62 protein-coding genes and 1 tRNA gene (1 of these 63 running past the window's edge) are annotated in these 55,469 nt (G+C 60.0%); 29 read left to right on the top strand and 34 right to left on the bottom strand.

Features of this window, described 5'->3' with window-relative positions; all coding sequences use genetic code 11:
* The 8 genes from U862_RS0127735 to minC form a co-directional block, all read right to left on the bottom strand.
* Positions 1–751, bottom strand: partial view of a mechanosensitive ion channel family protein gene (locus U862_RS0127735; protein WP_025113376.1) — the 5' portion only. It extends 1,403 nt beyond the left edge of the window; 751 of the gene's 2,154 nt are visible here — the first part of the coding sequence; the start codon lies at positions 749–751; its stop codon lies beyond the left edge, outside the window.
* Positions 752–828: 77 nt separating this feature from the next.
* Complete coding sequence (locus tag U862_RS30965; protein WP_177327380.1) at positions 829–1,005, bottom strand: hypothetical protein; 177 nt, start codon at positions 1,003–1,005, stop codon at positions 829–831.
* 397 nt (positions 1,006–1,402) lie between these two features.
* On the bottom strand, positions 1,403–2,692 hold the full coding sequence (locus U862_RS0127725) for a M18 family aminopeptidase (RefSeq protein ID WP_025113375.1): 1,290 nt from the start codon (positions 2,690–2,692) through the stop codon (positions 1,403–1,405).
* Between the two features lie 195 nt (positions 2,693–2,887).
* Positions 2,888–3,988 carry a hypothetical protein gene (locus tag U862_RS0127720; RefSeq protein WP_025113374.1) on the bottom strand — a complete coding sequence of 367 codons (1,101 nt, stop codon included), beginning with the start codon at positions 3,986–3,988 and terminating at the stop codon, positions 2,888–2,890.
* 49 nt (positions 3,989–4,037) lie between these two features.
* On the bottom strand, positions 4,038–4,673 hold the full coding sequence (locus tag U862_RS0127715) for an RluA family pseudouridine synthase (RefSeq protein ID WP_007960625.1): 636 nt from the start codon (positions 4,671–4,673) through the stop codon (positions 4,038–4,040).
* Between the two features lie 91 nt (positions 4,674–4,764).
* Entirely contained in the window at positions 4,765–5,019 is a 255-nt protein-coding gene (gene minE, locus U862_RS0127710) for a cell division topological specificity factor MinE (RefSeq protein WP_003223146.1), read from the bottom strand.
* Positions 5,019–5,831 carry a septum site-determining protein MinD gene (minD, locus tag U862_RS0127705; protein ID WP_007960626.1) on the bottom strand — a complete coding sequence of 271 codons (813 nt, stop codon included), beginning with the start codon at positions 5,829–5,831 and terminating at the stop codon, positions 5,019–5,021. Before minD ends, minE begins: the two co-directional genes overlap by 1 nt.
* A gap of 199 nt (positions 5,832–6,030) precedes the next feature.
* On the bottom strand, positions 6,031–6,768 hold the full coding sequence (minC, locus tag U862_RS0127700; RefSeq protein WP_025113373.1) for a septum site-determining protein MinC: 738 nt from the start codon (positions 6,766–6,768) through the stop codon (positions 6,031–6,033).
* Between the two features lie 117 nt (positions 6,769–6,885).
* Between minC and U862_RS0127695 the strand changes: the two genes are divergently transcribed.
* Together U862_RS0127695 and U862_RS0127690 are read left to right on the top strand one after the other, a co-directional pair.
* Positions 6,886–7,821, top strand: coding sequence for a lipid A biosynthesis lauroyl acyltransferase (locus tag U862_RS0127695; RefSeq protein ID WP_025113372.1), 936 nt, complete (start codon positions 6,886–6,888; stop codon positions 7,819–7,821).
* Positions 7,822–7,856: 35 nt separating this feature from the next.
* A complete protein-coding gene (locus U862_RS0127690; RefSeq protein WP_025113371.1) occupies positions 7,857–9,029 on the top strand; it encodes a patatin-like phospholipase family protein in 1,173 nt (390 codons plus the stop codon).
* 119 nt (positions 9,030–9,148) lie between these two features.
* On the opposite strand, the gene U862_RS0127685 is transcribed toward U862_RS0127690, so the two are convergent.
* The 8 genes from U862_RS0127685 to puuE all read right to left on the bottom strand — a co-directional run bounded on the left by U862_RS0127685 (position 9,149) and on the right by puuE (position 17,289).
* Positions 9,149–9,934 carry an outer membrane protein OmpK gene (locus tag U862_RS0127685; RefSeq protein WP_025113370.1) on the bottom strand — a complete coding sequence of 262 codons (786 nt, stop codon included), beginning with the start codon at positions 9,932–9,934 and terminating at the stop codon, positions 9,149–9,151.
* Positions 9,935–10,307: 373 nt separating this feature from the next.
* Entirely contained in the window at positions 10,308–11,093 is a 786-nt protein-coding gene (locus tag U862_RS0127680) for an outer membrane protein OmpK (RefSeq protein ID WP_025113369.1), read from the bottom strand.
* Between the two features lie 156 nt (positions 11,094–11,249).
* Positions 11,250–12,608: a nucleobase:cation symporter-2 family protein gene (locus tag U862_RS0127675; RefSeq protein WP_025113368.1), complete on the bottom strand. Its 1,359-nt coding sequence runs from the start codon at positions 12,606–12,608 to the stop codon at positions 11,250–11,252.
* A 166-nt stretch (positions 12,609–12,774) separates the two neighbouring features.
* Positions 12,775–14,091: a urate hydroxylase PuuD gene (locus U862_RS0127670; RefSeq protein WP_025113367.1), complete on the bottom strand. Its 1,317-nt coding sequence runs from the start codon at positions 14,089–14,091 to the stop codon at positions 12,775–12,777.
* A 51-nt stretch (positions 14,092–14,142) separates the two neighbouring features.
* Complete coding sequence (locus U862_RS0127665; RefSeq protein WP_007960046.1) at positions 14,143–14,646, bottom strand: ureidoglycolate lyase; 504 nt, start codon at positions 14,644–14,646, stop codon at positions 14,143–14,145.
* A 120-nt stretch (positions 14,647–14,766) separates the two neighbouring features.
* Entirely contained in the window at positions 14,767–15,762 is a 996-nt protein-coding gene (gene alc / locus U862_RS0127660; protein WP_025113366.1) for an allantoicase, read from the bottom strand.
* An 88-nt stretch (positions 15,763–15,850) separates the two neighbouring features.
* On the bottom strand, positions 15,851–16,366 hold the full coding sequence (gene uraD, locus U862_RS0127655; RefSeq protein ID WP_003223167.1) for a 2-oxo-4-hydroxy-4-carboxy-5-ureidoimidazoline decarboxylase: 516 nt from the start codon (positions 16,364–16,366) through the stop codon (positions 15,851–15,853).
* Positions 16,363–17,289, bottom strand: a complete 927-nt coding sequence (gene puuE, locus U862_RS0127650; RefSeq protein ID WP_025113365.1) for an allantoinase PuuE — start codon at positions 17,287–17,289, stop codon at positions 16,363–16,365. Before puuE ends, uraD begins: the two co-directional genes overlap by 4 nt.
* A 420-nt stretch (positions 17,290–17,709) precedes the next feature.
* Between puuE and uraH the strand changes: the two genes are divergently transcribed.
* Positions 17,710–18,063, top strand: a complete 354-nt coding sequence (uraH, locus tag U862_RS0127645; protein WP_003223171.1) for a hydroxyisourate hydrolase — start codon at positions 17,710–17,712, stop codon at positions 18,061–18,063.
* Between the two features lie 190 nt (positions 18,064–18,253).
* Here the strand turns inward: uraH and U862_RS0127640 are convergent, their stop codons facing one another.
* From U862_RS0127640 to U862_RS0127630, 3 genes are all read right to left on the bottom strand, one after another.
* Positions 18,254–18,880 (bottom strand): LysE family translocator, encoded by a 627-nt coding sequence (locus U862_RS0127640; RefSeq protein ID WP_003223174.1) that lies wholly within the window; start codon positions 18,878–18,880, stop codon positions 18,254–18,256.
* A gap of 90 nt (positions 18,881–18,970) precedes the next feature.
* Positions 18,971–20,320 (bottom strand): NCS2 family permease, encoded by a 1,350-nt coding sequence (locus U862_RS0127635; protein ID WP_025113364.1) that lies wholly within the window; start codon positions 20,318–20,320, stop codon positions 18,971–18,973.
* 318 nt (positions 20,321–20,638) lie between these two features.
* Entirely contained in the window at positions 20,639–21,085 is a 447-nt protein-coding gene (locus U862_RS0127630) for a MarR family winged helix-turn-helix transcriptional regulator (RefSeq protein ID WP_025113363.1), read from the bottom strand.
* 82 nt (positions 21,086–21,167) lie between these two features.
* On the opposite strand from U862_RS0127630, the gene U862_RS0127625 reads away from it, so the two are divergent.
* Positions 21,168–22,334, top strand: a complete 1,167-nt coding sequence (locus U862_RS0127625) for a PLP-dependent aminotransferase family protein (protein ID WP_025113362.1) — start codon at positions 21,168–21,170, stop codon at positions 22,332–22,334.
* Positions 22,335–22,493: 159 nt separating this feature from the next.
* Here the strand turns inward: U862_RS0127625 and U862_RS0127620 are convergent, their stop codons facing one another.
* From U862_RS0127620 to U862_RS0127600, 5 genes are all read right to left on the bottom strand, one after another.
* The gene (locus U862_RS0127620) at positions 22,494–22,865 is read right to left on the bottom strand and encodes a glutathione S-transferase N-terminal domain-containing protein (protein ID WP_025113361.1); all 372 of its coding nucleotides are present in this window, start codon (positions 22,863–22,865) and stop codon (positions 22,494–22,496) included.
* Between the two features lie 101 nt (positions 22,866–22,966).
* A complete protein-coding gene (gene folE, locus U862_RS0127615) occupies positions 22,967–23,512 on the bottom strand; it encodes a GTP cyclohydrolase I FolE (protein ID WP_003204506.1) in 546 nt (181 codons plus the stop codon).
* A 77-nt stretch (positions 23,513–23,589) separates the two neighbouring features.
* Positions 23,590–24,147, bottom strand: a complete 558-nt coding sequence (locus tag U862_RS0127610; protein ID WP_025113360.1) for a Smr/MutS family protein — start codon at positions 24,145–24,147, stop codon at positions 23,590–23,592.
* Positions 24,148–24,221: 74 nt separating this feature from the next.
* On the bottom strand, positions 24,222–24,542 hold the full coding sequence (locus tag U862_RS0127605) for a hypothetical protein (protein WP_025113359.1): 321 nt from the start codon (positions 24,540–24,542) through the stop codon (positions 24,222–24,224).
* Between the two features lie 131 nt (positions 24,543–24,673).
* Entirely contained in the window at positions 24,674–25,264 is a 591-nt protein-coding gene (locus tag U862_RS0127600) for a cysteine hydrolase family protein (RefSeq protein WP_025113358.1), read from the bottom strand.
* 238 nt (positions 25,265–25,502) lie between these two features.
* On the opposite strand from U862_RS0127600, the gene prmB reads away from it, so the two are divergent.
* On the top strand, positions 25,503–26,411 hold the full coding sequence (prmB, locus tag U862_RS0127595) for a 50S ribosomal protein L3 N(5)-glutamine methyltransferase (protein ID WP_025113357.1): 909 nt from the start codon (positions 25,503–25,505) through the stop codon (positions 26,409–26,411).
* Positions 26,412–26,501: 90 nt separating this feature from the next.
* On the opposite strand, the gene U862_RS0127590 is transcribed toward prmB, so the two are convergent.
* Positions 26,502–27,293: a hypothetical protein gene (locus tag U862_RS0127590; RefSeq protein WP_025113356.1), complete on the bottom strand. Its 792-nt coding sequence runs from the start codon at positions 27,291–27,293 to the stop codon at positions 26,502–26,504.
* A 99-nt stretch (positions 27,294–27,392) separates the two neighbouring features.
* Entirely contained in the window at positions 27,393–28,346 is a 954-nt protein-coding gene (locus U862_RS0127585) for an alpha/beta hydrolase (protein WP_025113355.1), read from the bottom strand.
* Positions 28,347–28,476: 130 nt separating this feature from the next.
* Between U862_RS0127585 and aroC the strand changes: the two genes are divergently transcribed.
* The 5 genes from aroC (at position 28,477) to mtnC (ending at position 32,696) form a co-directional block, all read left to right on the top strand.
* Positions 28,477–29,568: a chorismate synthase gene (gene aroC, locus U862_RS0127580; protein WP_025113354.1), complete on the top strand. Its 1,092-nt coding sequence runs from the start codon at positions 28,477–28,479 to the stop codon at positions 29,566–29,568.
* Positions 29,569–29,601: 33 nt separating this feature from the next.
* Complete coding sequence (locus U862_RS0127575; RefSeq protein ID WP_025113353.1) at positions 29,602–30,747, top strand: MFS transporter; 1,146 nt, start codon at positions 29,602–29,604, stop codon at positions 30,745–30,747.
* Positions 30,744–31,370 (top strand): methylthioribulose 1-phosphate dehydratase, encoded by a 627-nt coding sequence (locus U862_RS0127570; RefSeq protein ID WP_025113352.1) that lies wholly within the window; start codon positions 30,744–30,746, stop codon positions 31,368–31,370. Before U862_RS0127575 ends, U862_RS0127570 begins: the two co-directional genes overlap by 4 nt.
* Positions 31,371–31,462: 92 nt before the next feature.
* On the top strand, positions 31,463–32,008 hold the full coding sequence (locus U862_RS0127565; protein ID WP_025113351.1) for an acireductone dioxygenase: 546 nt from the start codon (positions 31,463–31,465) through the stop codon (positions 32,006–32,008).
* A 4-nt stretch (positions 32,009–32,012) separates the two neighbouring features.
* On the top strand, positions 32,013–32,696 hold the full coding sequence (mtnC, locus tag U862_RS0127560) for an acireductone synthase (RefSeq protein ID WP_025113350.1): 684 nt from the start codon (positions 32,013–32,015) through the stop codon (positions 32,694–32,696).
* A 185-nt stretch (positions 32,697–32,881) separates the two neighbouring features.
* On the opposite strand, the gene U862_RS0127555 is transcribed toward mtnC, so the two are convergent.
* On the bottom strand, positions 32,882–33,160 hold the full coding sequence (locus U862_RS0127555; protein WP_025113349.1) for a DUF3509 domain-containing protein: 279 nt from the start codon (positions 33,158–33,160) through the stop codon (positions 32,882–32,884).
* 377 nt (positions 33,161–33,537) lie between these two features.
* Between U862_RS0127555 and U862_RS0127550 the strand changes: the two genes are divergently transcribed.
* From U862_RS0127550 to U862_RS0127505, 10 genes are all read left to right on the top strand, one after another.
* On the top strand, positions 33,538–35,376 hold the full coding sequence (locus tag U862_RS0127550) for a long-chain-acyl-CoA synthetase (RefSeq protein ID WP_025113348.1): 1,839 nt from the start codon (positions 33,538–33,540) through the stop codon (positions 35,374–35,376).
* A gap of 97 nt (positions 35,377–35,473) precedes the next feature.
* Positions 35,474–35,992, top strand: a complete 519-nt coding sequence (locus U862_RS0127545; protein WP_025113347.1) for an ankyrin repeat domain-containing protein — start codon at positions 35,474–35,476, stop codon at positions 35,990–35,992.
* A gap of 233 nt (positions 35,993–36,225) precedes the next feature.
* A complete protein-coding gene (locus U862_RS0127540; RefSeq protein ID WP_025113346.1) occupies positions 36,226–36,756 on the top strand; it encodes a hypothetical protein in 531 nt (176 codons plus the stop codon).
* Positions 36,757–36,827: 71 nt separating this feature from the next.
* On the top strand, positions 36,828–37,019 hold the full coding sequence (locus tag U862_RS0127535; protein ID WP_003223221.1) for a PLDc N-terminal domain-containing protein: 192 nt from the start codon (positions 36,828–36,830) through the stop codon (positions 37,017–37,019).
* 252 nt (positions 37,020–37,271) lie between these two features.
* Positions 37,272–38,147, top strand: a complete 876-nt coding sequence (speE, locus tag U862_RS0127530) for a polyamine aminopropyltransferase (RefSeq protein WP_025113345.1) — start codon at positions 37,272–37,274, stop codon at positions 38,145–38,147.
* A 234-nt stretch (positions 38,148–38,381) separates the two neighbouring features.
* A complete protein-coding gene (locus U862_RS0127525) occupies positions 38,382–38,615 on the top strand; it encodes a hypothetical protein (RefSeq protein WP_025113344.1) in 234 nt (77 codons plus the stop codon).
* Between the two features lie 210 nt (positions 38,616–38,825).
* Complete coding sequence (locus tag U862_RS0127520) at positions 38,826–39,173, top strand: ribonuclease E inhibitor RraB (protein WP_007960698.1); 348 nt, start codon at positions 38,826–38,828, stop codon at positions 39,171–39,173.
* 475 nt (positions 39,174–39,648) lie between these two features.
* Positions 39,649–41,058, top strand: coding sequence for a circularly permuted type 2 ATP-grasp protein (locus U862_RS0127515; protein ID WP_025113343.1), 1,410 nt, complete (start codon positions 39,649–39,651; stop codon positions 41,056–41,058).
* A gap of 12 nt (positions 41,059–41,070) precedes the next feature.
* Complete coding sequence (locus tag U862_RS0127510) at positions 41,071–42,021, top strand: alpha-E domain-containing protein (protein WP_025113342.1); 951 nt, start codon at positions 41,071–41,073, stop codon at positions 42,019–42,021.
* Complete coding sequence (locus tag U862_RS0127505; protein WP_025113341.1) at positions 42,018–42,821, top strand: transglutaminase family protein; 804 nt, start codon at positions 42,018–42,020, stop codon at positions 42,819–42,821. Before U862_RS0127510 ends, U862_RS0127505 begins: the two co-directional genes overlap by 4 nt.
* Positions 42,822–42,872: 51 nt before the next feature.
* Here U862_RS0127505 and U862_RS0127500 read toward each other — a convergent pair whose 3' ends face one another.
* Together U862_RS0127500 and U862_RS0127490 are read right to left on the bottom strand one after the other, a co-directional pair.
* Positions 42,873–43,694: a cytochrome c gene (locus U862_RS0127500; RefSeq protein WP_025113340.1), complete on the bottom strand. Its 822-nt coding sequence runs from the start codon at positions 43,692–43,694 to the stop codon at positions 42,873–42,875.
* A 329-nt stretch (positions 43,695–44,023) separates the two neighbouring features.
* Positions 44,024–44,254 (bottom strand): hypothetical protein, encoded by a 231-nt coding sequence (locus U862_RS0127490; protein ID WP_157836086.1) that lies wholly within the window; start codon positions 44,252–44,254, stop codon positions 44,024–44,026.
* 24 nt (positions 44,255–44,278) lie between these two features.
* On the opposite strand from U862_RS0127490, the gene U862_RS0127485 reads away from it, so the two are divergent.
* From U862_RS0127485 to U862_RS0127475, 3 genes are all read left to right on the top strand, one after another.
* Entirely contained in the window at positions 44,279–45,484 is a 1,206-nt protein-coding gene (locus tag U862_RS0127485) for an acetyl-CoA C-acetyltransferase (RefSeq protein ID WP_025113338.1), read from the top strand.
* Positions 45,485–45,508: 24 nt separating this feature from the next.
* Positions 45,509–47,653: a 3-hydroxyacyl-CoA dehydrogenase NAD-binding domain-containing protein gene (locus U862_RS0127480; RefSeq protein ID WP_025113337.1), complete on the top strand. Its 2,145-nt coding sequence runs from the start codon at positions 45,509–45,511 to the stop codon at positions 47,651–47,653.
* A gap of 95 nt (positions 47,654–47,748) precedes the next feature.
* Entirely contained in the window at positions 47,749–48,471 is a 723-nt protein-coding gene (locus U862_RS0127475) for an amidotransferase (protein WP_025113336.1), read from the top strand.
* 90 nt (positions 48,472–48,561) lie between these two features.
* Here the strand turns inward: U862_RS0127475 and U862_RS0127470 are convergent, their stop codons facing one another.
* The 3 genes from U862_RS0127470 to U862_RS0127460 form a co-directional block, all read right to left on the bottom strand.
* Positions 48,562–49,533, bottom strand: coding sequence for a magnesium and cobalt transport protein CorA (locus U862_RS0127470; RefSeq protein WP_025113335.1), 972 nt, complete (start codon positions 49,531–49,533; stop codon positions 48,562–48,564).
* Positions 49,534–49,668: 135 nt separating this feature from the next.
* Positions 49,669–50,391, bottom strand: a complete 723-nt coding sequence (locus U862_RS0127465; RefSeq protein WP_025113334.1) for a 1-acyl-sn-glycerol-3-phosphate acyltransferase — start codon at positions 50,389–50,391, stop codon at positions 49,669–49,671.
* 217 nt (positions 50,392–50,608) lie between these two features.
* Positions 50,609–51,298: a crotonase/enoyl-CoA hydratase family protein gene (locus U862_RS0127460; protein ID WP_025113333.1), complete on the bottom strand. Its 690-nt coding sequence runs from the start codon at positions 51,296–51,298 to the stop codon at positions 50,609–50,611.
* Between the two features lie 295 nt (positions 51,299–51,593).
* On the opposite strand from U862_RS0127460, the gene U862_RS0127455 reads away from it, so the two are divergent.
* From U862_RS0127455 to U862_RS30960, 6 genes are all read left to right on the top strand, one after another.
* Positions 51,594–51,683 (top strand) — tRNA-Ser (locus U862_RS0127455).
* A 159-nt stretch (positions 51,684–51,842) separates the two neighbouring features.
* A complete protein-coding gene (locus tag U862_RS0127450) occupies positions 51,843–52,163 on the top strand; it encodes a YbjQ family protein (protein ID WP_025113332.1) in 321 nt (106 codons plus the stop codon).
* A 236-nt stretch (positions 52,164–52,399) separates the two neighbouring features.
* Entirely contained in the window at positions 52,400–52,588 is a 189-nt protein-coding gene (locus U862_RS0127445; RefSeq protein WP_025113331.1) for a hypothetical protein, read from the top strand.
* Positions 52,589–52,914: 326 nt separating this feature from the next.
* Entirely contained in the window at positions 52,915–53,283 is a 369-nt protein-coding gene (locus U862_RS0127440; RefSeq protein WP_007960728.1) for a glycine zipper domain-containing protein, read from the top strand.
* A 133-nt stretch (positions 53,284–53,416) separates the two neighbouring features.
* Entirely contained in the window at positions 53,417–53,842 is a 426-nt protein-coding gene (locus U862_RS0127435; RefSeq protein ID WP_025113330.1) for a YMGG-like glycine zipper-containing protein, read from the top strand.
* A 122-nt stretch (positions 53,843–53,964) separates the two neighbouring features.
* Positions 53,965–54,135, top strand: coding sequence for a hypothetical protein (locus tag U862_RS30960; RefSeq protein WP_177327379.1), 171 nt, complete (start codon positions 53,965–53,967; stop codon positions 54,133–54,135).
* Between the two features lie 151 nt (positions 54,136–54,286).
* Here the strand turns inward: U862_RS30960 and U862_RS0127425 are convergent, their stop codons facing one another.
* The gene (locus tag U862_RS0127425) at positions 54,287–54,661 is read right to left on the bottom strand and encodes a hypothetical protein (protein ID WP_025113329.1); all 375 of its coding nucleotides are present in this window, start codon (positions 54,659–54,661) and stop codon (positions 54,287–54,289) included.
* A gap of 9 nt (positions 54,662–54,670) precedes the next feature.
* Positions 54,671–55,469, bottom strand: a 799-nt coding sequence (locus tag U862_RS29235) for an RHS repeat domain-containing protein (RefSeq protein WP_305727894.1), incomplete at its 5' end; no start/stop codon positions are given.

The following is a 55,469-nucleotide window of genomic DNA, read 5'->3' as shown; positions in this document are numbered from 1 at the left end:
TGTACAGCGCCCGGTGCCGGTGCGGGCCGTCGAGTAGCGAGAACGCGATCACGCAGATCGCCGAGAAACAGGTGCCGACCACCAGCGCGTAAGCCAGCACCATCGCCAGGCTTTTGCCCAATGACGACGGCAGCGCGTAGCTCATGTAAACGGTGATGACCAGCGCGATCAGCCACGGCCCGAGCTTGCGCAGGGCGAAGCGGAGCATGTCGAGGGCCTTGGGGTGCTGCGGCAGTTCTTCGGTCAGGCCGAAACGCATACGCACCCGGTGCCCGAGCCAGATCAGTGCGGCGGCCAGCAGGCTCCAGACCATCAGGATCACGGCAAAGGCGAAGATGATCGGCAGCCATTCACTGGCCGGCAGCATCAGGTTGTCGAGCTCATCCCGGGCCTGATCGAATTCGTTGGACCAGCGGGTGAGCGGGCTGTCGGCGCCGGAGAACTGTTTTTCGAAATTGGCCAGGGTGCCGCCGATCAGGCCCAGCACGCCTTCTTCGGGGGAGGCCTGGGCTTTTTTCGTGGCGTCGCGCAGCTTTTTCAGATCGGTCAGCAACTGCGCCCGCTGCTTGTCGTTTTCCAGCGACTTGATGACTTCATCCAGCGACTGGCCCAGCGGTTCCTGCGCCTCCGGTTGCGCCTTGGTGGTATTGAGCAACCCCGGCAAGCCGACCGCGTGGGCAGGGGCCAGCGGCAGCAGCGTCATCAGGCAGACGAGGAACAGGCAGGGCAGAGCAAACAGACGAGCGAACACTAGGCGGTCAACCTCGCAAAGGGGCGAATTGAGCGAGTGTACGAGCCAGCCAGAATCAATGCGAGCCGAGCGCTGATTTATTCGTTGAGTTTGGCGAGGATCTTGTAGACCACGGTCGCCAGGATCATCAGCATGCCGATCCACATGGCGAAGACACCGGCGTTCTTGTCGCGGAAGTTGAAGCCGATGGCCAGCAAGATCATCCCGGACAGGATCGGGACGAGCATGGCGTGGAACGAAGACATCGAGATCATGGAGACTGCCTTGTCGAAGGGAATGATTTAAGTCTAGGTCGGTTTCTGCAGCAGGGGGTGATGTGTATCAGGAATGATTCGGTTCTACGATGAATCATTGTTGTCTGAACGACCGCTTTCGCGAGCAAGCCCGCTCCCACAGTTTGAGATGCATTCCAATGTCTGAACAAGCCCGCTCCCACAGTTTGAGATGCATTCCAATGTCTGAACAAGCCTGCTCCCACAGTTTGAAATGCATTCCAATGTCTGAACAAGCCAGCTCCCACAGTTTGAAATGCATTCCAATGTGTGAACAAGCCAGCTCCCACAGTTTGAAATGCATTCCAATGTGTGAACAAGCCAGCTCCCACAGGTTGAAATGCATTCCCATGTGGGAGCGAGCCTGCTCGCGAAGCTTTTAAGGCAGCTCGCGCGAGGCGTAGAACGCGCTCAGCACTTTGACCAGGTGTGCCAGGTCGTGGCTGCCACACAGTTCGCGGATCGAGTGCATGGCGAAGGTCGGCAGGCCGATATCAACGGTGCGCACGCCCAGATGGCTGGCGGTGATCGGGCCGATGGTCGAGCCGCAACCCATGTCGCTGCGGACCACGAAGCTCTGCACCGGTACCTCTTCAGCCATGCACAGGTGGCGGAAGAACCCGGCGGTCTCGCTGTTGGTGGCATAGCGCTGGTTGCTGTTGACCTTGATCACCGGGCCGGCGTTGAGTTTCGGGCCGTGGTTGGCGTCGTGCTTCTCGGCGTAGTTGGGGTGTACGCCGTGGGCGTTGTCGGCCGAAACCAGCAGCGATTTCTGAATGGTACGTACGAATTCGTCACCTTCAGGCAGCAGGCGCCGCAGGGTCTGCTCGAGCATCGGGCCGTCTGCACCGCAAGCCGAGCAGGAGCCGACTTCTTCGTGGTCGTTGCACACCAGCACGCAGGTTTCTTCGGTATCGGCGGTGAGCAGGGCTTGCAGGCCGGCGTAGCAGGACAACAGGTTGTCCAGGCGAGCACCGGCGATGAAGTCGCCGTGCAGGCCGATGATCGCTGCGCTTTGGGTGTCGTAGAAGCTCAGCTCGTAATCCAGCACCACGTCGGCGTTCAGGCCGTGTTCGCGGGCCAGTTGATCAGTCAGTACGGCGCGAAAGTCGACGCGCTCGTCACCGGCGAACTGCGCAAGGATCGGCGGCAGCTCGGTCTGCGCATTGATCGCCCAGCCTTGGTTGGCTTCACGGTTGAGGTGAATCGCCAGGTTGGGAATGATCGCGATCGGTGCCTTGAAGTCGATCAACTGGCTTTCGACCTTGCCGTCGCGGCGGAAGGTCACACGGCCGGCCAGCGACAGGTCGCGGTCGAACCACGGCGCCAGCAACGCGCCGCCGTAGACTTCAACGCCCAGTTGCCAGAAGCCCTGGCGTTGCAGCTCCGGCTGCGGCTTGACGCGCAGGCACGGGCTGTCAGTGTGGGCGCCGACCAGACGGATGCCGTCGTGTAGCGGCGAATTGCGGCCCATTTTGATCGCGACAATGGAGGAGTCGTTGCGGGTGACGTAATAACGGCCATTGGCCTCGGTGTTCCACGGCTCGCGCTCGTCGAGGCGCACGTAGCCGGCGGCCTCCAGACGCTGAACAAGGCTGGCGGTGGCGTGGAACGGGGTAGGGGAGGCCTTGAGGAAGTCGATCAGGCCTTGGTTCAACTCTTCGCGCATAAGAAGCTCCAGACAGCAATGGGCGGGAGTTTAACGCATCGGCTCGGGGCTTGGGGCATGACAATTCGGATGTTGGTTGCGAACGCAAATCCTCTGGGGGCGGGCTTGCCCGCGAAGACGGTGTATCAGCCAAAAACGCTGTGACTGACAGGACGCCTTCACGCGCAGGCTCGCTCCCACAGGAAAGGATGTGGATCAGCGGGCGGCGGTCACGCGTTTTTTCAGGTAGTTCATGATGACTTTTTCGTCTTCCGGTTTATCCGGGCGCGGCAGTTGTTGCGGCCAGGGGTTCTGGCTCAGCAGTTTTTTCTGACGGCTTTCATCCCAGCGCAGAATCTCCCGCGAGGCACATTCCCACCATTCGTGTCGGCAGGCGCTGTAATACGGATCCTCGGGCGCAGCGCTGCCGTACAGCAGATCGCGACCGACCTTGCGCAACGTGCCGCTCTGATTGCGCAGCTTCCACTTGATTTTCAGGCGCTGAAACGCCGATGGAAACGGTTTGACCCGTGGCACATCGGTGCACAGGTCCACCAGGCGCTGGCTGAACTGCTCGCCGTGCTGGGAGAAGAAGTACGTCTGCATCGCGTGGAAGAAACGTTTTTCGGCGAAATAGTGGTACACGTGTTTGCGCGCTTCCATCACCTGACGCCTGCGCATGGCGTACGACAGGGCGATCTGCTCGATGGTATGGATTTCGAAACCGCCGAGTGTCCATTCATCGATCAGGCGGATCGACTCTTCGAACAGCGCCGAATCGCTGTCGGTCACGCCGCACAAACCACTGTTGTAGAGCTTGAAGCCGTTGTCCGCAGTCACGCCGTGGCTGCGCAGGTCGCGCCCCAGTTTTTGATAGTCAGCGCGCAGGTGTACGTCTTTCCAGTCGTACTCGAAGCGATCCATCACCGAGCAGTTCGGCTCGATGAATTTGAACAGCTGGCTCGGGTGGCGGGTGAACAAAGTGTCGGTATCGACGAACAGGGTTTTTTCCGCCCACTGCATGCCGGCCGCAATCGCGCAGGCCTTGGGTCGGTGGTGATAGCCGTGGGTGCCTTGCCAGCGGGTCTGGGTCGCTGCGTCCAGCAACACCGTGTCGACCGGCCAGCCGGCGTAGTCGTCGGGGCGGTCGGTGAGGATGCGGATGGCCGGACGCTCGCCGTTTTTGGCTTGGGACAACGCAGTCAGGATGCTGAACTTGGCTTCGCGCCGGTACACATCCTGATTGCCGTAAATCAGGTAAAGCAGTTGATGACGAACTTTCTTGAGGGGGGTTACCAGGGAATCAATACAACTCATCCGAAAACAAAATCCTTGTCTGAAAACAGCGCTGCCACTCAGGCAGCACTTAAAACGGTGCCGGGCATTCGAAGCGCAGGCGCTCGCCGGTTTGCGGGTGGGTGAAGCTCAGCATGCTCGCGTGCAGGCACAGGCGTGGCCAGGCGGCCAGGGCCTGTTCGTGGGCGTAGAGCCCGTCGCCCAGCAGCGGGTGGCCGATGGACAACATGTGCACGCGTAACTGGTGTGAGCGCCCGGTGATCGGCGTCAGTTCGACGCGGCACCAGTCGCCGCAACGTTCCAGTACGCGCCAGAAGGTCAGCGCATGCTTGCCGAATTCGTGGTCAACCACATGCCGCGGCTTGGTCGGCGGGTCGTAGCGCAGGGGCAGGTCGATGCTGCCGCTGTCCAGTTCCGGCTGACCCCAGGCCAGAGCGGTGTAGGCTTTCTCTGTTTCGCGGTCGTGAAACTGCCGCGACAGCTCGCGATGGGTGTCGGCGTCACGGGCCAGCAGAATGATGCCGGAGGTTTCCCAGTCCAGGCGATGGACGATGCGCGCTTCCGGGTAGCCGTTTTCCTGCAGGCGGGTGATCAGGCAATCCTTGTTGTCGTCGGCGCGACCGGGCACCGAAAGCAACAGCGTCGGTTTGTCGACCACCAGCACGGCGGCGTCCTGGTGGATGATGCGGATGTTGGACAACGGCATTAAAACAGCCTCGTAACAAATGCCAACGGCGGCTCAGGGCCATTCCGCATTGGGAATGGTCCTGAGCCGCCGTCGTTCCTGCCGGATCGACTCAGCGATCGGGCAGGGTGATGTTGAGTTCCAGAATCGAGCAACTGCCCTGGCTTTCCAGTGCAACATGTACGTCGTCGTTGCCGATGTTGACGTACTTGCGGATCACGTCGACCAGTTCCTTCTGCAAGGCTGGCAGGTAATCCGGCGTGCTGCGCTGGCCGCGCTCATGCGCCACGATGATCTGTAGACGCTCTTTCGCTACCGAGGCGGTACTTGGCTTTTTGTTGGCACGAAAGAAGTCAAAAAGGTTCATTACCTACCTCCAAACAGGCGCTCGAAGAATCCCTTCTTCGTAACATCGAGGAAACGATGTTCTTTTTCTTTGCCCAGCAGACGATCAACTGCATCGCTGTACGCCTGACCGGCGTCGCTCTGGTCGTCGAGAATCACTGGAACGCCCGAGTTGGAAGCTTTCAGGACCGCCTGCGACTCAGGGATGACGCCCAGCAGGGTCACTGCCAGAATTTCTTTCACGTCTTCGACGCCGAGCATTTCGCCATCGCTGACGCGCTGTGGGTTGTAACGGGTCAGCAGCAGGTGTTCCTTGATCGGCTCTTCGCCGAGTTCGGCACGACGCGATTTGCTGGCCAGCAGGCCCAGCATGCGGTCGGAGTCACGTACCGAGGACACTTCAGGGTTGGTCACGATGATCGCTTCGTCGGCGAAATACATGGCCAGGTGCGCACCTTTCTCGATGCCCGCCGGGGAGTCGCAGACCACGAAGTCGAAGTCTTCCTTCAACTGCATCAGGACTTTTTCCACGCCTTCCTGGGTCAGCGCGTCTTTGTCGCGGGTCTGGCTGGCGGCCAGTACGTAGAGGTTTTCCAGGCGCTTGTCTTTGATCAGAGCCTGTTGCAGGTTGGCTTCGCCGTTGACCACGTTGACGAAGTCATACACCACGCGACGCTCGCAACCCATGATCAGGTCGAGGTTACGCAGGCCCACGTCGAAGTCGACGATCACTGTTTTGTGGCCGCGCAGAGCGAGGCCGGTACCGATAGCGGCGCTGGTGGTGGTCTTACCCACACCACCCTTGCCGGATGTAACCACGAGAATCTTGGCCAAGGTGTTTCACCCCTAAGGAAGAAGGACTTTTTAGCCCCTGAAAAACATCTCTTGAAAACTACTGCAGTCGGACAGCCTTGGCTGGAATTCGGCGCAAGTCGCAGTTGCCGGGGGCAAACGCGCCTTGATCCTTTTTCCTACTTCGTTTGAGCCGTTTTCGCTACGTTTTAGAGATGCTTGGAAAATGCGGCAGTATCCGTTAAAGCCGAATGATGTTCAACACGTCGGCCGACAGGCTGACCTGTACGCCGGAGCCCCACAGCGGATCTCGACGTAAATCCTCGGAAACCTTGTAATGCCCGGCGATGGAGATCAGTTCAGCGCTCAATTGCTGACAGAAAATCCGGGCCTTGGTGTCGCCCTTGACGCCAGCCAGTGCACGACCGCGCATCGGGCCGTATACATGGATGTTGCCATCGGCCAGAAGTTCCGCCCCCGGACTGACCGAGGAAACCACTACCAAATCGCCACCCTGGGCGTATATCTGTTGGCCACCACGTACTGGCGTGGTGATGACACGGGTCGGTTTGATGGTCGGCTCTGGCGGCTTTTCCGGTTTCTTTTTGACTTCCGGTTCCGGGGCTTCCAGCGGTCGCTCACGGGCACCGGACGGCGGCAGCACCGGGATGTCGATGGCGATGGCGGCGGCGATGTCTTCGATACGGCTGGCGCGGATCGCCAGGGTGCGCAGGCCATGCTGGCGGCACACGCGCATCAGCCCGGGCAGGTCGACCGCGCCTTCGCCAGGCGGCAGTTTGTCCAGTGCCAGGACCAGCGGTGCATTGCTGAAGAAGTTCGGGGCCTGGGCGACTTTGGCGGCCAGTTGCCGATCAAGGCTGTCGAGGTCGTTGCGGGACAACTCCAGCACCGTAATGGCCAGCATGCTGCCCTTCAACTGGAACACGGGATCTTGGTCTGGCGATTCGTTTTGGCTCATATCGGCATACAACGGCTTGTCACTAAAAGTGCCGAGACTTATAACGAGAACGCCCGCGAGCCGCAAGCCGGGTCGAACGATGTAGAATGCGCGGCCACTGTATTTACGGAAGCTTTAATGGATCGCCCGCGTTTTCGAAAAGCCTATCTTTCCCCCCGCTTCTGGCCGCTCTGGTGCGGTCTGGGGCTGTTGTGGCTGGTCGTGCAGTTGCCGTATCCGGTGTTACTGACGATCGGTCGTGCCCTGGGCGCGTTGATGTATCGCGTGGCCGGCGACCGGCGGCGCATCGCCAAGCGCAACCTTGAGCTGTGCTTCCCGGAGAAATCCGCCGCCGAGCGCAAACGCCTGCTCAAGGAAAACTTTGCCTCCACCGGCATCGCCTTCTTTGAAATGGCGATGAGCTGGTGGTGGTCCCGTGAGCGCCTGGCGAAACTGGCGCATGTCGAAGGGCTGGAGCATCTGCAAAAGGCCCAGCGCGAAGGCAAGGGTGTGATCCTCATGGCCGCGCACTTCACCACGCTGGAAATCGGCGCGGCGCTGCTCGGCCAGCAACACACCATCGACGGCATGTACCGCGAGCACAAGAATGCCTTGTTCGACTTCGTTCAGCGTCGTGGCCGCGAGCGGCACAACCTCGACTCGCTGGCGGTGGAGCGTGACGACGTGCGCGGCATGCTCAAGCTGCTGCGCGCGGGCCGGGCGATCTGGTACGCACCGGATCAGGACTACGGCGCCAAGCAAAGCATCTTCGTGCCGCTGTTCGGCATTCAGGCAGCGACAGTGACCGCGACCACCAAGTTCGCCCGTTTGGGCAAGGCGCTGGTCGTACCGTTCACTCAGGAACGTCTGGCGGACGGCAGCGGTTACCGGTTGGTGATCCATCCGCCGCTGGAAGATTTCCCGGGCGAGACCGAAGAGGCCGACTGCCTGCGCATCAACCAGTGGGTGGAAAGTGCGCTGCGCGCCTGCCCTGAGCAATACTTGTGGGCGCATCGACGCTTCAAGAGCCGTCCACCGGGCGAGCCGAAGTTGTACGCCAAGCGGCGTAGTTGATCGACCCATCCCTTTAGGCACCATGGAGCGTTGCGATGAGCCCAGCTGAACCGGTCACAGGTTTGATTCTTTCCGGCGGCGGGGCTCGGGCGGCGTATCAGGTGGGGGTGCTGGCGGCGATTGCCGAGTTGTTGCCGCTGGGCGCGGACAATCCGTTTCCAGTGATCGTCGGCACTTCGGCCGGGGCGATCAATGCGGTCAGTCTGGCCAGTGGTGCCAGTGATTTTCGCGCCGCCATCGAACGCCTGACGCTGTTCTGGCAGGGCCTTCGCAGTCATCGGGTGTTGCGCAGCGACTGGCCCGGGGTGATTCGCCAGGCCAGCCGTTTTGTCAGTCACAGCCTGCTGGGCATGGGCCGGCACCTGCCGGTGGCGCTGCTCAACAGTTCGCCGCTGCGCGACCTGCTCAATGAAAAACTGCACCTGCCCGGCATCGCCGAGTCCATCGCGCGCAAGCAATTGCATGCGGTGGCAGTGACCGCGTTCGGCTACGAGTCGGGGCAGGCGGTGACCTTCTATCAGGGCGGCGGCAAGATCGATGCGTGGCTGCGCCATCGGCGGATCGGCGTGCCGGCGCAATTGTCGGTGGACCACCTGCTCGCCAGTTCGGCGATCCCGTTGCTGTTTGCGCCGGTGAAAATCGGCGAGGAATATTTCGGTGACGGCGCGGTACGGCAATCGGCGCCGATCAGCCCGGCACTGCATCTGGGCGCGAGCCGGGTGCTGGTGGTGGGGGTCAGCGGCAACCCGCGCGGTTTTGATCCACAGCAGCCGCTGGAGCGCGCCTATACCGGTCAGCAACCAACCCTGGCACAGATCGGCGGGCACATGCTCAACAGCACGTTCATTGACAGCCTGGAGAGCGACATCGAGTTGCTGCAGCGCCTGAACCAGTTCAGTCACCTGATGCCCGAGGGCGTACCGACGCGCGAGTTGGGGGTGGCACCGGTGGAGGTGCTGGTGATTGCGCCGAGTCAGCCGATCGACGAGATCGCGGCGCGGCATCGCCAGGAACTGCCAGCGGCGTTGCGGCTGTTCTTGCGCGGGCCGGGGGCGACTAAAACGAGCGGGGCAGGGGTGTTGAGTTACTTGCTGTTCGAGGCAGGGTATTGCAGCGAACTGATCGACCTGGGACGGCGCGATGCACTGGCCAAGCGTGAGGAGCTGTGCCGGTTTTTGGGGATCACCGAGGCGGTGGTTCCGGCCTGAGATTTGTGGGAAGCCATTCGCGAGCAGGCTCGCTCCCACATGGGTTGTGTGCACGACACAGATCCAATGTGGGAGCGAGCCTGCTCGCGAAGGCGTCCTTGCAGACGCCACCTACAGCATCAGAAGTGGAACTTCACCAGGAAGCTGGTCACGTTCTGATTGGTGGTGAAGCCACGGGAGTCTTCGATCCCGTACTTGTCTTTCCAGTAGTCGTATTCAACACCGACGTACAGCTGCTTCTCGCCGAAATGCAGGGCTTTGCCCAAGTCGTATTTGACCTGTGGGTTGAAGTGCAGGTTGGCGTGGTATTCGCCTTTGCTGTTGACGTCGTTGTCGACGACCCAGTCCATGTAACCGTCGATCAGCACGTTCGAGCTGCCGACCGGGATGGTGTAGGACCACACTGGCGTGATCTGCCAGACGTTGTCACCCGGGCGCGAGCTGTCGGTGTGGCGCTGGTAGAAGTTCAACTGGAAGTAGTCGAAACCCGGAATCGCCAGGTCGAAGCCTGGACCGATCAGGTACGACTCGACGTCGCCTTCACCGAACTCGTAAGTCATCGCCAGCAGCACGTCTTTGATCGGGCCGAATTCGATCTTCTGATCCAGCACCTTGCCCAGCGAGATGCGTGGCTGGAACTCACCGTAATAGGTGTTGTTGCCGACGTTGTAGTCAGGCTTGCCGTTGTAGAAGATCTTGTCGATGAACAGGAAGTTGTCCCCATACTTCCACGCATCGGCGTGCTCGAAGGTGACAGTCTGCTGGATCGCCGGGTTGACCTTGAAGTCTTTACCGTACAAGTAGGTCAGGCTGTTGTTCTGCCATTGCAGCAGGCCGTCGGCCATGGCCTCGCCGCCGGCCAACATCGATCCCGCGAGCATCAGGCTGGTGCACATACGTTTCATTCGGTTGCTCCCAAAGTAGGTGTTCCACGTTTATTTTTTTAAGATCGGCGCTCTGGTGTGGCGCCTTTTTTCGTTGCTGCAAAAGTCATCCGACCGGTCAGCTTTAGTGCTGTTAGCAAGAGCTGAGCCAAGGCTTTCGAAAAGCAAAAAAACGCCCGTTCGGCTGCTGCAAAACAGTCGATTGAGCGTGTTTTCGGGATGCCTCGGTACTGACCTGGGCCGGGATAAGTTGGCCCGTTGGTCAGGAATTAAATTCGGGCTTTTTTTTAGACCGAATTCAAGAGGCCGCGGAGAATACTGACTCCTCGGCCAGGTCTCAAGTGCCCCGCAACAGAGCACCGACGACAGGTATGGGGCACGGTTGCGGGCCATCTTAAAAGTGCACCTTCACCAGCAGGCTGGCGGTGTTCTGATTGGTGTCGAGGTTGTGGCTGCTTTCAACCCCGTATTTGTTCTTCCAGTAGCTGTATTCGGTGCCGATATACAGCTGCTTCTGGCGCCAGCCCAAGGCTTTGCCCAGGTCGTATTTGATCTGCGGGTTGATGTGCAGGTTGGCGTGGTAGGTGCCGCGCGAGTTCTCGTCGTTGTCGACGACCCAATCGAGATAGCCATCGATCAGCACATCGGAATTGCCCAGGGGAACGCTGTACGACCAGCCCGGCGTGATCTGCCACACGCCGTCACCGGGGCGCGGGCCTTCGGTCTGGCGGCGGAAGATGTTCAGGGTCACGTAGTTGAAGCCGGGCACCTTAAGGTCGAAGCCGGGGCCGATCAGGTAGGCCTCGCTGTCACCTTCGCCGTACTCGTAGGTCATCGCCAGCAGCACGTCCTTGATCGGGCCGAACTCGATTTTCTGGTCGAAGATCTTGCCGAACGAGAAGCGTGGGGTGAATTCGCCGTAGAAGGTGTGCGGGCCTTTGTTGCGGTCTTCCTGACCGTTGTAGAAGATCTTGTCGACGAACAGGAAGTTGTCGCCGTACTTCCACTTGTCGGCGTGCTCGAACGTCACCGTCTGCTGGATCGACGGGTTGATCGCGAAGTTCTTGCCGTACAGGTAGCTGAGGCTGTTGGTCTGCCAAAGCAATAAATCGCCGGCCATGGCCTGACTCGCGGCCAGCAGGCCGCCACTCAACAGAACGTTGGTTTGCGTGCGAATCATCTGTTGCTCCCTCTTGTTTTTATTGTTGAGGCAGGGTGTTGCTGACCCCTGTGGGAGCGGGCTTGCTCGCGAAGGGGGCGTGTCAATCGCTACAAATGGTGAATGACATACCGCTTTCGCGAGCAAGCCCGCTCCCACAAGGGGATTTTTCTCTTGTTAGTGCTGGTGTGCGTGGCAGTCGTTGATGGCTGCGCGTTCGGCGCCGCCAAGAATGTTGAACAACAGGTTCAGCGTCAGTGCGCTGAGCGTGGCCATGGCGATGCCACTGTGGGTGATCGGGCTCATCCACAGTGGCAGGTGGGCGAAAAACTCCGGACGCACCACCGGGATCAGGCCCATGCCGATGCTCACCGCCACCAGCAGTTGATTACGCCGGTCACCTATGTCGGCCTCTTGCAAGATCTTGATCCCGGTGGCCGCGACCATGCCGAACATCGCAATCGCCGCACCGCCCAACACTGCCGGTGGAATCGACGCCACCAGGAACGCGGCTTTCGGCAGCAGGCTCAGGACGATCAACAGACCACCGGCAACGATGGTCACCGAGCGGCAGCGCACGCCCGTCATCTGCACCAGGCCGATGTTCTGCGCGAACGAGGAGTGGGTGAAGGTGTTGAAGAAACCGGCAACGAACGAGGCGCCGGCATCGCACAGCAGACCGCGACGCAGCATGCGTGGGCAGACTTCCTGGCCGGTGATCTTGCCCAGTGCGAGAAACATCCCGGTGGACTCGACGAAAATGATCACCACCACCAGGCACATCGACAGGATCGGCGCGAGCTCGAATTTCGGCATGCCGAAGTGCAGCGGGGTGACGAACTGAATCCATGGCGCGTTGGCCATGCCGCTCAGATCGACCATGCCGATCGCGCCGCAGAGCACGTAGCCGATGCACATGCCGATCAGTACGGAAATATTGACCCAGAAACCGCGCATGAAGCGGTGGATCAGCAGAATGGTCGCCAGCACCAGGGCGGCGATGGCCAGATAAATCGGTGAACCGAACTGTGCGGCACCAGCACCGCCACCGGCCCAGTTAACGGCCACGGGGAACAGCGATAAACCGATCGAGGTGATGACCGTGCCGGTCACCAGAGGCGGGAAGAAGCGTACGACCTTGGACATGAACGGCGCGATGAGCATGCCGAAGAACCCGGCGGCGATCGTTGCACCGAAGATCCCCTGCAGACCGATACCAGGCATGCCGGCCATGGCGACCATGCTGCCGACTGCGGCAAAACTGGCGCCCATCATCACCGGCATGCGGATGCCCATGGGGCCGATCCCGAGCGACTGGACGATGGTGGCGACACCGGCGACCAGCAGGTCGGCGTTGATCAGGAAGGCAATTTCTTCACGACTCAGGCCAGCGGCCTGTCCAATGATCAGCGGCACCGCGATGGCACCACCGTACATCAGCAGAACATGTTGCAAACCGACCAGGATCAGTTGCAAAAGGGGCAAACGCTGAATGGCGGGTGCGTCGGGGATGCGCGCTTTGGACAGCTCGGACATGCAACACCTCGGATCTTTTTATTCTTGTGATTGAACAGCTGCCGGGTTGCTCACAGCTGTTTCTTTGCATCAGGTAAACCGCGTCAAGGCGATTCGCGAGCAGGCTCGCTCCCACAGGTAATGCGCGATCTCTGTGGGAGCGAGCCTGCTCGCGAAGCTTTGTTGCTTAGTTGGTCTGGGCTCCCTGCGCGATCCACGCACCGATCAGGTCACGTTCCTGCTGGGTCATCTGTGTGATGTTGCCCAGTGGCATGATCTGCGTGGTGATGGCTTGCGCCTGGATCCGCGCCGCGTTCTGACGGATCTGCTCGGGGGTGTCGAACATCACACCGGCGGGCGCCGCGCTGAACAACGGGCTGGTCGGTTTGGCCGAATGGCAGACCGCGCAGCGTTCCTGGATCACGTTGTGCACCTTGTCGAACGCAGGGCCTGCGTTGGACGCTTGCGCCGGTGCCGCAGCAGGGGCTGCTGCTGGCGCTGCAGGTGCCGCCGCTTCAGCCGGTTTCGCGCCACCGCCCAGTGCCGTTTCCGGCAGCGGTTGGTACTCGATTTTGGCTGGCGCCTTGGCCACGTCCGGCGCAGTCGGCATCGGCGCAGGGCCGGTGACGTACGCCAGGGTGATCATGCCCACCGCTGCCACTGGCAGGGTCCAGGCAAACTTGTGGCTGTCGTGACGGGTGTTGAAGTAGTGACGCACCAACACTGCCAACACCGCGATCCCGGCCAGGATCAGCCAGTTGTACTGGCTGCCATAAGTGCTCGGGAAGTGGTTGCTGATCATGATGAACAGCACCGGCAGGGTGAAGTAGTTGTTGTGACGCGAACGCAGCAGGCCCTTGGCTGGCAGCGCCGGGTCCGGCGTGCGGTTCTCGGCGATGGCCGCGACCAGTGCACGTTGCGCCGGCATGATGATGCGGAACACGTTGCCGACCATGATGGTGCCGATGATCGCGCCGACGTGCAGGTACGCACCACGACCGCTGAACACCTTGCTGAAGCCATACGCCGCGCCAATGATCAGCACGAACAGAATGAAACCCAGCAGAGCAGGGCGTTTGCCCAGGGCCGAGTCGCACAGGAAGGAGTAGATGAACCAGCCCAGGAACAGCGAGCCGATACCGATGGCCACGCCTTCAGGACCGCTCAGTGTGCTGCCCGGAGCCAGCAGGTAGAGCGTTGGATTGGAGTAGAACACCACGCACAGCAGCGCGATCCCCGACATCCAGGTGAAGTAGGCTTCCCATTTGAACCAGTGCAGGTTCTCCGGCATCGACGGTGGGGCCAGTTTGTATTTTTCGAGGTGATAGATACCGCCGCCGTGGATCGCCCACAGATCACCGGCAAGACCGGTTTTCGGGTTGACGCGGTTGAGGTTGTTCTCCAGCCAGACGAAGTAGAACGACGCGCCGATCCAGGCCACGCCAGTGATCATGTGAACCCAGCGCACGCTCAGGTTCAGCCATTCCAACAGATGTGCTTCCACAGTCTTTACCTCTCGCCTGTCACTCTTGTTGTCGAGTGATCAGACCTTCTCTTATTGGTGGGGGGCGAGGATCAAACGCTCATCCTCTTTGAAAAAATGCTCATCGCAGTTATTGCCTGTGCCACTGCGATCAACCACCAGGAAGTCATCCCGCTTTTCGATCGTCAGCACCGGGTGGTGCCAGACGCCGCGATGGTAATTGATGCCCTGCCTGCCGTTGGTGACGAAGGCGCGGACCAAGCCTGATACAGGTTCATCGCCAAGTGGCGCGACCACGATCAGAAAGGGGTTGCCGAGCAGCGGAATGAAAGCCTGGCTGCCCAGCGGATGGCGTTCCAGCATGCTCACGGTCAGCGGCATGTCCTGCGCGTCGGCGCGGAAGATGCTGATGATCGCGTTGTCCTCAGGCGTAGCGGTTTCGACCGTCGCCAGTTTGTGGAAGCGCATGGTCGAACCGTTGTTGATCATGAAGTGATCGCTGCCGTCGGTTTCGATCACGTCACCGAAAGGGGCGAAGGCTTCTTTGGTCAGCGGTTCAATCGTCAATGTGCGCATGCTGTTCTTCTTATCCGAATTCGTTGTTGACTGTTCTATTGCTATCGCGAGCAGGCTCGCTCCCACATTTGGAATGCAATCCCCTGTGGGAGCGAGCCTGCTCGCGAATGGGTTCAACGCTTATTTAGCGACCTTGCCCAGTACGCGCAGGCGACTTACACCACCGTCCGGGAACACGTTCAGGCGGATGTGGGTGATCGGGCCCAGCGCCTTGATCTGCTCGACGAAGGTGTGCTCGACGTGCATTTCCAGCTTCTGGCTCGGCAGCAGTTCACGCCAGAACAGCGACTGGGTTTCGATCTGGCTGTCGGTGCCGCCCTTGACGAACGCGCCCTGGATCGAGCAGGTGTCCGGGTAGTTGCCTTTGAAGTGCAGGGTGTCGACGACGATTTTTTCGATCTCGCCCGGATGGCCCAGCGCGACGATCACCCAGTCATTGCCCGGAGTACGACGACGTGCAGTTTCCCAACCGTCGCCCATGTTGATGCCACGGCCCGGGTTGAGGATGTTGCTCATGCGGCCGAAGTGTTCATCGGAGCAAGCGAGGGCGCGGCCACCGTTGAGGGCTGCTGCCAGATCGACTTGCTCGTTGTCACCCACAGCCGACCAGTCGCGGAACGGAATGCCATACACGCGCAGACGGGCCACGCCGCCGTCCGGGTAGATGTTGAAGCGCAGGTGGCTGAACGCTTGGTCGTTGCTGATTTCGTGGTAGTGGTGGCTGTTGCCCTGCAGCTCGACGGCCGACAGTACTTCAGTCCACTGGGTGTTTTCGTCCGGCTCGCCCGAGGCCAGGAAGCACGCTTCCAGCGAGGCCGATGGCGGGAAGTTGCCGGTGAAGAATGAAGTGTCGATGTCCACGCCTTTGATCGAGCCCGGTACGCCCAGACGGATCACCGCGCTGTCGAAGCCTTCAAAGCGCTTGCGGCGCGATTCCCAGCCGTCCATCCACTTGCCGTTGTCGTCGAACACACCCTCCTTCCACACGGCCGGGGTCGGCTGAAACAGACGATTGGCGTCTGCGAACCAGTCATCGGTGACCGAGATGATTTTGGTGCCCAGACGGGCATCGGCCAGGTTGACGAACTTCTCGAAAGGTACGGCGTAAGCTTTCATTCTTCTTGTCTGCCTTTAAATAAGTGGCTGGGGATGCTTGCAAGACCCTGGGTGCTCTCCGCGTCTGATGCACTCGGGTCAGGCTTCGCTAAAGAGTCAGTAAACGGAACAGGGCGATCTTGTTGATCTCCGCCAGCGCGCATTTGAATTCGGTGTCGACCGAATTGTGAATACGCGTTTCGAACGCCGCGAGGATCTGATGCCGGTTGCTGCCTTTTACCGCCATGATGAAGGGAAACTTGAACTTGGCTTTGTAGGCGTCGTTCAGCTCGGTGAAGCGCTGGAACTCTTCGGCCGTGCATTGGTGAATACCGGCGCCAGCCTGTTCATTGGTGCTGGCTTCGGTCAACTGGCCCTGGACGGCAGCTTTGCCGGCCAGGTCCGGGTGAGCGTTGATCAGGGCCAGCTGGCTGGTGTGATCGGCGCTCAACAGGATGTCGCTCATGCGCTGGTGCAGGGTTTCGATCTCGTCGATCGAAGCGTCCGCGCCCAGGTCGTAGGCCTTCTCGGCCACCCATGGCGAATGTTCGTAGATGTCGGCGAAGGCTTTGACGAAAGCGTCGCGGCTCAGGGTCGACGGTTGCAGGGTTTGAAAGCGGCTCATTTGGCGGCCCCTTGGTACGGGTGGGTTTCGTGCCAGTGGCGCGCGATGTCGACGCGGCGGCTGAACCACACCTGTTCATGACTTTTGGCGTATTCGATGAAGCGTTTGAGCGAAGCCAGACGACCCGGACGGCCGATCAGGCGGCAGTGCAGACCGATCGAGAGCATCTTCGGCGCTTCGCCACCTTCGGCGTAGAGCACGTCGAACGCGTCTTTGAGGTATTCGAAGAAGTCGTCGCCCTTGTTGAAACCCTGCACTTGCGTGAAACGCATGTCGTTGGTGTCGAGGGTGTAAGGGATCACCAGGTGCGGCTTGCCGGTCGGGTTATTTGGTTCCCAGTAGGGCAGGTCGTCGTCGTAGGTGTCGCAGTCGTAGAGGAAGCCGCCTTCTTCCATCACCAGGCGGCGGGTGTTCGGCCCGGTGCGGCCGGTGTACCAGCCCAGCGGGCGCTCGCCGGTGAGTTCGGTGAGGATGCGGATCGCTTCGAGCATGTGCTCGCGTTCCTGCGCTTCGTCCATGTACTGGTAGTCGATCCAGCGGTAGCCGTGGCTGCAGATCTCGTGACCGGCCTCGACCATCGCGCGGATTACGTCCGGGTGGCGCTGGGCGGCCATGGCGACGGCGAAGACAGTCAGCGGAATGTCGAATTCCTTGAACAGTTTCAGGATCCGCCAGACGCCGGCACGACTGCCATACTCGTAAAGCGATTCCATGCTCATGTTGCGCGCGCCTTGCAGCGGCTGGGCGGCAACCATCTCGGACAGGAAAGCTTCGGATTCTTTATCGCCGTGCAGAATGTTGCGCTCGCCGCCTTCTTCGTAGTTGAGCACGAATGACAGGGCGATGCGGGCATTGCCCGGCCAGTGTGGGTGAGGAGGGTTACTGCCGTAACCGATCAGGTCGCGTGGGTAGTCAGCGCTCACTGCAGTCTTCCTTCTTATTCGTTGACAGATGTGTGTGGCGGCCTGGCAGGCTGGCGTCACAGCGATGGGCTGATTGTATACAACTTTATTCTCAATTTGTAAGCCTGAATTTTCGCATTTTTCACCGACTGTCATCTTTTGCTGTTAATGGCGTGAGCCTGCAAGAAACCTGCCTGACCAGTCAGCTAATGGATGGGAGGTTCAATAGATAGGCACTTGAGGGGCAGATCAGGGGTAAACGCCCGAATGGCGGGGGTGAGGTGAAAAATGTCGTTTTTATTGTGTACAATTTTTTTGAAAAGTGTCTTAATCAGTCGCTCGCCGCAGCTTTTCGTGCTCCGAATCGGTGCGGTCTCCTTTTTACCTGACTTCGGGAGGCGCGAAGTCTGACTGCTCCACGCAGGCAGGCGCGCAGAATCAATGGGACGTTTGACAACACACGTTTTGGACGCTGCACACGGTTGCCCGGGCAGCTCGATCAAGGTCGAGCTGTACCGCGTTGAAGGTTCGCACCTGGAATTGGTCGCCAGTGCGATAACCAACAGCGATGGCCGGGTCGATGCGCCGCTGCTGCAAGGCGATGACTACCGCACCGGGGTTTATCAGGTGCAGTTCCACGCCGGCGATTATTACCGCGCCCGTGGCGTGCAGTTGCCGGAACCGGCGTTTCTGGACGTGGTGGTGCTGCGCTTCGGCATCTCCGCCGAGCAGGATCACTACCACGTGCCACTGCTGATTTCGCCTTACAGCTATTCCACCTACCGGGGCAGCTGACCCCCAAGCAGCTGCCCCCACCGGGAAGCGACTGCGCATATAGCTTCTTTGGTCTTTCGCCCGCTCACACTGCGGGCTTTTTTTCGCCTTTGGAAAAGTGATGCCTGATCTGACGCCGCGAGCAAGCCCGCTCCCACTTTGGAATAACGACATCCAGTGGGAGCGGACTTGCTCGCGAAGCTTTTTGCTCTTAGCGGCTCAGAAGTGAAGCCGCCCCCGCGCCACTGAACAACCCGGCACTCACCCGGTTGAACCAGCTCTGCCCCTTGCCGCTGCGCAGATAGCGCGCCGCGCCGTGTGCACCCAGCCCGTAAGCCAGTTTGCAGCACAGGTCGAGCACCACCCAGGTGGCGATCATGATCAGCAACTGCGGCAGGAACGGCTGTTGTGCACTGAGGAACTGCGGCAGAAACGCGGCGAAGAACAGAATGTCTTTCGGGTTGCTCGCGCCCAATACAAACGCGCGCCCGAACAAGGTGCGAAAGCGCGGTACCGGCGCCGCTTGCGGCACTTCAGCGCCCACGGCTGGCTGACGCGATTGCTGCCAGCTCTGCCAGGCGAGGTAGAACAGGTACAGCGCGCCGACGATCTTCAAGGCGCTGAACAACTGCTCCGACGCCAGAAGCAGGGCGCCAAGCCCCAGTGCTGAAGCACTGAGCAGGCAGATCGAGGCGATCACGCCGCCGAGAAACGCCGGGTACGAACGGCGCAAACCGTAGTTCAGGCTGTTGCTGATCATCAGCAGCGACAGCGGCCCCGGGATCAGGATCACCACCAATGCAGCGCCGCTGAACAGCAGCCAGGTTTCCAGACTCATCACTTTCCTCCTTTTTTTGTTGTACTCAAGAATGTGCAAAAGCCCCACCCGCGAGGGTGAGGCTGTTTTGACGCTTGAACCGCGTGACGCTTACAAGAAGATGAACTTGGCGATGAAGATCGCGCAGAGCACCCACAGGCTGACGGAAATTTCCTTGTACTTGCCGGTACCGGCCTTCAACGCCACGTAGGTGATGAAGCCCAGCGCGATGCCGTCGGCGACCGAGAAGGTCAGCGGCATCATGATCGCGGTGACGATCGCCGGAATGGCGTCAGTGGCTTCGTCCCACTCGATGTGGGCCATGCCGCCCATCATCAGCATCGCAACGTAGATCAGTGCACCGGCGGTGGCGTAAGCGGGAATCATGCCGGCCAGCGGTGCGAAAAACATCGCGGCTATAAATAGCACACCTACGGTGACTGCGGTAAGACCAGTCCGACCACCAGCGGCTACACCGGCGGCACTTTCCACGTAGCTGGTGACAGGAGGAACGCCGACAACGGCGCCGAAGACGCTGGAAGCACTGTCGGCTTTCATGGCGCGCGAGAGGTTTTCGATACGGCCGTCAGCGTTGACCAGATTGGCGCGCTGGGCGACGCCCATCAGGGTGCCGGCGGTGTCGAACATATGCACAAAGAGGAAGGCCAGGACCACGCTGATCATGCTGACGTTGAACACGCCCGCGACGTTCATCGCCATGAAGGTCGGTGCCAGGCTTGGCGGGGTCGACATGATGCCTGAGTAGTGCACGATGCCCAGGCCCCAACCGGCGAGGGTCACGGTGATGATGCTGATGAGGATCGCGCCGAACACTTTGTGGTAGCTGAGGATCGCGATCATCAGGAAGCAGATCGCCGCCAGCAGCGGGCCGGGTTCACGCAGGGAGCCGAGCTTGATCAGAGTGGCCGGGCTGTCGACCACGATGCCCGCCGTCTTCAGGCCGATCAGTCCGAGGAACAGACCGACACCGGCGCCCATCGCAAAGCGCAGGCTGACCGGAATGCTGTTCAGCAGCCACTCGCGAATCCGTGAGAAGGTCAGGATCATGAACAGTACACCGGAGACGAACACCGCACCGAGCGCGGTTTCCCAGTTGTAGCCCATGGTGCCGACCACGGTGTAAGTGAAGAAGGCGTTGAGGCCCATGCCGGGCGCCAGACCTACCGGCCAGTTGGCGTACAGGCCCATCAACAGGCAGCCCAATGCCGCGGCGATACACGTGGCGACGAAGGCTGCACCGTGATCGATCCCGGCATCGGCCATGATGTTCGGGTTGACGAAGATGATGTAGGCCATGGTGATGAAGGTTGTCAGACCGGCAATCAGCTCGGTCTTCACCGTGGTGCCATGCAAGCTGAGTTTAAAGATGCGCTCCAGCACGCCACTGCGTAGTGGCGGCGAGAGTTCCAGCGTCGATGCTTCGGATTTGCGGCTTTCCACAGCGAGTACTCCTCAAGAGTTTTATTGTTATTTCCAGGGCCGGACCCATGAGGGGTGGCAGCAGCCCTTTGAGGCATACGCGAATTTGTTGACCATGCGGTCAGGAACTCGCACGCTGTGGATTATGCTTTTGTGTACAAATAAAGCAAATATTGTTTTTGGTTTTGTTTACGAAAGGTCAGGCGATAGGGATATATCGCCCGTTCCGGCACTTTCGGAAGCAAGCCCCCTCCCACAGTGGATCTCCGGTGAACCCGGATCATGGGTACTCAGCAGAACCCTGGGGGATGGGGCTTGCTCCCGAAGAGGTCAGTCTGATCAATCGAGATGTGCCTGGCTGTCGCCCAACGCCATATTCACCGCCAACCACCCATTCACCGCAGCCTCCCCAGCCTCGGCAAACACCCGTTCAAGCAACTTCACCTGCTCGCGGCGCAACGCCTGCTCGAACTTCGCACCCTCGGCGGTCAGTTCCAGCAGGCGCTTACGCTTGTCCGCCTCTGACGCGACGCTGTCGACCAGGTGCATCTCCTGCAACTGGCGCAACGGCATGTTCAACGCCTGTTTGCTCACGCCGAGCAATCCGAGCAATTCCTTCACACTCAAGCTCGGGTACCGCGCGATAAAAAATACGATCCGCTGATGCACCCGGGACAGGCCGCGGCGCTCCAGCATTTCATCGGCCTTGGCGGTGAACGCCTGATAGCCGAAGAAAAACGCTTCCATCGCCTGTTGTTGGCTTGCAGGATTTTTAAGGTCAAGCATATTGACGTACTCGCTCAAGCTGTCGTAGTTTCAGTCAACCAGTTTGACTCATTTTTCCCAGGCCTCGCTACCGGTGACTCCCATGGCTTTTTCCGAACGTGTCTCGCGCCTTAAAAGTTCTCTGATCCGTGAAATCCTCGCCGCCGCCCAGCGCCCGGAGGTGATGTCGTTTGCCGGTGGTCTGCCGGCCGAAGCGATGCTGCCGAAAGTCGAATGGGCCGACATGCCGTTGTCCCTCGGCCAATACGGCATGAGCGAAGGCGAGCCGGCGCTGCGTGAAGCACTGGCCGCAGAGGCGAGGGCGCTTGGTCTGGACTGCAAGGCGAGCCAGGTGCTGGTGGTCAGCGGTTCCCAGCAAACGCTGGATCTGGTGGCCAAGTTGTACATCGACAAAGGCACCGAAATTCTGCTGGAAGCGCCCACCTACCTGGCCGCGTTGCAGATCTTCCAGCTGTTCGGTGCCGACTGCCTGACCGTGCCGCAAGAGGCCGATGGCCCGAATCTGGTCCTACTGCGCAGCCGTCTTGAGCAGCATCGTCCGGCGTTCATCTACCTGATCCCGACATTCCAGAACCCCTCTGCCGTGCGCTACAGCGAAGCCAAGCGCGCCGCCGTTGCCGCGCTGCTGGATGAGTTCGGCGTGACCCTGATTGAAGACGAGCCGTACCGCGAACTGACTTTCGACGGCGGCAGTGCCAAACCGATTGCCGGGCGCCTGAAAAAGGCCAGCTGGATCTACACCGGCACCGTGTCGAAAACCCTGCTGCCGGGTTTGCGTGTCGGCTACCTGATTACTAGCCCGGACCTGTTCCCGCATCTGCTCAAGCTCAAGCAGTCGGCGGATCTGCACACCAACCGCATCGGCCAGTGGCAGGCGCTGCAATGGATCGGCACGGAAAAATATCAGCAGCATCTGAGCGAGCTGCGCGGTTTTTACCGAGAGCGGCGCGATGCGTTTGAATCAGCATTGCAAACGCATTTCTCCGATCTGGCGAACTGGAATACGCCGCAGGGCGGGCTGTTTTTCTGGCTGACTTTGAAGCAACCGCTGGACACCCGCACCTTGCTCAATGAGGCGCTGGCCAATGACGTGGCGTTTATGCCAGGTGAGCCGTTCTTTCCCGATCCCGATAAGAACCTGGGGCATCTGCGATTGAATTTCAGCCATATCGATCCGGCGCGACTGGACGAAGGGCTCAAGCGATTGGCGGCGGTGGTGCGGCAGGCGCAATCAGATAAAGCAGCCTGAAAAAATAAACCGGCTCATGGGCCGGTTTATTTTTGTCTGGGATTTGTGTTGGCTGAGAGGGCCTCTTCGCGAGCAAGCCCCCTCCCACAATTTGGAATGCATTCCCACTGTGGGAGCGGGCTTGCTCGCGAAGACGTCAGTCAGCACGACAAATAAACATCAGACAGCTGCGAAACGCTTGTCCAGATAATCAATGATCACCTTCGACTCATACATCCACGTCGTCTGCCCATTCTCTTCGATGCGCAGGCACGGCACCTTGATCTTGCCGCCCTGGTCCAGCAGCGTCTGGCGATCCTGTTCGTTGTTCTTCGCATCCTTGAGCGCTACCGGCACGTTCAGGCGACGCAGGGTGCGGCGGGTTTTCACGCAGAACGGGCAGGCGTGGAACTGATACAGGGTCAGGCCTTTCGCGGCGGCATTGACCTGGGCCTGAGTTTCGGCCGGGCGCTGTTTTTTGCCGGGACGAGTGATGAAGTCGATAAAGATGATCAGTTGGCCCAGGCCGACACGAAGCGCTTTTACGAACACGTTGAAGCCTCACGGTGCAAATTGAGAAAGGCGCGCAGCTTACCCGATTTTTCACGGGCGAAAAAAAACCGGCGATCAACGCCGGTTTTTTCTGCAGCCGATTACTTGATCAGGCTGAGGAACTCACTGCGGGTTGCCGCGTTTTCGCGGAACTCACCGAGCATCACCGAGGTGATCATCGACGAATTCTGCTTCTCGACACCGCGCATCATCATGCACATGTGCTTGGCCTCGATCACCACGGCCACGCCCAGCGCGCCGGTGACTTGCTGCACCGCATCGGCGATCTGGCGGCTGAGGTTTTCCTGGATCTGCAGGCGACGGGCATACATGTCGACAATGCGCGCGACCTTCGACAGGCCCAACACTTTGCCGCTCGGGATGTACGCGACGTGGGCCTTGCCGATGAACGGCAGCAGGTGGTGTTCGCACAGCGAGTACAACTCGATGTCCTTGACCAGCACCATTTCGCTGTTGTCGGAGCTGAACAGGGCACCGTTGGTGACCTCTTCGAGCGTCTGTTCATAACCGCGGCAGAGGTACTGCATGGCTTTGGCGGCACGCTTTGGCGTGTCGAGCAGGCCCTCGCGGGACACGTCCTCGCCCAGTTGGCCGAGAATCGCGGTGTAATTCTGTTCCAGGGACATGAAACTACCTGTGGGGATTTTCGCAAAGGGCAAGGGTACGGTGGCGGACACGACCCTGCAAGTTCGGTGTAACGCGATTATTCGTCGCGGCCTTCCATCATGGTGCGTTTGAGCATCACGTAAACCGCGCCGGCACCGCCGTGTTTGGCCTGGCACGAAGTGAAACCGAGCACTTGCGGATGCTGGCGCAGCCAGGTGTTGACGTGGCTTTTGATCATCGGCCGCTTGCCGTCCAGACGCACGGCCTTGCCGTGGGTGACGCGCACGCTGCGGATTTCGAACCTGGTTGCTTCGGCCAGGAATGCCCAGAGGGTTTCGCGGGCCTTTTCCACGTTCATGCCGTGCAGGTCGAGGCTGCCTTCGAACGGGATCTGCCCGATCTTGAGCTTGCGCATCTGGCTTTCCTGCACCCCGTCGCGGGCCCACATCAACTCGTCTTCTGGGCCGACGTCGATCACGAACTGATCGGACAGGCCATCCACGGTGGTGGTTTCGGTGCGCACGGTGGCGGACTGGCGCAGCTTGGCGATCTGTGCGCGGTCAGCCTTGGGTTTGCCGGTGTCGGCGCGGTCGTGCTTGATCGGCTTGACGCCTTGGATCGCACTTTTGAACAGGGAAAAATCGTCGTCTTGCATGTCAGCCTCCGCGAAGGGCGGCCAGTTTACCCAAGTCGAAACAAAACGGCCCGGCAAAAAGCCAGGCCGGTGATTCAGTCGTGTTTTTTCATCAGGTGCGGGGACATGTTCAGTTCCCGCGATTGCCGGGCGCGACGTCGGCAGCGACGCCACAGGGCCACGCCGAAGTACAGGAACAACAAGCCGACCGCCAGAATGATCGCCGAACCCATCGGCGTGGCATTCAGCTCGCCGAGCGCCGGCGGGTGCCCCAGCAGGCTGGCGGCCCCGGCCATCGCCAGCAGCACACCGAACATCGCCAGAATGGCGGCGATCGCTGCGCCGAATCGAAAACGCCAGTTGCTTTGGCCTTTGGGCCGCAAGCGGCGTGCGTCAAATCCATCGGATAACTTCATTCCGACCTTCCTCAATGGGTATCGGCCCTTCGACCGGGAGTTGACCGGGTTGTTCCTGAGGCTAAGGCAATTGAAGCAAATGCGAGGCTTTTGCGGATGAGCGGCGCTGTGAGCCGCTCAACAATGCGCAATCAGATCAGGTCTTGAGTCAGCGCGAGGGTGGCGAAGTTGTCGGCCATGATGGCCATTTCGGCTTCCTGCACCCGTTCGGCGCTGAGCACACGGCCCTTGAATGGCAGGTCACGGGTGGCGCAGGCGTCTTCCACCAGCGTGCAGCGGAAGCCCAGGTTCTTCGCCGCGCGCACGCTGGTGCTGACGCTGGAGTGGCTCATGAAACCGCAGACGATCAGGTCCAGCGAGCCGAGGTTCTGCAGACGATCGAGCAGCTCGGTGCCGTGGAAGGCGCTCGGCAGCAGTTTGCCGATGATGGTTTCATCACCCTGCGGCTCAAGTCCCGGGATGAACTCGCCGCGTTCGCCCTGCGGGTCGAACAGGCCGCCGACGGTGCCGAGATGACGCACGTGCACGATCGGCCGACCGGCTGCACGGGCCGCAGCGACCAGTTGTTTGATGTTCGCGACGGCCGCGTCCATGCCGCTCAGGGCCAGCGGGCCACTGAGGTACTCTTTCTGGGCATCGATGATGACCACGGTGGCATGGCTCAGTGTGGCCGCTGCATAACCGCGACCGCTGAGTTGAAACATCGTTTTTGGAACGGACATTCGGGGCTCCTTGGGGTGGGGCTTTTGCGGCATTGTCCTCTGGCTGAGCGGTTCTGTGAACCGCTACCATCGTAGGCACCGTCGTTACTGGCCTGCAGCCTTGTCAAGTTACACGTTCTGTTCAATAGCTGATGCAAAAATCAGAAAAGTCCTACTGTCGCTCCGCTAATTTTCCTGCGTCGTCGGCGCGCGTTTTGGCTGGTAGAATCGCCAGTCGTTTTTTCTGGAGTTCTGCCCCGTGATCACTTCCCGACTTCGTACCCTGCGCGACCACATCCGTTGGGCCGTCAGCCGCTTCCATGGGGAGGATCTGTTTTTCGGCCATGGCACCGACAACGCCTGGGATGAAGCCCGGCAGTTGGTGCTCGGTGCGCTGCACCTGCCGTGGGAAATCGCCGACAGCTATCTCGATTGCGCGCTGGAAGACGATGAACTGGTCAACCTGCAGCGCTTGCTCAAGCGCCGCATCGAGGAGCGCATCCCGACCGCTTACCTGCTGGGTGAGGCATGGTTCTGCGGGATGTCGTTCATTGTTGATGAGCGTGTGCTGATCCCGCGTTCGCCGATTGGCGAGTTGATCGAAAACCACTTCGCGCCGTGGATCGGCGACGAGCCGGCACGTATTCTCGACCTGTGCACCGGCTCCGGCTGCATCGGTATCGCTTGCGCCTATGAATTCCAGAACGCTGAAGTAGTGCTGGCGGACCTGTCATTCGAAGCGCTGGAAGTGGCCAATCAGAACATCGAGCGCCATGGCGTCGACGAGCGTGTGTATACCGTGCAGGGCGATGGTTTCGATGGTCTGCCGGGGCAGCGTTTCGACCTGATCGTGTCGAACCCGCCGTACGTCGATGCGGAAGATTTCGCCGACATGCCGGACGAGTACCAGCACGAGCCGGAGCTGGGCCTGGCCTGTGGTGACGATGGTCTGAACCTGGTGCGCCGGATGCTCGCCGAAGCGGCGGATCATCTGACCGAGAAGGGCTTGCTGATTGTCGAAGTGGGCAACAGCCAGGTGCACGTCGAAGCGCTGTACCCGGAAGTCGACTTCGCCTGGCTCGATTTCGAGCGTGGCGGGCATGGCGTGTTCATGCTGACAGCCGAGCAGTGCCGTGATCATCAGGCCGTGTTCGCTTCCCGCGTTTAAGCCTTAGAGCTTCGCGAGCAGGCTCGCTCCCACCGTTGGAATGCATTTCCCTGTGGGAGCGAGCCTGCTCGCCAATGGTCGCAACGCGGTCTATCGGTGCGTAGCAATCCAGATCAACAACCCCGCCTGAAACACTGCAAACGCCACAAGGCAGGTAATGGTGAAGCGCAAGCCTGCGTCTTCACGCTTGAACTTGCTGACTTTATCTTCCTGCTTCTTCAGCTTCACTTCCTGCTCAGCCAGGTTCTGCTCGGCCTGCTGCAGCATTTGCGCGGCTTCGAGAATCTCGACGATCTGCAGCTTTTCGCTGTTCCAGTCGCCTAGCAAGTCACCGACCTGCACCTCTTTGACGCTGCCCTTCAAATGCTGGGCATCGGCGTAAACCACGTCGAAACCATGCACGCGCAAGAAGTGATCGCGACGCAGACGGGTGTCTTCGTTCAGCGCGTCCTTGTTGCTCAGGTCCATGCCGTCGACGGTGTAGGCGGGCCAGCGTTTTTTCGCCCAGTTGATGCCCTGTGCAGCCACGAAACGACCGATGCCACGGTTCAACGGTTCGATCTGCAAGCCGCTGTCGGGGCCGAAATGCACACGCTTGGTGGTGTGATTGACCCACACGTCCAGCTGGTTCTGCTCTTTGCGCACGCGCTGGCCGGGGAGTTTGATCGCCATGCGCATCAGGCTGTGTTCTTTGCTGTTGCGCTCGGCGTAGCCGAATTCGACAAAGCGCAACGGCCGGCCACCGGTGTGACGGTCAGTCTGCAGCGGGGCCAGGCGGAGCATCTTGTGGTGCTCGACGTGGACGTCCGCCCACGGCAGCTCGACCGCTGGCGGTGCGTCTTTTTCAGCGGTGGTGTCGGGTGAAGTCGGGGTATCAGTCATAACGGCGAGATCCTGTCCAAGCCCTGCTTGTCGCCAGCCGGTACGCTGGCGACAAAGGCTTATCGGCCGTTTCTGACAAGACTAGAGGGCAAACTACGGTTAACGGGTGCGAAGTCCGTCAATAAACTCGATGAGTTTGCCGCCCAGTTCCGCCGCCAGTGGCAAATTCGGGTCCTTGTAGGAAGCCAATTGGCGCTTCACATCGGCGGGGACGATGCGCATGACGTGGTTCATGCCTTCAATGACCACTAATTCGGCGTCGGGTTTGGCGGCTTTCAGGGCCTGCGCATCGCCTACGCCGACTTGCATGTCGTTGCTGCCCTGAACGATCAGCGCCGGCATCTTCAACTGCGCAAAGGCCTTGGCCGGATCCTGCCGGAACAGCGAAATCAGGTACGGCTGCACACTCGGGCGGAAGATCGGTTGCAGCGGCGCCGGCACGTTGGCATCGGTATGGCCGGCCTTGAGGCTGTCGAGCAACTCGTTACTGCGCAGCATCAACGGCGGCGGCAGGCTGCGGGCCAGTTGTTCGCGGATCACCTGATCGACCGGCCGGGCGCTGCCGGACAGGGAAATCAGCGCAGCTGCGTCGGCGCGCGGGGCAGCGAGGGTAGCGATAAGGGCGCCTTCGCTGTGGCCAAGCACAATCAGCGGGCCGAAACGCGGATCGCTTTTCAGCTTCTGGCCCCAGGCCACGGCGTCATTGACGTAGGCGTCCACCGACAAATTGCGCTCGTCGGGTGTGGCGGGCAGACTCGCGGCCACCCCGCGTTTGTCGTAGCGCACGCTGGCGATGTTGTGTTTGGCCAGCACCCAGGCCAGGCGCTTGAGGCTGTCATTGCGCCCGCCATCGGGGTTGTTTCCGTCACGATCCGTAGGACCCGAGCCAGAAATGATCAGGACAACCGGCACCGGGTTGTCGGATTTTGGCAGCAACAGCGAGCCAAAAAGCTCTCCGCTGCCGGTGTCCAGAGAGATCGGGCGCTGCAGGACAGTCGCGTGGGCAAAGCCGGTAAACAGGGTAAGACTCAAGATCAGAACTCGCAGCATCATCACGCCATCATTCGCCAAGGTGCCGGTTGGACTCACCAACACCACTAAGGTTCGAGGATGAACTAGTCGGTTAGCCTGCGTATACTGGCGCGCATTACGAATTTGGGTTTGATTTCACGGAGCGTCCTGCATGTCCGGCAATACCTACGGCAAGTTGTTCACTGTCACCACCGCTGGCGAAAGCCATGGTCCGGCGTTGGTCGCCATTGTCGACGGCTGCCCGCCGGGCCTGGAGATCTCCCTCGAAGACCTGCAGCGCGACCTCGATCGCCGCAAGCCGGGCACCAGCCGCCACACCACCCAGCGTCAGGAAGCCGACGAAGTCGAAATCCTCTCCGGGGTGTTCGAAGGCCGCACCACTGGTTGCTCCATCGGCCTGCTGATCCGCAACACCGACCAGAAGTCCAAGGACTACTCGGCGATCAAGGATCTGTTCCGTCCGGCCCACGCCGACTACACCTACCACCACAAATACGGCGAGCGCGATTACCGTGGTGGCGGTCGCAGTTCGGCACGCGAAACCGCGATGCGCGTGGCGGCGGGTGCGATCGCCAAGAAATACCTGGCAACCCAGGGCATCGTCATCCGTGGCTACATGAGCCAGCTCGGCCCGATCGAAATTCCGTTCAAGACCTGGGATTCGGTGGAAGAGAACGCCTTCTTCAGTCCGGATCCGGACAAAGTCCCTGAGCTGGAAGCTTACATGGACCAGTTGCGTCGCGACCAGGACTCGGTCGGCGCAAAAATCACCGTCGTTGCCGAAGGCGTCATGCCAGGCCTGGGCGAGCCGATCTTCGACCGCCTCGACGCCGAACTGGCCCACGCGCTGATGAGCATCAACGCCGTCAAAGGCGTGGAAATCGGCGCCGGTTTCGCCTGCGTCGCCCAGCGCGGCACCGAACATCGTGACGAACTGACTCCGCAAGGTTTCCTCAGCAACAACGCCGGCGGCATCCTCGGTGGCATCTCTTCGGGTCAGCCGATCGTCGCGCATCTGGCGCTCAAGCCAACATCGAGCATCACCACCCCGGGCCGTTCGATCGACATCCATGGCAATCCGGTGGACGTGATCACCAAGGGCCGTCATGACCCGTGCGTCGGTATCCGCGCCACACCGATTGCCGAAGCGATGATGGCCATCGTGCTGATGGACCACCTGTTGCGTCACCGTGGGCAGAACGCCGACGTGCGCGTCAGCACCCCGGTGCTGGGTCAGCTTTGATGGGTGATCTCAAAGCCGCTGCGGCATAACCCCGTGGCGGCGCTCCCGTACTGGCGGCTGTCCAGTTTCTATCTGTTCTACTTCGCCTTGCTCGGGTCGACAGCGCCGTTTCTGGCGCTGTACTTCGATCACCTCGGCTTCAGCGCCGCTCGTATCGGCGAACTGGTAGCCATCCCGATGCTGATGCGCTGCGTGGCGCCGAACATCTGGGGCTGGCTCGGCGACTACACCGGCAAACGGCTGGCCATCGTGCGCTTCGGCGCGGTGTGCACGCTGCTGACGTTCTCACTGATTTTCGTCAGCAAGACCTACGCCTGGCTGGCGATGGTCATGGCGTTGCATGCGTTTTTCTGGCACGCCGTGCTGCCGCAATTTGAAGTCATCACCCTCGCGCACTTGCAAGGGCAAACCTCGCGCTACAGCCAGATTCGCCTGTGGGGCTCGATCGGTTTCATCATCACGGTGGTCGCGCTGGGCCGACTGTTCGAATGGCTGAACCTCGACATCTACCCGGCGGCGCTGGTGCTGATCATGGCCGGTATCGTCCTCAGCAGTTTATGGGTGCCGAATGCGCAACCGCCGCAAGGTAATCGGCCGAGCGGGGAGGGCTTCCTCAAGCAACTGCGCAGTCCCGGTGTGCTGGCGTTTTACGGCTGCGTCGCGCTGATGCAGATGAGCCACGGCCCGTATTACACGTTTCTGACCCTGCACCTTGAACGACTCGGTTACAGCCGTGGCGTGATTGGCATGCTCTGGGCCGTGGGTGTGGTCGCCGAAGTGCTGATGTTCATGTTCATGAGCCGGATTCTCGCGCGGTTTTCCCTGCGCCGTGTGTTGATGGCGAGTTTTCTGCTGGCGGCGCTGCGCTGGTTGCTGCTAGGTTCGTTCGCCGAGTTCCTGTGGGTGCTGTTGTTCGCTCAGGTGCTGCACGCGGCGACCTTCGGCAGCTTTCATGCGGCTGCCATCGCGTTCGTGCAACGTAGCTTCGGCGCACGCCAGCAAGGCCAGGGCCAGGCGCTATACGCGGCGCTGGCCGGCACCGGTGGTGCGATGGGCGCGCTGTATTCCGGTTACAGCTGGAATGCCCTCGGCGCGACATTGACCTTTAGTATTGCCAGTCTCGCGGCGCTCGCTGCTGCCGTTATCATTGCCACACGTATGCAAGAGGACAGGCCATGAGCCTTACGCGTGAACAACTCGCCCAGCAAATCGTCGACGCCGGGCGTTTTCTTTATGGTCGCGGCTGGTCGCCGGCCACCAGCAGCAATTACTCGACGCGTCTGTCGCCGAGCGAAGCGCTGCTGACCGTGTCCGGCAAGCACAAGGGCCAGTTGGGTCCGGACGATGTGCTCGCCACCGACTTGTCCGGTAACAGCCTGGAACCGGGCAAAAAACCGTCCGCCGAAACCCTGTTGCACACCCAGCTCTACAGCTGGCGCGCGGAGATCGGCGCGGTGCTGCATACCCATTCAGTCAACGCCACGGTGCTGTCGCGCCTGACGCCTGAAGACTTCATCGAATTCGAAGACTACGAACTGCAAAAAGCCTTCAGCGGCATCTCGACCCACGAATCACGGGTGCGCGTGCCGATTTTCGACAACGATCAGGACATTGCGCGCCTCGCCGCCAAGGTGCAGCCTTGGCTCGACGCCCATCCCGATTGCGTCGGTTATCTGATTCGCGGTCACGGCCTCTACACCTGGGGCGCGCAGATGAGCGACGCCCTGCGGCAGATCGAGGCCTTCGAATTCTTGTTTGAATGCGAGTTGAAAACCCGCAGCGTCATGAACCGCCAAGGCTGACTTCACCAGAAGCCGCCCATTCGCCTGATGAAATGCACTGCCCGACCGGTCTGCAAGAACCGGACGGCAAGGCCGATACCGAGGAATTGCCCATGAGCAGCCTGTCCGTCTATCACGTTTCCAGCCCTGACATTCCGAACAAGGTGCTGACCCATTTCGAAGACATCGCCTCGACGCTCGCCGAGCAAGGCGTGCGCTTCGACCGCTGGCAAGCTGCGGCGAAGATCCAGCCCGGTGCCACCCAGGAAGAAGTGATCAGCGCTTACCAAGAGCAGATCGACAAGCTGATGACCGAGCGCGGTTACATCACCGTCGACGTGATCAGCCTCAACAGCGACCACCCGCAAAAAGCCGAACTGCGCGCCAAGTTCCTCGAAGAACACCGGCATGGTGAAGACGAAGTGCGCTTTTTCGTCGCCGGTCGTGGCCTGTTTACCTTGCACATCGACGATTATGTGTACGCGGTGCTGTGCGAGAAGAACGACCTGATCTCGGTGCCGGCCGGCACCAAACATTGGTTCGACATGGGTGAGCATCCGCACTTCGTGGCGATTCGCCTGTTCAACAACCCGGAAGGCTGGGTTGCCAATTTCACCGGCGAAGACATCGCCGGCCGATTCCCGCGTCTGGAGGACTGATTCGATGTCGATCAAAGCCATCGTCACTGACATCGAAGGCACCACCAGCGCGGTGAGTTTCGTTTTTGATGTGCTGTTTCCGTACGCGGCCAAACACCTTCCGGATTTTGTTCGGCAGAACGCCGAACGCGCCGATGTTGCCGAGCAACTCGACGCCGTGCGCCGTGACAGCAACGCACCGCAGGCCGATGTTGAACGGGTTGTTGAAATTCTCTTGAGCTGGATCGAGGAAGATCGCAAAGCCACGCCGCTCAAAGCCTTGCAAGGCATGGTCTGGGCGCAGGGCTATCACGCCGGGCAGTTGAAGGGGCATGTTTACCCGGACGCGGTTGAAGCGCTGCAACGCTGGCACGCGGCGGGTTATCAACTGTTTGTGTATTCGTCGGGCTCGATCCAGGCGCAGAAGCTGATCTTCGGTTGCTCGGAAGCGGGAGATTTGACGCCGCTGTTCAGCGGGTACTTCGACACCACGTCGGGGCCTAAACGTGAGGCGCAGTCGTACACCAACATTCAGCGAGCCATCGGCGTTGAAGCGGGTGAAATCCTGTTCCTCTCGGACATCGTCGAAGAACTTGACGCCGCTCAAGCGGCCGGCCTGCAGACCTGCGGCCTGGCGCGTGAAGGCGGGGAACTGGGAAGCCATGTCACCGTCGACACTTTCACCGGTATCGAACCCGAAGCATTCTAGAAAACCCACGTCCCCTGTGGGAGCGGGCTGCTCGCGAAAACGGTGAATCAGACGTAGAGAGGTTGCCTGACACACCCCCTTCGCGAGCAAGCCCGCTCCCACAGGGGGGGTTGTGACAACCGCAAATGTAAACAGGCCGTGAAGCGAAAGCGCCACGGCCTGTTTTTTTTAAAGCGATTTAAACCTTACAGCGAGTGATACGTCGGCAGCGCAAAACGTTGCTGACTTTGCAGCATTGCAATCTGCGGCAGCTCGCTGGCCTGTTCTGCCAGGTCGCGGCGAATCGCGCTGATTGCCCACGACAGTTGGTCGGCGTTGTGCATTTGCTGATACGTCAGGGCGCGCTTGAACACTTTGCCTTCGCTGCTGCGCAGGGTCAGCAGGATCCCGCCATCGGGACGTGGCGCGGTGGTGACGTTGAAGTTGGAGAACAGGGAGGTAAATTTTTCTTGGATCAGGCTCATGTCTATCAGCTCCGTATGCACTTGAATGGCAAGCATGCAGAGGAGGTTGCAGTGATTGTGCCAGCATTCCAAAAACAATAAATCCTTATAAATCAATAAGTTATAAATAATGCAATTTGCAGTGGTCGTGCAATCTGCATGAATGGCCATCGTGCATCCTGCATTTTGCGGGATCGCCACCGGTTCAACGGAACCAAACGGCATCGGTGCAATCATCGCCGTGCGCTGTCACAGGACGGATACAAAACATTGCAAAAACCGCGTGTACAGGCCGAGAAGCACTGACGTATTTTCGGTCTCGACCTGTGCCTACGACGCAGGTCATGCCACAGCCCGAACAATAAAAAGCGGCCAGCCAGGCCGACCGGGGAGCTGCCATGAGTCACGCGCCGAGCGACACGATTACCTGGGGCATGATGCTCCGCAAACTGCCGATGATTGCCAAGGCCCTCCCGAGAGTGGTCAAGGGCATGAAGGTGGCCAACGTCAAGGACCCGACCCAGGCATGTGGGCTTGGCTGGACATTTGAACAAGCGACGCTGCGTAATCCCGAAGGTCTGGCGTTGTTGCAGGGCGATGTGCTGCTGACCTATGCGCAGGTCAACCAGTGGGCCAATCGCGTCGCCCACTATCTGAGCGCGCAGGGGATCGGCAAGGGTGACGTGGTGGCGGTGTTCATCGAAAACCGCCCGGAATTGCTGGTGACCATTCTGGCGCTGGCCAAGCTCGGCGCGGTCAGCGCGCTGCTCAACACCTCGCAGACTCGCGACACGCTGATCCACAGCGTGAATCTGGTGGCGCCGGTGGCGATTGTGCTCGGTGAGGAATTGCAGCCGGCGTTTGCCGCGATCCGCGAGCAAGTGTCGATTGCGGCGCAGCGCACCTGGTTTATCGCCGACCGTGACACCTACTGCCACCCGGGCATTGCGCCCGAGGGCTACATCAACCTGATCAGCGCCAGTGCCGATGCCTGCTCTGACAACCCGCCCAGCAGCCGCGAAGTGTTCTTCGACGATCCGTGCTTTTACATCTACACCTCTGGCACCACCGGCCTGCCCAAGGCCGGCGTGTTCAAGCACGGCCGCTGGATGCGCAGCTCGGCCAGCTTCGGCATGATCGCCCTGAACATGCACCCCGACGATGTCGTCTATTGCACCTTGCCGCTGTACCACGCCACCGGCCTCTGCGTGTGCTGGGGCTCGGCGATCAACGGTGCTTCCGGGTTCGCGATCCGCCGCAAATTCAGCGCCAGCCAGTTCTGGAGTGACGTGCGCCGTTATCGCGCGACCACCATCGGCTATGTCGGCGAGCTGTGTCGCTATCTGGTCGATCAACCGCCCAGCGCCGACGACAGCCGTCACGAGGTGCGCAAGATGATCGGCAACGGTCTGCGCCCCGGCGCCTGGGCCGAGTTCAAGACTCGCTTTGCCGTCGAGCACATCTGCGAGCTGTACGCGGCGAGCGACGGCAACATCGGCTTCAGCAACATCCTCAACTTCGACAACACCATCGGCTTCTCGCTGATGGCCTGGGAGCTGGTGGCGTACGATCACGACAGCGGTGAGCCGCTGCGCAGTGCTGACGGTTTCATGCGCAAGGTCGGCAAGGGTGAGCAGGGCCTGCTGCTGGCGCGGATCGACGAGAAAGCTCCGCTGGACGGCTACACCGACCCGCAGAAAACCGCCAAGGTGGTGCTGCGCGACGTGTTCAGCAAGGGCGACCGCTTCTTCAACACCGGCGACCTGCTGCGCAATATCGGTTTCGGCCATGCGCAGTTTGTCGATCGTCTCGGCGACACCTATCGCTGGAAGGGTGAAAACGTCTCGACCACTGAAGTCGAAAACCTGTTGCTGCAACATCCGCACATCTCCGAAGCTGTGGCCTACGGTGTGCAAGTGCGCAACACCAATGGCCGCGCCGGGATGGCCGCGATCACCCCGGCCGAGTCCCTGGCGACCCTGGATTTCGCCGAACTGCTGGCGTTCGCCCGTCAGCGCATGCCGGCCTATGCGGTGCCGCTGTTTTTGCGGGTCAAGGTGAAAATGGAAACCACCGGGACTTTCAAATACCAGAAGACCCGACTGAAGAACGAAGGCTTCGACCCCGGCCAGACAGGCGATGACCCGATCTACGCATGGCTGCCCGGCACTCAGACTTACGTGCAGGTGACGGAGCAGGTGCTGGCCGATATTGATCAGGGCAAGTACCGCTATTGATATTGGCTATGGTGGGACTTGAGAAAAAGGGGGTGACAGCTATCGTCGCGCTCGGGAAACTGTCGGCTTTGCGATTAACCGAAAGTGGAGTTGCCCCATGTCTGACCAAAGCCGCCAGATGACCCCTGAAGAAGCTGCCGAATTCACCGAGCAGGTTTTCAACAAGGCACGCGACGGTGATGCCGAGATGCTCGATCGCCTGGTCACGGCCGGTTTGCCGGTCAACCTGAAGAACAGCAAGGGCGACACGCTGCTGATGCTTGCCAGTTACTACGGCCATATCGATGCGGTGCAGGTGCTGCTCAAGCACAAGGCTGACCCGGAACTGCGCAACGGCAATGGCCAGAGCCCGATTGCCGGTGCGGCGTTCAAGGGCGATCTGGCCGTGGTCAAGGCGCTGGTCGAGGCGGGCGCCGAAATCGAAGGTTCGTCCTTTGATGGCCGTACGGCGCTGATGATGGCGGCGATGTTCAACCGTGTTGAAATCGTCGATTACCTGATCGGCAAAGGTGCCGACCCGAAAGCCAAGGACGCCAACGGCATCACCGCGCTGGACGCGGCCCGGACCATGGGCGCGGTCGATACCACGGCGCAGTTGGAAAAACTGCTGGCCTGAAACTCGACTCTCCAGTTGATGTGACATTCTGTGGCGAGGGCGCTTGCTTCTGCTCGACTGCGCAGCAGTCGTGAATTCATTGAATGCGTTTTTTCAGATCATTGAATTCAGGGCTGCGTCGCGCCCCAGCGACAGCAAGCGCCCTCGCCACAGTCGTTCTGTGTGCAGCCTGAGGTCGCAATGCGCTATCCTTCGCGCCCTCGAAATTCACCTTCGTCACAGGATCCGCCCTCATGAAAGCCGCACTCGTCGAACTCATCAGCAAAATCAGCTCCGGCTGCATGGGCGAGGACGAGATCCTGAACGTGGCCGACGAGGCCGCGCAGGCCTACGCCGATGCCGATGCTTTTCTGACAGCCAACCCCGATATCAACTACGACGACACGTTCCCGATCCCGCTGGGCGAGTGGGTGGTGGTCGGCAGCCTGCCAGAGACCGTGCTGTTCCAGGCCGACACCTACGTTGACCTGTTCGCGCAGATCGCCGCGTCGTTCGGCCCGGGCATCGACTTCAACCTCAAGCCCAAACAACTGGCCAAGACCGAAGCGCTGACCGCCCTCAACCGCATCCAGGTGCAGATGAGCAGCCTGAACAAGGAAAACGGCGGTTACACACTGATGAACTTCAGCCAGTTGCTCGACGACGAGCTGCAAGTGGTACTGGTCTACGGCAACGACGTACCACGGGTGCTGGAATTGTGCGCTCAGGTCGGCATAGCTGCGGCGCCGTCGCTGGAAGCCCTGAAGGTCGCTGTTCACGTCTGAACGCAATAAAAGGGAACCCTGCGCGCGACCGTCTATCCTAAAAGTGCAAGCCACTATTCTGGAGTGACACCATGGGTTCCACGTTCAATGGTCTGATCGGCCTGATCATTCTTGCCCTCGACATCTGGGCCATCATCAACGTGCTGAAAAGCGGCGCCGAGACCGGGATGAAAATCCTCTGGGTCCTGCTGATCATCCTCCTGCCGGTGCTCGGCCTGATCATCTGGGCGATCGCCGGGCCACGGGGCAACGTGCGGATTTGATGCCTTCCCGATAAACGCTGATCCCCGTGTGGGAGCGGGCTGCTCGCGAAGGCGATTGTTCAGTCGAAATTTGGGTTGAATGACACTCCGCTTTCGCGAGCAAGCCCGCTCCCACATTGGTCTGTGTGACCTTCAGAGGGTGCTCTGTCGGAGGAAGGTTCGACCTGTCATCTTCGGCAACGTAGAATGCGCGCCTTTCCCGGGCAATCGTCCCCACGATCAACGCCTGCGCATTCATCGGAGCACTTGACCATGACCGTCACCAAGACCAGCGAATACCTGGAAACCCTCTACGAAGGCTACGGCCAGCGTTTTCGCATGGAAAAACTGCTGCACGAAGTGCGCACCGAACACCAGCACCTGGTGATCTTCCAGAACCCGCGCATGGGTCGGGTAATGGCGCTGGACGGCGTGATCCAGACCACCGAAGCCGATGAATTCATCTACCACGAAATGCTCACCCATGTGCCGATCCTTGCTCATGGCACCGCCAAACGCGTACTGATCATCGGTGGCGGTGACGGCGGCATGCTGCGCGAAGTGACCAAGCACGCCGGCGTCGAGCACATCACCATGGTCGAGATCGACGGCACCGTGGTCGACATGTGCAAGGAATTCCTGCCTGACCATTCCAAGGGCGCCTACGACGATCCACGGCTGAACCTGGTGATCGACGACGGCATGCGTTTCGTCGCCACCACTACTGAAAAGTTCGACGTGATCATCTCCGACTCCACCGATCCGATCGGCCCGGGCGAAGTGCTGTTCTCGGAAAACTTCTACCAGGCCTGCCACCGCTGCCTGAACGACGGCGGCATCCTGGTGACCCAGAACGGCACGCCGTTCATGCAGATCGATGAAGTCAAAACCACCGCCGGTCGCCTGCGCAGCCTGTTCCCGGACTGGCACTTCTATCAGGCGGCCGTGCCGACCTACATCGGTGGTTCGATGACCTTCGCCTGGGGTTCGACCAACCCGGCCTACCGCAAGCTGAGCCGTGAAACCCTGCAACAGCGCTTCATTGGCAGTGGCATCGTCACCCGCTACTACAACCCGGAAATCCACATCGGCGCATTCGCGCTGCCGCAGTACGTGCTGCAGGCGATCAACAAGCCAAGCAACGACTAAAAACCCTGCAAAACCCGTGTGGGAGCAGGCTTGCTCGCGAGGGCGTCCTGTTATTCGACATATTTGTTGAATGATCCAGCGCTTTCGCGAGCGAGCCCGCTCCCACAGAAGCTCGACGGCACAGTAGATGTATTTTTTTTCATGTTCGGCGGATGCAATCCTTTTGAACGATCAATCTCGCCAAAAGTCGAGATAGTAGTAAGCCCATTTGCGGGTTTGATCGAGGAGGCACCGATGCAAAAGTGGAAAGTCACTTTCGTGGACGATCATGGTGAAATTGTCGATGAGGTGTTCGAGCGCGCGGAATGCCCCAGTGATGACGAGGCCGCACGCCTGATCAAAGAACGGCTCCTGCCCGTGGCGGCCGAACTGGATATGAACGATCTGGAAGGCCGCACCGCCGATGCCGGGGTGAAAAGCCTGAAATCCCAGAACAGCATCGAAATCCGCAGCATCACCCCAATCTGAAATTCTTCTTGTCACCCGATACGCCAGGCCTTGGCAGCGCCTCTGTCTTGAGGCTACTCTGCAAGCGAGATCAGCGAACGAATCGCTAAGGTCTGGTCTTGTCAGCTACATGCTTGTTTCCCGCGTGCAACCACGTTGTCGCAGTACTTTGGCCAGAGGCCCGGGGCGGGAATACGGAAAGTCTATCCATCTATCCGAGGGGGACGATTCATGAGCACAGCCTATCAAGAAGACATCAGCAGCAATGTACTGCGCCGCATGAAAGAAGGCGGTTTCGACTTTTCCCGATTCCATCCCATCGAGTTCTACGCCATTTTCCCGGACGAGGAGCGGGCGCGCAGAGCAGCAGGCAAATTTCGCGGTGAATCCATCAATGCCCAGGTCAGTGCGCGCGACGATGGCGCCTGGTCGCTGGAATTGAGCAAAGTCATGTACGCAACCTATGACGACATCGGCGACTTCGAGCAAGGCTTTTCTGCCGTGGTCGAGCCGCTGGGCGGCATCATCGAAGGCTGGGGCGTGAAGCAGGAGGTGCGTAATCGCCATCGTCTGAACTGATCTCCGGTTTCAGGTATTGAGCAACGGCTGACCTTCGGGTCGGCCGTTGTCGTTTCTGGCCGCCGAACCACCCGTGGCAAAACCCTGAAACAAGAATCCCGGGCAAAAAAAAGCCACCGGAGAGGGTGGCTAAAGGGAAGACCGATAAGGAGAGGAAACCGGTCAGGGTTACGGCCTGCGGGGACTGCGCTGGCAGTCCGGATCAGTGAGGCTGAAGCCTTCAGCGGGGAAGTTTTCAGCGGATGCGCCGATTATCCGCAGCCCGGCGCAAGCAGTGAAATCAACTCTGACTATGCTGGTGATAGGCGACAGCACTGCGTCGCAATGAGGCGGGGGCGATCAGGTTGGGGCATTTGCCGCACAGCAATGGTGCGGTGTGGCTGGCGTGATTATCCAACCGATTGAAATCAAAGCGTTTATGCCGCTGGCACGGGCCTTGCGAAGGCCTGTAGGTCCGGGTGACAAGGAGTACGGCATGATCCGCACCTATTTTGATGAAATGTACGATGCCGGCGGCCAGGTCCGCCCGCATTACCGGGAGTTCGCCCGCTGGCTGGCCGACACGCCTGACGAGTTGCTGGCACAACGGCGACGCGAGGCCGATCTGCTGTTCCACCGGGCCGGCATCACTTTCACGCTCTATGGGGACGAGCAGGGCACCGAGCGCCTGATTCCTTTCGACACCATTCCGCGCAGCATTCCCGCCAGCGAGTGGCGGATCGTCGAGCGTGGCTGCATCCAGCGCGTCAAGGCGTTGAACATGTTCCTCGCCGACCTTTATCACGAGCAACGCATCATCAAGGCCGGGATCATCCCCGCCGAACAGGTGCTGGCCAACGAGCAGTACCAGTTGGCGATGCAGGGCCTGGACCTGCACCGCGATATCTATTCGCACATCTCCGGTGTCGATCTGGTGCGCGACGGCGACGGCACTTACTACGTGCTTGAAGACAACCTGCGCACTCCGAGCGGCGTGAGCTACATGCTCGAAGACCGCAAGATGATGATGCGCCTGTTCCCGGAGCTGTTCGCCGCGCAGCGCATCGCGCCCATCGACCATTATCCGAACCTGTTGCTCGACACCCTCAAAAGCTCAAGCCCGATCGACGACCCGAGCGTGGTGGTGCTGACGCCGGGGCGCTTCAACAGTGCATTCTTCGAACACGCGTTTCTGGCGCGGGAAATGGGCGTCGAACTGGTGGAGGGCGCGGACCTGTTCGTGCGTGACGACAAGGTCTTCATGCGCACCACCGACGGGCCGAAAGCGGTGGACGTGATCTATCGCCGTCTCGACGACGCGTTCCTCGACCCGCTGGCATTCCGCCCGGACTCGATGCTCGGCGTGCCGGGGCTGTTGTCGTCGTATCGTTCGGGCAACGTGGTGCTGGCCAACGCCATCGGTACCGGCGTGGCGGACGACAAATCGGTCTACCCGTTTGTCACCGAGATGATCCGTTTCTACCTCGACGAAGAACCGATCCTGAAGAACGTACCGACCTGGCAGTGCCGCAACCCCTCGGAACTTTCCCACGTGCTGGCCAATCTTCCGGATCTGGTGGTCAAGGAAACCCAGGGCTCCGGCGGTTACGGAATGCTCGTAGGGCCAGCGGCGACGACCGCGGAAATCGATGCATTCCGCGAGCGGATCAAAGCCAAACCCCACGCGTACATCGCGCAGCCAACGCTGTCGCTGTCGACCTGTCCGACCTTTGTCGAAAACGGCATTGCGCCGCGCCATATCGACCTGCGTCCGTTCGTCTTGTCCGGACGTGAAACCCGGGTTGTGCCCGGCGGTTTGACCCGTGTCGCCCTGCGTGAAGGCTCCCTGGTGGTGAACTCCTCCCAGGGCGGCGGAACCAAGGACACCTGGGTGGTCGAGGATTGAAGGAAGCTTGCCATGTTAAGTAGAACTGCCTCGGATCTGTACTGGATGTCGCGTTACCTGGAGCGGGCGGAAAACCTCGCACGGATGCTCGATGTCAGCTATTCGCTGTCGCTGATGCCGCAGGACGGTCGCGGCGACGGTCTGCACGAACTGGCCATGCCGTTGTTGATCACCGGTACCCTTGACGATTACCTGGAGCGCCACGGTGAGCTGCACGCCGAGCGCCTGCTGCACTTTTTCGCCCTCGATGCGGCCAACCCGGCGAGCATCTACAGCTGCCTGGGCGCAGCGCGGGCCAGTGCACATGCGGTGCGCGGGCGGATCACCGCGGACATGTGGGAAAACATCAACGCCACGTGGCTGGAGATTCGCGGGATCGCCGAGCAGGGCCTCGGCCGTTACGGCATGAGCCGTTTCTGCGAGTGGATCAAGGAACGCTCGCACCTGTTTCGTGGTGCGTCCTACGGCACCATCATGCGCAACGATGCGTTCCGCTTCATTCGCCTCGGCACCTTCATCGAGCGCGCGGACAACACGTTGCGACTGCTCGACGCGCGCTATGAAATGGCCGGCGATCAGGCCGAAGCCGTCAGTGACGGCACTGCCCACGCCTATTACCAGTGGAGTGCGCTGCTGAGGGCTCTTTCATCGTTCGAGGCCTACACCGAGATCTACCGCGATGCCCCCGGTGCCCGGCATGTCGCCGAACTGCTGCTGTTGCGCGCCGATGTGCCGCGCTCGTTGCGGGCCTGCACCGAGGAAATCGACCAGATCCTCGCCCAGTTACCTGGGGCGAACGGCCGTCCGGCGCAGCGCCTGGCCGCTGAAATGGACGCGCGTCTGCGTTACACCGGGATCAACGAAATCCTTGCCGAAGGCCTGCACGCCTGGCTCACCGAATTCATCCCGCTGGTGCGCCAGCTGGGCAACGCCATTCACAGTTCATACCTGGAGGCTGCATGAGACTTTCCATAAGCCACGAGACCACCTATCACTATGAAGATCAGGTGCGGGCGAGCATCCAGTATCTGCGCCTGACCCCGCACGACAGCGAGCGTCAGCACGTGTTGAGCTGGCAGCTCGACCTGCCGCGTCCGGTGCGCGCCCAGCTCGATCCGTTCGGCAACATCCTGCATGTGCTGACCATGGACGAGCCGCACGAAGCGATCATCATCGGCGCGCGCGGCCAGGTCGACATCGACGAGTTGCGCGAAGCCGAACACGAGAGTCAGTCGGCGCTGCCGTTCCTGCGCTTCACCCGTCTGACCGAGGCCGACGAGGCGTTGCGGGCGTTTGCCGACAAATCCTGCAAACAGCGGCGGGATCGCACCGCGCTGATTGATCTGATGCACGGCTTGAACCAGCACATGACCTACACGCCGGGCTCCACCGAAGTCGACACCAGCGCGGCCGAAGCCTTCGCCGGGCGTGCCGGAGTTTGCCAGGATCACACCCATGCCTTCCTGGCCTGCGCGCGCAGCCTGGGGATCCCGTCACGCTACGTCTCGGGTTATCTGTACAGCGAAGATTGCGAGCATCTGGCCAGCCATGCCTGGGCTGAAGCGTGGCTCGATGACGCCTGGTACAGCTTTGACGTGACCAACGAACTGGCCCGGCCAGAGCGACATTTGAAATTGGCGGTGGGCCTGGATTACCTGGATGCCTGCCCGGTACGCGGCATGCGTCGGGGCGGGGGGAGCGAGCAGATGCATGCGAAGGTGTTTGTCTCGCCGACGCCGGTTATCTCCGTGCAACAACAGTAAACACCGCCCCTCTGTGGGAGCGAGCCTGCTCGCGCCCACAGGGGAAATGTATCAAGGCTTGATCTTGCGTCCAGCCATGTGCTGCAAATAGCCAATCAACAACTGCAAATCCCCATCCGGCAACACCTCCACCGAAAATCCCGGCATTTTCGCCTGTGGCCACTGACGCAAGCTCTGCGGATCACGAATGTAACGCTTGAGGAAATCTGCACCGAAATACTCGGTGGGGTTAAACGGAATGTTCAGGTCCGGTCCGAACTGCGCATCCCCAGCACCATTCAAGCGATGGCAGGCCAGGCAGTTCTTCTGGAACAGCGCAAAACCCTGATTCACCGGGTCATCGGTTTTCAGTTTGGAATCCGGCAACAGGGCAGGGAAGCGCTCGGCCACTGGCGCCATGCGCTTGATGCTCGCCACTTCGAACGGCCATTGCTCGGGGCTGATGTTGCCGGCTTGCGGGTCGGTCCACACCAGATAGAACGGCCCTGCACTGTGTTTGCCCTCGGACAGTGGTGGCCACGGCTGCGCCGGGTCCTCGATCGCCAGCCACGCCCGTGCGCCCTTGCTGTTGAGCAGCGGTGCAGCGCTCAGCTCGGCGGCAAATCCGTCCAGTGCCACCGCCTGCAAGTGATCGTCCGGTTTGATGCCGGTGAGCAGCGCTGCCACAGGTACGACGCGATAAGTCATGTCCTTTTTGTAGGACACATCATTTTTTATGGTGAGGGTTTGCGCCTGCGGATGCTTTAGCAGTTCCGCGGTCTGCCAGGTGCGGCTGGTGGCGCCCAGTTGTAAATCCAGCTGTGCGGCAGACAAAGGCATGCTCAGTAGCAAGGCCCAGAACACAATAAGCGTTTTCAAGAGATCGCCGTCCATGTCGTGCAAGTGCGCAAAGGTTGGCACAGCCACGCTGGCCCGGGTAGCGGGCCAGTCATATTTTATGTGGCGATAACGGGCGCCTGCCGCTTGAGTCAGCCAATGACCTTGGTGAGGTTGGGCAAAATCAACAACAGCGTCGTGGCGAAAAGAATGAGCCCTGCTTGACGTACTTTCGGTTGTTTGAACATGGCTTGACCGCCTTTATTGTTATTTCCTGATGTTTGCCTGCATATCCATGACGGCAAACGCTGCACTTCCTGTTGAAGAACGCCGGCCCCGGCAAAACCCGACGACCCTGACGTACATGTACTACCTTAGAGCCCGCGTCACGCGCGGCTTAGATCCATTTCGTATGTATTCGCTGCTGCTAGCGATAAAAAACGCATGAGGCGCATTGCCAGCTTCTTCGCCGCCCGCTTGCTAGACAACTCGCCGACCTGAACCGGTTCACCCGATGCTGAATGACCGTCCGTCTGAGCGTGCGCGTCAACGTCATTGAGCGCTGTGGTCATTGAATCCTCGACGGCGCGGGACAACAGTGACAGCACGAAATTCACTCACCGCACAGGTTCGAGGACGTCATGACCCAAGCTTTGATTTTCGATGCGTTACGCACGCCCCGCGGCAAAGGCAAGGCCGATGGCGCGCTGCACAGCGTCAAACCGGTGAATCTGGTCGCCGGGTTGTTGACCGCACTGCAAAGCCGTACCGCGCTGGACACCAGTCAGATCGATGACGTGGTGCTCGGCTGCGTCACGCCGATTGGCGATCAGGGTTCGGACATTGCCAAGACCGCGGTGCAGGTAGCTGATTGGGATGTCAGCGTCGCCGGCGTGCAGATCAACCGTTTCTGCGCTTCGGGTCTGGAGGCGGTGAACCTTGGCGCGATGAAAGTCCGTTCCGGATTCGAAGACCTGGTGGTGGTCGGCGGCGTCGAGTCGATGTCGCGGGTGCCGATGGGCAGTGATGGCGGCGCCTGGGCGCTGGATCCGCAAACCAACCTGCACAGCCACTTCACCCCGCAGGGCGTGGGCGCGGACCTGATTGCTACCCTGGAAGGCTTCAGCCGTGAGGACGTCGATGCCTACGCGCTGCACTCGCAACAAAAAGCGGCGCGGGCGCGGGCTGACGGCTCGTTCAACAAGTCGCTGGTGCCGGTGCAGGATCAGAACGGCATCATCCTGCTCGACCACGACGAATTCATTCGGGCCGAGTCGACCATGGAGGGCCTCGGCAAGCTCAAGCCGAGTTTCGAAATGATCGGCCAGATGGGTTTCGATGCTACGGCGCTGCGGGTCTATAGCCACGTCGAGCGGATCAACCACGTGCACACGCCGGGCAACAGCTCCGGGATCGTCGACGGTGCGGCGCTGATGTTGATCGGCTCCGAAGCCAAGGGCCGCGCGCTCGGCCTGCAACCACGGGCGCGAATCGTTGCCACGGCGGTGACCAGCACTGACCCGACGATCATGCTCACCGGCCCGGCACCGGCCACCCGCAAGGCGCTGGCCAAGGCTGGCTTGCGCGTGGAGGACATCGATCTGTTCGAGGTCAACGAAGCATTTGCCTCGGTGGTGCTCAAGTTCATCAAGGACATGGCGGTGGACCCGGACAAGGTCAACGTCAATGGCGGCTCCATCGCCATGGGCCACCCGCTGGGCGCCACCGGTTGCGCGATCCTCGGCACCCTGCTCGATGAACTGGAAGCCCGGCGCCTGCGCTACGGTCTGGCGACGCTGTGCGTCGGCGGCGGCATGGGCATTGCCACCATCATCGAACGCCTCTGAGCCCCGAATTCAAGGAACCTTGTTATGAGCGAAGCCATTCGTTACGAAAAAGGCCAGGACGGCATCGTCGTGCTGACCATCGACATGCCGGGCCAGAGCGCCAACACCATGAACGCCGTGTACCGCCAGGCCATGGGCGCCTGCGTTGAACGCTTGCTGGCGGAAAAGGACAGCATCGCCGGGGTCATCATCACCTCGGCGAAAAAAACCTTCTTTGCCGGCGGCGACCTCAATGAGCTGATCAAGGTCGGCAAACCCGAAGCCAAAGCGTTCTATGACATGGTGCTGAGCCTCAAGGGGCAACTGCGCACCCTGGAAACCCTCGGCAAACCGGTGGTCGCCGCGATCAACGGTGCGGCGCTCGGCGGTGGCTGGGAAATCTGCCTGGCCTGCCATTACCGGGTGGCGCTGGATGATGCAACGGTGCAACTCGGGCTGCCGGAAGTGACACTGGGCTTGCTGCCGGGCGGCGGCGGGGTGGTGCGCATGGTGCGCATGCTCGGCATCGAAAAAGCCCTGCCGTATCTGCTCGAAGGCAAAAAGGTACGCCCACAGCAGGCGTTGCAGGCCGGTTTGATCGATGAGCTGGCGGCGAATCTTGACGAACTGGTGGCCAAGGCCCGCGCATGGATTGTCGCGAATCCGAACGCCGTGCAGCGTTGGGACGTGAAGGGCTATCAGATCCCCGGCGGCACGCCGTCGAATCCGAAAGTTGCGCAAATGCTGGCGATTGCGCCATCGATCCTGCGGGCGAAAACCCAGGGCACGCTGCCGGCCCCGGAGAAAATTCTCTGTGCGGCGGTGGAGGGCGCGCAGGTGGACTTCGACACCGCGCACTTGATCGAAACCCGTTACTTCACCGAATTGACCACCGGGCAAATCTCGAAAAACCTGATCGGCACCTTCTGGTTTCAGCTCAACGAAATCAACGCCGGTGGCTCGCGGCCGCAGGGCTTTGCGCCCTATGTCACGCGCAAGGTCGGCGTGCTCGGCGCGGGCATGATGGGCGCGGGGATCGCTTTCGTCAGCGCCTCGGCCGGCATCGACGTGGTGCTCAAGGACATCAACCTGGCGGCGGCCGAGAAGGGCAAGGCGCATTCGGCGGCATTGCTCGACAAGAAAGTCCCCCGGGGCCAGATGACCGCCGAAAAACGCGAAGCGGTGCTGGCGCGGATTCAGCCCAGCGAAAATGATGCCGATCTGGCGGGCTGCGACCTGATCATCGAAGCGGTGTTCGAGGATCGCGAGCTGAAAGCCAAAGTCTCGGCGGCGGCGCAGCTAGTGGTCGGGGCCGAGGCGGTGATTGCCTCCAATACCTCAACCTTGCCGATCACCGGCCTGGCGACGGCAGTGCCGGATCGGAGCAAGTTCATCGGCCTGCATTTTTTCAGTCCGGTGGAAAAAATGCCGCTGGTGGAAATCATCAAAGGCGCGCAGACCAGCGATGAAACCCTGGCGCGGGGTTTTGACTTCGTCCTGCAAATCAAGAAAACCCCGATCGTGGTCAACGACAGTCGCGGCTTCTTTACCTCACGGGTGTTTGGCACCTTTACCAACGAAGGCATTGCCATGCTCGGCGAGGGCGTGAGTGCGCCGATGATCGAGACCGAAGCGCGCAAGGCCGGGATGCCGGTCGGGCCACTGGCGATCTCCGACGAAGTTTCCCTCAGCCTGATGAGCCATATCCGCCAGCAAACGGCCAAAGACCTGCAAGCAGAAGGGAAACCGCTGATAGAGCATCCGGCGTTCGCCGTGATTGACTTGCTGCTCAATGAATACAAGCGTCCGGGCAAAGCCGCCGGCGTTGGCTTCTACGATTATCCAGTGGGTGGTCAGAAGCATCTGTGGCCTGAGCTGAAGACGCGTTTCGAGAAAGCCGGCGGGCAGATTTCGCCCAAGGATGTGCGTGATCGTCTGCTGTTCGTGCAGGCCCTCGAAACCGTGCGCTGTGTGGAGGAGGGCGTGCTGACCTCGACGGCGGACGCCAACATCGGCTCGATCTTCGGCATCGGTTTTGCCGCATGGACCGGTGGTGCGCTGCAGTTCATCAATCAGTACGGGGTGCAGGACTTCGTCGCGCGTGCGCAGTATCTGGCCGAGCAATATGGCGAGCGCTTTACGCCGCCGGCGTTGTTGCTGGAAAAAGCCGCGAAAGGCGAGCTGTTTTAAGTGATCGGGTGAACGCTACGGGGCTTGCCTTGCCGGGGTGTTTCAAGGCAGGCTCTGGGGTGTTCATTATTCCCATCACGTGTCAGGTATTTTTTATGTCGCTACGCATCTGCATTCTGGAAACCGACATCCTGCGTCCGGAACTGGTCGATCAATATCAGGGTTACGGGCAGATGTTCCAGCGCCTGTTCTCGCAGCAACCGATTGCCGCCGAGTTCACCGTGTACAACGTGATGCAGGGCGAATACCCGAGCGACGACCAGACGTTTGACGCGTACCTGATCACCGGCAGCAAGGCTGATTCGTTCGGCACCGACCCGTGGATCCAGACCCTCAAGCAATACCTGCTGACCCGTTACGAGCGTGGCGACAAGCTGCTCGGCGTGTGCTTCGGCCATCAACTGCTGGCGCTGCTGCTGGGCGGCAAGAGTGAGCGCGCCACTCAGGGCTGGGGTGTCGGCACCCACAACTACAAACTGGCGGCCAAGGCGCCGTGGATGAGCCCGGTACGCGAAGAGCTGACGCTGCTGATCAGTCACCAGGATCAAGTCACCGCGCTGCCGGAAAACGCCACCGTCATCGCTTCCAGCGATTTCTGCCCGTTTGCCGCGTATCACATCAACGATCAGGTGCTGTGCTTCCAGGGCCATCCGGAATTCATTCACGACTATTCGCGGGCGCTGCTGGAACTGCGCCAGGAAGCGCTGGGTTCACAGATCTACTCTAAAGGCGTCGCCAGCCTGGAGCAGGAACACCATGGCACCACAGTTGCGGAGTGGATGATGCGTTTTGTGGCGCACAAGCCAGAAGCGGCCTGAAAAGCTTCGCTCCTACATTGATCCTTGTCGATAACAAGATCCAGGTGGGAGCGAGCCTGCTCGCGGATTGTCCCGCCAACGCAGTCGCTACTACAACCACCCCGACTTCTTGAAACTCGCCCACAAACTCACACATCCCACCGTGATAAACCCCAGCACGCCGAAATAGCCGTAGTGCCAGCTCAGCTCCGGCATGTTCTGGAAGTTCATCCCGTAGATCCCGGCCACCGCTGTCGGGAACGCGAGAATTGCCGCCCACGCGGCAAATTTGCGCTGCACCACGCTTTGTCTTGAAGCCTCAAGCAACACACCGATCTCGATGGTCTGGCTGGCGATGTCCGCCAGTGTGGTCAGGTCTTCCATCTGCCGCGTGACGTGAATCTGCACATCACGGAAGTAAGGGCGCATGTTCTTGTCGATGAACGGAAAGCTCAGCTTCTGCAGCTCCTCACCGATCTCCACCATCGGCGCTGCATAGCGACGCAAGCGCAGGACATCGCGGCGCAGGCCGTGGAGTTTCTGGATGTCGTGTTCGTTCAGCGCACTGCACAGTACGTTGCGCTCCAGCTCATCGATCTCGGCATGAATCGCCTCGCCCACCGGCTGGTAGTTTTCGATCACGAAATCCAGGATTGCATAGAGGACGAAATCTTCCCCGTGCTCCAGCAACAATGGACGTGCCTCACAGCGTTGGCGGACATGCGCATAGGACGCCGAGTGGCCGTTGCGGGCGGTGATGATGTAGCCCTTGCCGGCGAAGATATGCGTTTCGATGAACTGCAAAATGCCATGCTCGCGGATCGGCGAGTAAGTGACGATAAACAATGCGTCGCCAAAGGTTTCCAGCTTCGGCCGGCTGTGTTTTTCCAGGGCGTCTTCAATGGCCAGTTCGTGCAGGTTGAACTGACGTTGCAGTTTGGCCAGCTCTTGAGCGTCCGGCTCTTCGAGGCCGATCCAGACAAAGTGCCCGGTCTTGGCGGCCCAGGCGGCACCCTCATCGAGGTTAATATTGGTGACTTTCTTACCAGCGCTGTAAACCGCAGCAGCAACAACTCGACCCATGGTGGTGGTTCACTTCTTCTTGGCAGATGGCAGGGAGTACAAGGCTTCAGCTTAGCCGTGTCGCTGCTTGAGAGTCAGTGAAATCTGCACAGTTCACCCGGCAAAAGAAAACCCGCACAAGGCGGGTCTGTTTTATCACGCAGCTTGCAGCTGCTGATCCATCGCGGCGATGCATTCGCGCATCTGTTCGCGGCACTGGGACATGAGCAAGGGCATGTCATCCATCGTCAGCCCTGCTGTAGGAATGGCCGGCAGCGAGCGTATGAGGATTTTCCCGCTGCGCCAGCGATTCAGGCGCATGTGCTTGATGTAGCTGCTGACGCACACCGGCACGATCGGCACGCCGGCGGCAATCGCCATCTGGAACGCCCCCTTCTTGAATGGCAGCAATTCTTCACCGAGGTTGCGCGTGCCTTCCGGAAACACCCAGATCGAGGTGTCTTCGTTCTGCAAGGTGTTGGTGGTGGTGAGCATCGACTGACGCGCTTTGTGCGCATTGCCTCGGTCGATCAACACATTGCCGGCGAGCCAGAACAACTGCCCGAACAGTGGCACCCATTTCAGGCTCTTCTTGCCGATGCACACGGTGCGACGCGGCACCACGTTACCGAACACAAACAGGTCGTAGTTGGACTGATGGTTGGCGATGATCACGCAGCTGTCCGGCTTGTTCATCAAGCCGTGGACGTCGGACTTTACGCGCAGACGCAGAATGCACATGGCCGGCCAAGCATAGAGGCGGGCGCACAGACGGCTGTTGTCGGGGTTGAAGGGACGGCACAGGCCGAGAATCACCCCCAATACACCGGCCAGAATAAAGTGCAGGCCCATCAATAACATACGAAACACAAACAGCATTTTCAGGCCCACCGGGACAAAAGGTGGCGCAGTGTACGGATGTGCACTGTTTTCGGCAATTGCTGCTATAGAGTGCGGAGATAGGCGATGTTTAAGCGCATGTTTCCGGGGTGATCGTCAGACCTGTCCTAGAGCGGTTGACGGTTGATCAACCGAACGCGCAAGAAAAAGCCCGACACGACGGTCGGGCTTTTCTTCGGCTCGGGAGGAGGGGGCTTTAGCCCAGATGTTCCTGGTCCTGGATGATCGCGTTGTCGAGGGCTTCGAGCAGCGCCTTGCGCACTTTGAGCTTGGTGTTCTTGTGCGCATTCATGTTGATCTTCTTCAACTGACGCGCGGCGGCCAGGGCGGCGCCTTGCAGTTCTTCGGCAGCCACCACCTTGTCGAGGAAACCGGCATCCACCGCGCTCTTTGGATCAAACATCTCGCCGTTGATCACCGAACGGTGGAACGCCGAACGACGCAGGCGATCACGTGCCAGCTCAATACCGGCGTGGTGCATGGTCATGCCGATCTGCACTTCGTTCAGACCAATGCTGAACGGGCCGTCGACGCCGATGCGGTAATCGGCAGACAACAGCAGGAACGCGCCCTTGGCCACCGCGTGCCCAGGGCACGCAACGATCACCGGGAACGGGTGAGAGAGCAGACGACGGGCCAGGGTCGAACCGGCGGTCACCAGCGACACGGCTTCTTTAGGGCCGGCAGTCATCACCTTCAAGTCGTAGCCGCCGGACAGAATCCCCGGCTGACCGGTAATGATCACAATGGCACGATCAGCCACCGCCTGATCCAGCGCCGCGTTGAACGCCGCAATCACGTCCGGGGAAATGGCATTGACCTTGCCGTTGTTCAAGGTCAGGGTCGCGATGCCGTCTTCGAGGTGGTAGGCAATCAACTCACTCATGACGCAATTCCTTGTAAGAAAGATGGGCAGACGTTACCCACCACCGTAGGCCAGGTAAAGCGCCGTGACTGACTCGCTGGTCACCGTTTCCCGGCTCACCCGGCGTCGCGCGCCGTTCTGCTTCTATATAGAAGGGTCGGCATCACCAGAGATTGGCCGGTTTGCCATCGTCCAGCGCCGGGCCAAACGACTTTTTCTCTTAACCGCATGAAAATTCTGAAAAAAAGTTTGCCATCGGAAAAGCTTTCGACTACATTAGCGCGCCTCGACAGACAGAACATGTTTGAAGAGATACGGTGAAGTGTCCGAGTGGCTTAAGGAGCACGCCTGGAAAGTGTGTATACAGGAAACTGTATCGAGAGTTCGAATCTCTCCTTCACCGCCACATTCAATACACAAAACCCCTGATTTCGAAAGAGATCAGGGGTTTTGTGGTTTCTGGCGCCCGGATTTTAATTCGCTGCGCAAGTCATGCCGTTAGCGGCCCGTTTTTCCGTCGGGCATTACAATCGCGGCTTTATTCGTAGAAAAAAGGACTGTTCCCATGATCATCTCCACCACGCACACCATCGAAGGCCGACAGATCACCGCGTACCTGGACATTGTCAGCGCGGAGTCGGTGCAGGGGGTCAATGTGATCCGTGACATGTTTGCCGGCATGCGCGATTTTTTCGGTGGGCGCTCGCAGACGCTGGAGCGTGCTTTGAAAGAGGCGCGGGTTCAGGCGACTGACGAGATCAAGGAGCGGGCGCGGGCGTTGCAGGCGGATGCGGTGGTCGGGCTGGATTTCGAGATCAGCATGCCGGCGGGTAAGGGCGGCATGGTTGTCGTGTTCGCGACGGGTACGGCGGTCAAGTTGCGTTGATGCCGTTGCCGGTTCAAGCGAGCCCATTCAGACGATGATTGGGCTTTTTGCTGTTTGTGCTTCAGTTCAGCCCTGTTGTTTGCAGATGTTTAATCTGTGCAGCCCATTCGTCGGGCATCAGCCAATCTGAATCACAAGTCCAGGAATGACCGGCTAGTCTCAAAAGCCTTGGAGGTCGATATTTTTTCAGGCAAAAAGGCTTTGCCGGTATCGATCCATTTGAAAGGGGCGAAGGTATGACTGATCCGTATATCGAAGACGATGGCGCTGAATTTTCATTCAACAACTGCGTCCGTTGCGGCCAGACGGAGTATCAGGCGGGCTTTGGCGAGGATCCGGTTCAGACCGGCAAGATCAAGTCCACCGCGCCCAAGGGGCCGAAAGCCAAGTTTCTGCCGAAGGTCTCGACCCGGTCGAGAAAGTAATCAGCTACCTCATAACCCCGTCTATGAACGGGGTTTTTTATGCCTGAAGTTTATGAGGGGAAATCTCCTACAAGCAGGTGGGCAGATTCCGATTTTTTTCACAAACTTTTCACGTCCACGGACGTAGGGTGAAGCCATCCGTTAGAAAGCAAGTCTCCAGCCCGTCTCCCCAGCGGGCTTTTTTTTGCCTGCGATAAAACCTTTTGCCAATTCGCTGTCCAATCGGCGCCAAGTGCGCGGCGGCAGCTGATTTTGTCTGGACTTCAGCCCGTCGGCAGCGTTCAATCTCGGCCCCTTTTGATCTCCCTATTTTTGAGGTTCTTGTCATGCGTTTAACGTTGCCCGCTCTGGTTCTGGGTCTTCTGGTTGCTCAAGGTGCGGTGGCTGGCGAAGGCACTGCTGCACTTGGCGGTGGTCTGGGGGGCGCGCTGGGTAATGTGGTCGGCCAGAAAATGGGCGGCAGCACCGGCGCAGCGATTGGTGCCGGTGTTGCAGGCGCAGCGGGCAGCGCGATGGCCGCCGGCAAAGGCAGCCGGACCAAAGCAGCCATCGGCGGTGGTGTTGGCGCGGCCGGTGGCTCGGTGATCGGCAACAGCCTGGGCGGCAGAAATGGCGCAACCATTGGTGCCGGTCTCGGCGGTGCGGCCGGTGGTGCCGTGGGCGCCAACCTGTCCAAGGGTCACAAGCGTCACTGATCGCGAATGCTTGTCAGAAAAAGCCCGGCTCGATGCCGGGCTTTTTCATGGCTGAACGTTTTTCCGGAAAACCTCTCCAAATCACATAGGCCCTGTGGGCATACCGTCCCGATTCGGGAACTGTGAGGTTCAAATGCGTTTGTCATTGTCTGCACTGTTTTTCGGATTACTGATTGCTCAAGGCGCGATGGCCGCCGGAGATGGCAGTGCCGCTGTCGGTGGCGGGCTGGGTGGCGTGCTCGGTAATGTCGTCGGTGGTCAGCTCGGTGGCAGCACCGGTGCGGCGGTCGGCGCGGGCGTTGGCGGAGCGGCGGGTGGCGCGGTCGGCGCGAATAAACACAATCGCACCGAAGCCGCCATTGGCGGTGGCCTCGGCGCTGCCGGTGGCTCAGTGGTTGGCAACAGCCTGGGCGGCTCCACCGGTTCAGCCATCGGTGCAGGATTGGGCGGCGCGGCCGGTGGTGCGGTGGGCAACAACCTGGGTGGCGACGGCGGAAGTGGGCATTCCGGTGGCGGTCACAAGCACAACAAGTACAAACATAAAAACCGCCATCATTGATTGACGATTGAAAAGAAACCCGGCCTGGCGCCGGGTTTTTCGTGTCTGGCGGTCTGACGCTGGAACGATTGGCCGTAGGGCTTTTCGAACGTTATACAACCCACTAGACGTAGAGGTTTGCCATGACGCCCGAAACCGAAGGCAAGGAAGAAAAAGGCCCGAGCGGTCTGCCGTTTATCAATGATCCGGGGAACGAGGATCCGGGGTCGCTGATGGATGATGCGACCGTGCCGCTGAATGATGCGGATGATGCTTTGGATGAAGAGTATGAAGAGGATGAGGATGAGCAGTAATTGCTTGTTCCTTTGATCGACCGAGGTAGTGCTGTTTTCGTGTCTTCAGGGCCTGAGGTTCTGTCAGGCCCTTTGCGAGGTGTGAGATGGGTGGTGAGCAGAAGGAGGATGATGTCGATGAAACGCCCAAAGCATCGCTTTAACTGGCTGATCAGAATGAGACATCAATCCTGTCCGCGCTGACTTTAATGAAGTGCCCATTCAGACGGGGGTATTCGTAGTGGATATCCTGATCAGCAAAATCGACAACAGACCGGAAGACCTCTCCATCCAAGTAGCCATAAATGTCACAGGAGAGCCCATCATCAATCCTCTCAATCTGCTTTTTTTTATATTCGCTGGCTGATACGCACTCTTCATCGGGCAACAGCATTTCGAACTCCACTTCGTAAGTACCGCCCACCTCTATTTTTGAAGGGCTGTAACTGACGAAGCACCGTACCGAAAAACCCTCAATTACCAGTTCAATAGCGTCTTCTACGACTGGATCGATTCCGACGACTAATGCTTTGTATGTCCTAATCATGAGCAGACCTCACAGTTTTATCTTGTGCGTTGCCATTGATTGTCCGCCAAAATTCTTTTCCACTTTTGGTGTGTAGCGTCGTAATTTCATCATTCGAGTTGGTGCCTGCGAAGCAAATTTTGCTTCACCTTTCCGATTGTTTCCCATCAATAACAAATACCCTGATCGCACCTCTCCTTTGTATAAACACTCCACACGAGTACCTTGATTCACCGGCGGCGGGCAGTTCGACGTCAACCCCAACGGATCCACCCACCCCGTCGGATTCGGCACATACCGATACTGATTCAGCCCACCCGCCAGCTTGATGGGGTCCGGCGTCAGATACCGCCCCAGCCTCGGGTCGTAATACCGGTGCCGGTTGTAATGCAGCCCACTTTCCGCATCGAAATACTGCCCCTGAAAACGCAGCGGCTGATCCAGGTAGTCTTCGCCCGCCAGGGTGATCGCCGAGACTTTGCCGTAGGCGTCGTACTGCGCCGACCAGACGATTTCGCCGCTGTAGTCGGTGAGTTCCTGTGGGGTGCCGAGGTGGTCGAGTTGGTAGTAGAACGGGCAGGCTTTTTTCGGGCCTTTGCCGTCGAGCAGCGCCAGTGGGCGACAGGTGCCGGGTTCGTAGACGTAGCTGCGGTGGTGCGTCGGGCTGCTTTCGGCGACGAGGTGGTCGCCTTGCCAGAAGAACTCGGTGCTGACCCCGTCGACGGTCTTGCGGATGCGCCGACCGAAGGCGTCGTACTGGTAGGTCGCGGTGTTGCCGTCGGGACGAGTCAGGCCGATCAGGCGGTGCTGGAACGCTCCCACTCCCAGA

The organism is Pseudomonas sp. H1h (genome assembly GCF_000633255.1).
Lineage (GTDB): Bacteria > Pseudomonadota > Gammaproteobacteria > Pseudomonadales > Pseudomonadaceae > Aquipseudomonas.
The sequence above is the reverse complement of the archived record's forward strand: the minus strand, read 5'-3'. Positions and strand labels throughout refer to the sequence as shown.

Bases quoted from the DNA above. Each gene is read 5' to 3' on its own strand.
- U862_RS30965 (WP_177327380.1), bottom strand. From the start codon at position 1,005: ATGATCTCGATGTCTTCGTTCCACGCCATGCTCGTCCCGATCCTGTCC.
- U862_RS0127725 (WP_025113375.1), bottom strand. From the start codon at position 2,692: ATGCGCGAAGAGTTGAACCAAGGCCTGATCGACTTCCTCAAGGCCTCC.
- U862_RS0127720 (WP_025113374.1), bottom strand. From the start codon at position 3,988: ATGAGTTGTATTGATTCCCTGGTAACCCCCCTCAAGAAAGTTCGTCAT.
- U862_RS0127715 (WP_007960625.1), bottom strand. From the start codon at position 4,673: ATGCCGTTGTCCAACATCCGCATCATCCACCAGGACGCCGCCGTGCTG.
- minE (WP_003223146.1), bottom strand. From the start codon at position 5,019: ATGAACCTTTTTGACTTCTTTCGTGCCAACAAAAAGCCAAGTACCGCC.
- minC (WP_025113373.1), bottom strand. From the start codon at position 6,768: ATGAGCCAAAACGAATCGCCAGACCAAGATCCCGTGTTCCAGTTGAAG.
- U862_RS0127695 (WP_025113372.1), top strand. From the start codon at position 6,886: ATGGATCGCCCGCGTTTTCGAAAAGCCTATCTTTCCCCCCGCTTCTGG.
- U862_RS0127690 (WP_025113371.1), top strand. From the start codon at position 7,857: ATGAGCCCAGCTGAACCGGTCACAGGTTTGATTCTTTCCGGCGGCGGG.
- U862_RS0127685 (WP_025113370.1), bottom strand. From the start codon at position 9,934: ATGAAACGTATGTGCACCAGCCTGATGCTCGCGGGATCGATGTTGGCC.
- U862_RS0127680 (WP_025113369.1), bottom strand. From the start codon at position 11,093: ATGATTCGCACGCAAACCAACGTTCTGTTGAGTGGCGGCCTGCTGGCC.
- U862_RS0127675 (WP_025113368.1), bottom strand. From the start codon at position 12,608: ATGTCCGAGCTGTCCAAAGCGCGCATCCCCGACGCACCCGCCATTCAG.
- U862_RS0127665 (WP_007960046.1), bottom strand. From the start codon at position 14,646: ATGCGCACATTGACGATTGAACCGCTGACCAAAGAAGCCTTCGCCCCT.
- alc (WP_025113366.1), bottom strand. From the start codon at position 15,762: ATGAAAGCTTACGCCGTACCTTTCGAGAAGTTCGTCAACCTGGCCGAT.
- uraD (WP_003223167.1), bottom strand. From the start codon at position 16,366: ATGAGCCGCTTTCAAACCCTGCAACCGTCGACCCTGAGCCGCGACGCT.
- uraH (WP_003223171.1), top strand. From the start codon at position 17,710: ATGGGACGTTTGACAACACACGTTTTGGACGCTGCACACGGTTGCCCG.
- U862_RS0127640 (WP_003223174.1), bottom strand. From the start codon at position 18,880: ATGAGTCTGGAAACCTGGCTGCTGTTCAGCGGCGCTGCATTGGTGGTG.
- U862_RS0127630 (WP_025113363.1), bottom strand. From the start codon at position 21,085: ATGCTTGACCTTAAAAATCCTGCAAGCCAACAACAGGCGATGGAAGCG.
- U862_RS0127625 (WP_025113362.1), top strand. From the start codon at position 21,168: ATGGCTTTTTCCGAACGTGTCTCGCGCCTTAAAAGTTCTCTGATCCGT.
- folE (WP_003204506.1), bottom strand. From the start codon at position 23,512: ATGTCCCTGGAACAGAATTACACCGCGATTCTCGGCCAACTGGGCGAG.
- U862_RS0127610 (WP_025113360.1), bottom strand. From the start codon at position 24,147: ATGCAAGACGACGATTTTTCCCTGTTCAAAAGTGCGATCCAAGGCGTC.
- U862_RS0127605 (WP_025113359.1), bottom strand. From the start codon at position 24,542: ATGAAGTTATCCGATGGATTTGACGCACGCCGCTTGCGGCCCAAAGGC.
- U862_RS0127600 (WP_025113358.1), bottom strand. From the start codon at position 25,264: ATGTCCGTTCCAAAAACGATGTTTCAACTCAGCGGTCGCGGTTATGCA.
- U862_RS0127590 (WP_025113356.1), bottom strand. From the start codon at position 27,293: ATGACTGATACCCCGACTTCACCCGACACCACCGCTGAAAAAGACGCA.
- U862_RS0127585 (WP_025113355.1), bottom strand. From the start codon at position 28,346: ATGATGCTGCGAGTTCTGATCTTGAGTCTTACCCTGTTTACCGGCTTT.
- aroC (WP_025113354.1), top strand. From the start codon at position 28,477: ATGTCCGGCAATACCTACGGCAAGTTGTTCACTGTCACCACCGCTGGC.
- U862_RS0127570 (WP_025113352.1), top strand. From the start codon at position 30,744: ATGAGCCTTACGCGTGAACAACTCGCCCAGCAAATCGTCGACGCCGGG.
- U862_RS0127565 (WP_025113351.1), top strand. From the start codon at position 31,463: ATGAGCAGCCTGTCCGTCTATCACGTTTCCAGCCCTGACATTCCGAAC.
- mtnC (WP_025113350.1), top strand. From the start codon at position 32,013: ATGTCGATCAAAGCCATCGTCACTGACATCGAAGGCACCACCAGCGCG.
- U862_RS0127555 (WP_025113349.1), bottom strand. From the start codon at position 33,160: ATGAGCCTGATCCAAGAAAAATTTACCTCCCTGTTCTCCAACTTCAAC.
- U862_RS0127550 (WP_025113348.1), top strand. From the start codon at position 33,538: ATGAGTCACGCGCCGAGCGACACGATTACCTGGGGCATGATGCTCCGC.
- U862_RS0127545 (WP_025113347.1), top strand. From the start codon at position 35,474: ATGTCTGACCAAAGCCGCCAGATGACCCCTGAAGAAGCTGCCGAATTC.
- U862_RS0127540 (WP_025113346.1), top strand. From the start codon at position 36,226: ATGAAAGCCGCACTCGTCGAACTCATCAGCAAAATCAGCTCCGGCTGC.
- U862_RS0127535 (WP_003223221.1), top strand. From the start codon at position 36,828: ATGGGTTCCACGTTCAATGGTCTGATCGGCCTGATCATTCTTGCCCTC.
- speE (WP_025113345.1), top strand. From the start codon at position 37,272: ATGACCGTCACCAAGACCAGCGAATACCTGGAAACCCTCTACGAAGGC.
- U862_RS0127525 (WP_025113344.1), top strand. From the start codon at position 38,382: ATGCAAAAGTGGAAAGTCACTTTCGTGGACGATCATGGTGAAATTGTC.
- U862_RS0127520 (WP_007960698.1), top strand. From the start codon at position 38,826: ATGAGCACAGCCTATCAAGAAGACATCAGCAGCAATGTACTGCGCCGC.
- U862_RS0127515 (WP_025113343.1), top strand. From the start codon at position 39,649: ATGATCCGCACCTATTTTGATGAAATGTACGATGCCGGCGGCCAGGTC.
- U862_RS0127510 (WP_025113342.1), top strand. From the start codon at position 41,071: ATGTTAAGTAGAACTGCCTCGGATCTGTACTGGATGTCGCGTTACCTG.
- U862_RS0127505 (WP_025113341.1), top strand. From the start codon at position 42,018: ATGAGACTTTCCATAAGCCACGAGACCACCTATCACTATGAAGATCAG.
- U862_RS0127500 (WP_025113340.1), bottom strand. From the start codon at position 43,694: ATGGACGGCGATCTCTTGAAAACGCTTATTGTGTTCTGGGCCTTGCTA.
- U862_RS0127485 (WP_025113338.1), top strand. From the start codon at position 44,279: ATGACCCAAGCTTTGATTTTCGATGCGTTACGCACGCCCCGCGGCAAA.
- U862_RS0127480 (WP_025113337.1), top strand. From the start codon at position 45,509: ATGAGCGAAGCCATTCGTTACGAAAAAGGCCAGGACGGCATCGTCGTG.
- U862_RS0127475 (WP_025113336.1), top strand. From the start codon at position 47,749: ATGTCGCTACGCATCTGCATTCTGGAAACCGACATCCTGCGTCCGGAA.
- U862_RS0127470 (WP_025113335.1), bottom strand. From the start codon at position 49,533: ATGGGTCGAGTTGTTGCTGCTGCGGTTTACAGCGCTGGTAAGAAAGTC.
- U862_RS0127465 (WP_025113334.1), bottom strand. From the start codon at position 50,391: ATGCTGTTTGTGTTTCGTATGTTATTGATGGGCCTGCACTTTATTCTG.
- U862_RS0127460 (WP_025113333.1), bottom strand. From the start codon at position 51,298: ATGAGTGAGTTGATTGCCTACCACCTCGAAGACGGCATCGCGACCCTG.
- U862_RS0127450 (WP_025113332.1), top strand. From the start codon at position 51,843: ATGATCATCTCCACCACGCACACCATCGAAGGCCGACAGATCACCGCG.
- U862_RS0127445 (WP_025113331.1), top strand. From the start codon at position 52,400: ATGACTGATCCGTATATCGAAGACGATGGCGCTGAATTTTCATTCAAC.
- U862_RS0127440 (WP_007960728.1), top strand. From the start codon at position 52,915: ATGCGTTTAACGTTGCCCGCTCTGGTTCTGGGTCTTCTGGTTGCTCAA.
- U862_RS0127435 (WP_025113330.1), top strand. From the start codon at position 53,417: ATGCGTTTGTCATTGTCTGCACTGTTTTTCGGATTACTGATTGCTCAA.
- U862_RS30960 (WP_177327379.1), top strand. From the start codon at position 53,965: ATGACGCCCGAAACCGAAGGCAAGGAAGAAAAAGGCCCGAGCGGTCTG.
- U862_RS0127425 (WP_025113329.1), bottom strand. From the start codon at position 54,661: ATGATTAGGACATACAAAGCATTAGTCGTCGGAATCGATCCAGTCGTA.